This window comes from Mammaliicoccus sp. Q-M61 (assembly GCF_022386055.1).
GTDB lineage: Bacteria > Bacillota > Bacilli > Staphylococcales > Staphylococcaceae > Mammaliicoccus > Mammaliicoccus sciuri_A.
In genome coordinates, this window is the sequence record NZ_JAJNJL010000007.1 from 1 (window position 1) to 57,671 (window position 57,671).

51 protein-coding genes (1 of these 51 running past the window's edge) are annotated in these 57,671 nt (G+C 33.8%); 26 read left to right on the top strand and 25 right to left on the bottom strand.

The window, feature by feature from the left end:
• On the bottom strand, positions 1–2,180 hold a 2,180-nt coding region (locus LQ677_RS09705; RefSeq protein ID WP_239748757.1), incomplete at its 3' end, for a lectin-like domain-containing protein.
• A 327-nt stretch (positions 2,181–2,507) separates the two neighbouring features.
• Between LQ677_RS09705 and LQ677_RS09710 the strand changes: the two genes are divergently transcribed.
• The 3 genes from LQ677_RS09710 to LQ677_RS09720 all read left to right on the top strand — a co-directional run bounded on the left by LQ677_RS09710 (position 2,508) and on the right by LQ677_RS09720 (position 5,939).
• The gene (locus LQ677_RS09710) at positions 2,508–3,251 is read left to right on the top strand and encodes an amidohydrolase family protein (RefSeq protein ID WP_037590256.1); all 744 of its coding nucleotides are present in this window, start codon (positions 2,508–2,510) and stop codon (positions 3,249–3,251) included.
• A 783-nt stretch (positions 3,252–4,034) separates the two neighbouring features.
• The gene (locus LQ677_RS09715) at positions 4,035–5,186 is read left to right on the top strand and encodes an ArgE/DapE family deacylase (protein WP_204188489.1); all 1,152 of its coding nucleotides are present in this window, start codon (positions 4,035–4,037) and stop codon (positions 5,184–5,186) included.
• Between the two features lie 24 nt (positions 5,187–5,210).
• A complete protein-coding gene (locus tag LQ677_RS09720) occupies positions 5,211–5,939 on the top strand; it encodes an NAD-dependent protein deacylase (protein ID WP_196308381.1) in 729 nt (242 codons plus the stop codon).
• A gap of 206 nt (positions 5,940–6,145) precedes the next feature.
• Here the strand turns inward: LQ677_RS09720 and LQ677_RS09725 are convergent, their stop codons facing one another.
• Positions 6,146–7,636, bottom strand: coding sequence for an MFS transporter (locus tag LQ677_RS09725; RefSeq protein WP_239748758.1), 1,491 nt, complete (start codon positions 7,634–7,636; stop codon positions 6,146–6,148).
• A gap of 497 nt (positions 7,637–8,133) precedes the next feature.
• Entirely contained in the window at positions 8,134–9,072 is a 939-nt protein-coding gene (locus LQ677_RS09730; protein ID WP_239748759.1) for a TDT family transporter, read from the bottom strand.
• 221 nt (positions 9,073–9,293) lie between these two features.
• On the opposite strand from LQ677_RS09730, the gene LQ677_RS09735 reads away from it, so the two are divergent.
• Positions 9,294–10,520 (top strand): pyridoxal-phosphate-dependent aminotransferase family protein, encoded by a 1,227-nt coding sequence (locus tag LQ677_RS09735; protein ID WP_239748760.1) that lies wholly within the window; start codon positions 9,294–9,296, stop codon positions 10,518–10,520.
• Positions 10,521–10,597: 77 nt separating this feature from the next.
• On the opposite strand, the gene LQ677_RS09740 is transcribed toward LQ677_RS09735, so the two are convergent.
• The 10 genes from LQ677_RS09740 to allC all read right to left on the bottom strand — a co-directional run bounded on the left by LQ677_RS09740 (position 10,598) and on the right by allC (position 21,546).
• The gene (locus tag LQ677_RS09740) at positions 10,598–11,812 is read right to left on the bottom strand and encodes a CynX/NimT family MFS transporter (RefSeq protein WP_126477162.1); all 1,215 of its coding nucleotides are present in this window, start codon (positions 11,810–11,812) and stop codon (positions 10,598–10,600) included.
• A 339-nt stretch (positions 11,813–12,151) separates the two neighbouring features.
• Positions 12,152–12,280 (bottom strand): hypothetical protein, encoded by a 129-nt coding sequence (locus LQ677_RS14720; RefSeq protein WP_275583279.1) that lies wholly within the window; start codon positions 12,278–12,280, stop codon positions 12,152–12,154.
• Positions 12,281–12,445: 165 nt separating this feature from the next.
• Positions 12,446–13,408, bottom strand: a complete 963-nt coding sequence (gene arcC / locus LQ677_RS09745) for a carbamate kinase (protein WP_107576585.1) — start codon at positions 13,406–13,408, stop codon at positions 12,446–12,448.
• Positions 13,401–14,192, bottom strand: coding sequence for an oxamate carbamoyltransferase subunit AllH family protein (locus LQ677_RS14800; protein WP_239748761.1), 792 nt, complete (start codon positions 14,190–14,192; stop codon positions 13,401–13,403). The genes arcC and LQ677_RS14800 overlap by 8 nt, the downstream gene beginning before the upstream one ends.
• Complete coding sequence (locus LQ677_RS09755; protein WP_239748762.1) at positions 14,189–15,454, bottom strand: YlbE family protein; 1,266 nt, start codon at positions 15,452–15,454, stop codon at positions 14,189–14,191. The genes LQ677_RS14800 and LQ677_RS09755 overlap by 4 nt, the downstream gene beginning before the upstream one ends.
• Position 15,455: 1 nt before the next feature.
• On the bottom strand, positions 15,456–17,216 hold the full coding sequence (gene fdrA, locus LQ677_RS09760; protein WP_239748763.1) for an acyl-CoA synthetase FdrA: 1,761 nt from the start codon (positions 17,214–17,216) through the stop codon (positions 15,456–15,458).
• Between the two features lie 15 nt (positions 17,217–17,231).
• Positions 17,232–18,281 carry an ureidoglycolate dehydrogenase gene (allD, locus tag LQ677_RS09765; protein WP_239748764.1) on the bottom strand — a complete coding sequence of 350 codons (1,050 nt, stop codon included), beginning with the start codon at positions 18,279–18,281 and terminating at the stop codon, positions 17,232–17,234.
• 154 nt (positions 18,282–18,435) lie between these two features.
• The gene (gene allD, locus LQ677_RS09770) at positions 18,436–19,467 is read right to left on the bottom strand and encodes an ureidoglycolate dehydrogenase (protein ID WP_239748765.1); all 1,032 of its coding nucleotides are present in this window, start codon (positions 19,465–19,467) and stop codon (positions 18,436–18,438) included.
• Between the two features lie 15 nt (positions 19,468–19,482).
• Positions 19,483–20,271: a (S)-ureidoglycine aminohydrolase gene (gene allE / locus LQ677_RS09775; protein WP_204258782.1), complete on the bottom strand. Its 789-nt coding sequence runs from the start codon at positions 20,269–20,271 to the stop codon at positions 19,483–19,485.
• Between the two features lie 42 nt (positions 20,272–20,313).
• Positions 20,314–21,546 carry an allantoate deiminase gene (allC, locus tag LQ677_RS09780; protein WP_239748766.1) on the bottom strand — a complete coding sequence of 411 codons (1,233 nt, stop codon included), beginning with the start codon at positions 21,544–21,546 and terminating at the stop codon, positions 20,314–20,316.
• A 173-nt stretch (positions 21,547–21,719) separates the two neighbouring features.
• Here allC and LQ677_RS09785 point away from each other — a divergent pair, with 173 nt between their 5' ends.
• Positions 21,720–22,559, top strand: a complete 840-nt coding sequence (locus LQ677_RS09785) for an alpha/beta hydrolase (protein WP_239748767.1) — start codon at positions 21,720–21,722, stop codon at positions 22,557–22,559.
• 3 nt (positions 22,560–22,562) lie between these two features.
• Positions 22,563–23,810 carry a Zn-dependent hydrolase gene (locus LQ677_RS09790; RefSeq protein ID WP_239748768.1) on the top strand — a complete coding sequence of 416 codons (1,248 nt, stop codon included), beginning with the start codon at positions 22,563–22,565 and terminating at the stop codon, positions 23,808–23,810.
• A gap of 598 nt (positions 23,811–24,408) precedes the next feature.
• Here the strand turns inward: LQ677_RS09790 and allB are convergent.
• The gene (gene allB, locus LQ677_RS09795; RefSeq protein WP_126477155.1) at positions 24,409–25,770 is read right to left on the bottom strand and encodes an allantoinase AllB; all 1,362 of its coding nucleotides are present in this window, start codon (positions 25,768–25,770) and stop codon (positions 24,409–24,411) included.
• Entirely contained in the window at positions 25,760–27,250 is a 1,491-nt protein-coding gene (gene allW, locus LQ677_RS09800; RefSeq protein WP_239748769.1) for an allantoin permease, read from the bottom strand. The genes allB and allW overlap by 11 nt, the downstream gene beginning before the upstream one ends.
• A gap of 290 nt (positions 27,251–27,540) precedes the next feature.
• Between allW and LQ677_RS09805 the strand changes: the two genes are divergently transcribed.
• Positions 27,541–29,160: a PucR family transcriptional regulator gene (locus tag LQ677_RS09805; protein ID WP_239748770.1), complete on the top strand. Its 1,620-nt coding sequence runs from the start codon at positions 27,541–27,543 to the stop codon at positions 29,158–29,160.
• A gap of 599 nt (positions 29,161–29,759) precedes the next feature.
• Here the strand turns inward: LQ677_RS09805 and LQ677_RS09810 are convergent.
• Positions 29,760–31,133 (bottom strand): YfcC family protein, encoded by a 1,374-nt coding sequence (locus tag LQ677_RS09810; RefSeq protein ID WP_374199842.1) that lies wholly within the window; start codon positions 31,131–31,133, stop codon positions 29,760–29,762.
• A gap of 296 nt (positions 31,134–31,429) precedes the next feature.
• Between LQ677_RS09810 and LQ677_RS09815 the strand changes: the two genes are divergently transcribed.
• Genes LQ677_RS09815 through cobA form a run of 5 tightly spaced genes read left to right on the top strand, consistent with a single transcriptional unit; the run spans position 31,430 to position 36,271 of the window.
• On the top strand, positions 31,430–32,170 hold the full coding sequence (locus tag LQ677_RS09815; protein ID WP_239748772.1) for a sirohydrochlorin chelatase: 741 nt from the start codon (positions 31,430–31,432) through the stop codon (positions 32,168–32,170).
• Entirely contained in the window at positions 32,151–32,612 is a 462-nt protein-coding gene (locus LQ677_RS09820) for a precorrin-2 dehydrogenase/sirohydrochlorin ferrochelatase family protein (RefSeq protein WP_239748773.1), read from the top strand. Before LQ677_RS09815 ends, LQ677_RS09820 begins: the two co-directional genes overlap by 20 nt.
• On the top strand, positions 32,605–35,010 hold the full coding sequence (nirB, locus tag LQ677_RS09825; RefSeq protein WP_239748774.1) for a nitrite reductase large subunit NirB: 2,406 nt from the start codon (positions 32,605–32,607) through the stop codon (positions 35,008–35,010). The genes LQ677_RS09820 and nirB overlap by 8 nt, the downstream gene beginning before the upstream one ends.
• Positions 35,011–35,012: 2 nt before the next feature.
• Entirely contained in the window at positions 35,013–35,330 is a 318-nt protein-coding gene (nirD, locus tag LQ677_RS09830; protein WP_037590293.1) for a nitrite reductase small subunit NirD, read from the top strand.
• Positions 35,321–36,271, top strand: coding sequence for a uroporphyrinogen-III C-methyltransferase (gene cobA / locus LQ677_RS09835; protein WP_239748775.1), 951 nt, complete (start codon positions 35,321–35,323; stop codon positions 36,269–36,271). Before nirD ends, cobA begins: the two co-directional genes overlap by 10 nt.
• A gap of 221 nt (positions 36,272–36,492) precedes the next feature.
• Here the strand turns inward: cobA and LQ677_RS09840 are convergent, their stop codons facing one another.
• The 8 genes from LQ677_RS09840 to LQ677_RS09875 all read right to left on the bottom strand — a co-directional run bounded on the left by LQ677_RS09840 (position 36,493) and on the right by LQ677_RS09875 (position 46,955).
• The gene (locus tag LQ677_RS09840) at positions 36,493–37,935 is read right to left on the bottom strand and encodes an ABC transporter ATP-binding protein (protein ID WP_239748776.1); all 1,443 of its coding nucleotides are present in this window, start codon (positions 37,933–37,935) and stop codon (positions 36,493–36,495) included.
• A 4-nt stretch (positions 37,936–37,939) separates the two neighbouring features.
• A complete protein-coding gene (locus tag LQ677_RS09845) occupies positions 37,940–38,674 on the bottom strand; it encodes an energy-coupling factor transporter transmembrane component T (protein WP_204188505.1) in 735 nt (244 codons plus the stop codon).
• Positions 38,671–39,249 carry an MptD family putative ECF transporter S component gene (locus tag LQ677_RS09850; protein WP_239748777.1) on the bottom strand — a complete coding sequence of 193 codons (579 nt, stop codon included), beginning with the start codon at positions 39,247–39,249 and terminating at the stop codon, positions 38,671–38,673. The genes LQ677_RS09845 and LQ677_RS09850 overlap by 4 nt, the downstream gene beginning before the upstream one ends.
• Before the next feature lie 76 nt (positions 39,250–39,325).
• Complete coding sequence (locus LQ677_RS09855; RefSeq protein ID WP_196307734.1) at positions 39,326–41,068, bottom strand: ABC transporter ATP-binding protein; 1,743 nt, start codon at positions 41,066–41,068, stop codon at positions 39,326–39,328.
• On the bottom strand, positions 41,065–42,846 hold the full coding sequence (locus LQ677_RS09860; RefSeq protein WP_239748778.1) for an ABC transporter ATP-binding protein: 1,782 nt from the start codon (positions 42,844–42,846) through the stop codon (positions 41,065–41,067). The genes LQ677_RS09855 and LQ677_RS09860 overlap by 4 nt, the downstream gene beginning before the upstream one ends.
• Positions 42,847–43,232: 386 nt before the next feature.
• A complete protein-coding gene (locus tag LQ677_RS09865) occupies positions 43,233–43,991 on the bottom strand; it encodes an SDR family NAD(P)-dependent oxidoreductase (RefSeq protein ID WP_126477139.1) in 759 nt (252 codons plus the stop codon).
• A 165-nt stretch (positions 43,992–44,156) separates the two neighbouring features.
• A complete protein-coding gene (locus tag LQ677_RS09870; RefSeq protein WP_037589626.1) occupies positions 44,157–45,164 on the bottom strand; it encodes a YheC/YheD family protein in 1,008 nt (335 codons plus the stop codon).
• A 15-nt stretch (positions 45,165–45,179) separates the two neighbouring features.
• A complete protein-coding gene (locus tag LQ677_RS09875; RefSeq protein WP_239748779.1) occupies positions 45,180–46,955 on the bottom strand; it encodes a CapA family protein in 1,776 nt (591 codons plus the stop codon).
• Between the two features lie 458 nt (positions 46,956–47,413).
• On the opposite strand from LQ677_RS09875, the gene LQ677_RS09880 reads away from it, so the two are divergent.
• From LQ677_RS09880 to LQ677_RS09910, 7 genes are all read left to right on the top strand, one after another.
• Positions 47,414–48,283: a hypothetical protein gene (locus LQ677_RS09880; protein WP_196307731.1), complete on the top strand. Its 870-nt coding sequence runs from the start codon at positions 47,414–47,416 to the stop codon at positions 48,281–48,283.
• Between the two features lie 3 nt (positions 48,284–48,286).
• A complete protein-coding gene (locus tag LQ677_RS09885; RefSeq protein WP_037589628.1) occupies positions 48,287–48,637 on the top strand; it encodes a hypothetical protein in 351 nt (116 codons plus the stop codon).
• A gap of 52 nt (positions 48,638–48,689) precedes the next feature.
• A complete protein-coding gene (locus tag LQ677_RS09890; protein ID WP_239748780.1) occupies positions 48,690–48,995 on the top strand; it encodes a TM2 domain-containing protein in 306 nt (101 codons plus the stop codon).
• 4 nt (positions 48,996–48,999) lie between these two features.
• The gene (locus LQ677_RS09895; RefSeq protein ID WP_239748781.1) at positions 49,000–49,680 is read left to right on the top strand and encodes a hypothetical protein; all 681 of its coding nucleotides are present in this window, start codon (positions 49,000–49,002) and stop codon (positions 49,678–49,680) included.
• Positions 49,681–49,808: 128 nt separating this feature from the next.
• Positions 49,809–50,621, top strand: a complete 813-nt coding sequence (locus tag LQ677_RS09900; RefSeq protein WP_204253148.1) for a hypothetical protein — start codon at positions 49,809–49,811, stop codon at positions 50,619–50,621.
• Positions 50,622–50,812: 191 nt separating this feature from the next.
• Positions 50,813–51,781, top strand: coding sequence for a hypothetical protein (locus LQ677_RS09905; RefSeq protein WP_239748782.1), 969 nt, complete (start codon positions 50,813–50,815; stop codon positions 51,779–51,781).
• A gap of 279 nt (positions 51,782–52,060) precedes the next feature.
• A complete protein-coding gene (locus LQ677_RS09910) occupies positions 52,061–52,252 on the top strand; it encodes a hypothetical protein (RefSeq protein WP_196307744.1) in 192 nt (63 codons plus the stop codon).
• Positions 52,253–52,298: 46 nt separating this feature from the next.
• Here LQ677_RS09910 and LQ677_RS09915 read toward each other — a convergent pair whose 3' ends face one another.
• Complete coding sequence (locus tag LQ677_RS09915) at positions 52,299–52,484, bottom strand: hypothetical protein (RefSeq protein ID WP_239748783.1); 186 nt, start codon at positions 52,482–52,484, stop codon at positions 52,299–52,301.
• A 500-nt stretch (positions 52,485–52,984) separates the two neighbouring features.
• On the opposite strand from LQ677_RS09915, the gene LQ677_RS09920 reads away from it, so the two are divergent.
• The 7 genes from LQ677_RS09920 to LQ677_RS09950 all read left to right on the top strand — a co-directional run.
• A complete protein-coding gene (locus LQ677_RS09920) occupies positions 52,985–53,275 on the top strand; it encodes an LptF/LptG permease family protein (protein ID WP_204188515.1) in 291 nt (96 codons plus the stop codon).
• A gap of 124 nt (positions 53,276–53,399) precedes the next feature.
• The gene (locus LQ677_RS09925) at positions 53,400–53,879 is read left to right on the top strand and encodes a hypothetical protein (protein ID WP_239748784.1); all 480 of its coding nucleotides are present in this window, start codon (positions 53,400–53,402) and stop codon (positions 53,877–53,879) included.
• Between the two features lie 16 nt (positions 53,880–53,895).
• On the top strand, positions 53,896–54,807 hold the full coding sequence (locus tag LQ677_RS09930; RefSeq protein ID WP_204258797.1) for a hypothetical protein: 912 nt from the start codon (positions 53,896–53,898) through the stop codon (positions 54,805–54,807).
• A 401-nt stretch (positions 54,808–55,208) separates the two neighbouring features.
• Complete coding sequence (locus LQ677_RS09935) at positions 55,209–55,568, top strand: hypothetical protein (RefSeq protein WP_196307723.1); 360 nt, start codon at positions 55,209–55,211, stop codon at positions 55,566–55,568.
• 150 nt (positions 55,569–55,718) lie between these two features.
• The gene (locus LQ677_RS09940; protein WP_196307722.1) at positions 55,719–56,192 is read left to right on the top strand and encodes a GNAT family N-acetyltransferase; all 474 of its coding nucleotides are present in this window, start codon (positions 55,719–55,721) and stop codon (positions 56,190–56,192) included.
• Positions 56,193–56,361: 169 nt separating this feature from the next.
• Positions 56,362–57,216, top strand: coding sequence for an ABC transporter permease family protein (locus tag LQ677_RS09945; RefSeq protein ID WP_239748785.1), 855 nt, complete (start codon positions 56,362–56,364; stop codon positions 57,214–57,216).
• Positions 57,213–57,671 carry the 5' portion of an ABC transporter permease subunit gene (locus LQ677_RS09950; RefSeq protein WP_239748786.1) on the top strand. 432 nt of this gene lie beyond the right edge of the window, so the window shows 459 of its 891 coding nt (coding positions 1–459); it begins with the start codon at positions 57,213–57,215; its stop codon lies off the right edge, out of view. The genes LQ677_RS09945 and LQ677_RS09950 overlap by 4 nt, the downstream gene beginning before the upstream one ends.

Below are 57,671 nucleotides of genomic sequence, written 5' to 3' on the forward strand. Positions count from 1 at the left end.
TCTCCTACTTTGCCATTCAAAGTTGTTGGTTCTTGAATTTTGTTTCCATTCTCATCCACATATCTCACTGTTACATGACCGTCTGCTTTTTGATACACATATGTCACTGTTTGATTATCTCTTGAATATTTACCCTCTGGGTTACCTTCTGTTTCTAGATAATTGTATTCATTGATTCGCTCTGGATGTGTTGAAGTGTAGTCTTCTCCTACTTTGCCATTTAAAGTTGTTGGATTTTGAATTTCAGTGCCTTCTTCATCCACATATCTTACCGTTACATGACCGTCTGCTTTTTGATACACGTACGTCACTGTTTGATTGTCTCTCGAATATTTACCCTCTGGGTTACCTTCTGTTTCTAGATAATTGTATTCATTAATCTGAGTTGGATGTGTCGAACTATAGTCTTCTCCTACTTTGCCATTCAAAGTTGTTGCTTCTTGAATTTTGTTTCCATTCTCATCTACATACTTAGAAATAACTTGTCCGTTTGCTTTAACAAAGTAATATACAATATTTTGACCACTTGTTGTAAACGTTACTGTATCTGTTTGTCTATCAAATTGAGTTTCATACGATGCTGTCACATTTACAAAATCATACCCCTGATTATATAAAGTATTCTTTTTATTATCTATTGTTGCTTTCCCTTTAATATCACCTTCATACTCAATCGCAGGTGCTATTTCTTTTCCTGTATCTTTATCTACATATTTCACATTAGCAACACCTCTTGCTACATATGTAAATTCGGTAATTTGGAATTCTTGTCTGTTTGTGTATGCACCTGTAGACCCTGATAAAGCTAACGTATAACTTTGATTAGGATCGATATATTCAGTCATATCTTTAATGAAATCGTAAGATTTATTTTGAGTATCTGTATACGTAATTTTCATTATTTTTGTTTTACCGTCATATTCAACTAATATATCCGTAAACATATTTTGAATTGGTCCACCAACAAATTGCATTGTATCTTCATCTGTAACTGCTTTGTTATTTTCATCTGTAGATACGAATGCTCCCATTGTTTTTGTACGATTTTCACCAAATGCTGCAGGGTCTGGTACAAATGTAGCTTCTCCCGACCCGTTATACCAAGTATCTAACTTAAATCCAAATGCTTTAGGCAGTCCGCCGATACCAAGTCCTCCACCATATGAACCAATATCGTTAATCGAATTTGGATGGAATACAATACCGATTCCATCTGCGCCACCTTGTGTCGCATTCTTATTCCCTAAATTTACTTTCCCTTTTAATTTAAAGCTTTGGGACATATCAATTTTACTGTTTAAAGAAAAACTCCCTTTTTTACTTGTTTCATCTGTAGTTAAAGTTACTTTGCCTGAATTTTTATCGTATTTTGCATCCCCGTTTAACTTGAAATAATCTGTAAAATTAGCTTTTGTTACTGTTGATGTGTTAGATTTAGCAGCGTTTGTAGCAGCTACACTCGCAACTTTCATACTTTGCGTATTCGCTTTAACACTTGCGACCTTTTTAGTAGTCTTTGTTTCCGTCACTTCAGGTTGAGTTGTGTTACTTACTTGAGTGTTTGTTTCTGATTTTGTTGGTTTTGTTGTTTCAGAAACTTTTTGTTCTTTACTTACTGGTGTTTCTGATTGCTTTTGTTTAGGTTCTTGTACTTCTTGTTTATTACTTACTTGAGATGAATTTTGTTGTTCTGTTCCCTGTTTTGTATCTGTAATTGTTTCTTTTGTTTCAGTTCCCTTTGGTTCTGACACTTCTGTTTCTTCATTGTGCGTCTCTTGTGGTTCTTGTTCTTTTGGTGCCTCTTGTTTTTCATTAACATCTGTCGTTTCTATTTCTTTAGTAGCATACGTTTCAACTTGCTGTGATTCTTCTGTTTCTTGCGACTCTTCTGCTACCGGTTCTTGAACTTCAGATTCTTGCACTTCTGGTACTTCTTTTGTTTCTACTTGCTCTGTATCTTGTATCGTCTGTTCATTTCCCTGTTTTGTTCCCGTTACTTCTTCTTGTTTACTTTCTTGTAGTTCTGTACCCTTAATTGTCGTTTGGCTTTCGTTCGTAAGTTTAGCTGCTTCTACTTCTCCATTACTAGAGATTAAAAATATCGCCCCGATTGCAACTGAACCAATACCTACTTTGAACTTTCTAATAGAAAATTTAAGATCCCGTTTTATTTTTCTCATCTTTCTTTTTCCCTTCACTATTTATAAATATTCTGTTGTTAATTATGTTTCACTCAAGTTTACATATTATACTATTTATACCTAACTAATGGTAGTTATTTTTGAAAAAATTTTAAAATATTTTTTAAAATGTTATCATTACTAGTTTTGTCAAACTTATTTTATAAACGTTTTTATTTACAAATTAACTTCTTTAATGATTTTATATTTTAAAAACAACAATTGTGATGTTTTTCTATAACGTTTCCAAATAACCTATCATAATGAATTGATATTATTTAACTTGTTTCTCGTATAGTATAGTGATTTTAAAAGGGGGAATTTTTGATGAAGATTTTTGATGCACATTTTCATATTATTGATTTTAATTATGAAGTAAAAGAGAATAACGGCTATATGCCACCGAGTTATCTAACTGAGGATTATCAAGAAGAAACACAAAATATGAATATTGCTGGTGGTGCAATTGTATCCGGTTCTTTTCAAGGGTTTGATCAACAATATTTACTTAAAGCACTAAGTGACTTAGGTCCTAAATTCTGTGGAGTGACCCAATTGCCTTATAGTGTTTCAGATGAAGAAATTGTTTCTTTGAATGACAAAGGCGTTCGTGCTTTAAGATTTAATGTTAAACGTGGTGGATCAGAGGACTTAGCACATTTAAGTGATTTCGCGAAACGTGTACATGACTTAGTAGGATGGCACAGTGAATTGTATATTGATTCAAAGAATTTACCAGATATTGAAGAAACGATATTATCTTTACCAGCCGTATCCATTGATCACCTCGGTCTGTCTAAGGAAGGTCTTCCAAATCTGTTAAGATTAGTCGACAAAGGGGTTCATGTAAAAGCAACAGGTTTCAGTAGAGTTGATTTAAATGTACAAGATACATTGAAAGAAATTTATCATGCTAATCCAGATGCACTAATGTTTGGTACAGATTTACCATCAACACGTGCACCTAAACGCTTTACTTCTGAAGATATCCAACTCGTTCAAGATACTTTTGACGAAGCCGCAGCTCATAAAATATTTTATCAAAATGCGAAAGAATGGTATCGCAAGTAAGATGATGCTGATAGTAATGTAATAATTCAGTTTGTCTAGAAGTTTATATTTGGGAAAGATGTGAGTTTGTTCAGTCTTTAACTCACATCTTCTTCAATCTCTTGGCTTTACTCAACCATTAAGCCATGACTTTCGCTATCTCTTGGCTTTACTCACACATTAAGCCATGACTTTCGCTATCTCTTGGCTTTACTCACACATTAAGCCACGACTTCATCTATCTCTTGGCTTTACTCTGCACTTAAGCCACGACTTCGCCTATCTCTTGGCTTTACTCAACCATTAAGCCATGACTTCACTCATCTCTTGGCTTTACTCAACCATTAAGCCATGACTTTCGCTATCTCTTGGCTTTACTCACACTTTAAGCCACGACTTCGCCTATCTCTTGGCTTTACTCACACTTTAAGCCATGACTTTCGCTATCTCTTGGCTTTACTCACACTTTAAGCCATGACTTCAGCTTTCTCTTGGCTTTACTCAACCATTAAGCCATGACTTCGCCTATCTCTTGGCTTTACTCACACATTAAGCCACGACTTCATCTATCTCTTGGCTTTATTCAACCATTAAGCCATGACTTCACTCATCTCTTGGCTTTACTCAATACTTAAGCCATGACTTCGGCTATCTCTTGGCTTTACTCACACATTAAGCCACGACTTACATCAAATCCTTCACTCACATATCTCCATCTCCTCAATGTGTTTAATTTCAAAGTACAAGATTTCAGCTATATAATAGTAATTGAGATAAAAACTATATAGAAATGGAGTTTTGGTTATGAGTATATTTACTGATCAAGAGAAAGTAGACATTTTAGGAGATATAGTAAGTATTCGATCTGTTAATGATAATGAAATTGAAGTATGTGAGTACTTGCAGAAATTATTAGCAGACCATAACATCGAGTCCGAAATCATTAAAATTAGTGAAACGCGTGCAAATTTAGTTGCTGAAATTGGTGAAGATGGTCCAATTTTAGGTGTTTCTGGACATATGGATGTCGTTTCTGCTGGTGATGAAAGTAAATGGACATATGATCCGTTTAAACTAACTGAAGTAGATGGTAATTTATTTGGTCGTGGCTCTGCTGATATGAAGTCTGGATTAGCTGCGCTTGTTATCAGCATGATAGACATACATGATCAAGGTTTATTAAAGCATGGTAGAATCCGTCTACTTGCAACGGCTGGTGAAGAAATTGCTGGTGAAGGTGCAAAAGCATTTCACGACAAAGGCTATATGGATGATGTTGAAGCACTCGTTATCGCTGAGCCTTCTCAAGATAGAATTATTTATGCACATAAAGGCTCAATGGATATTCGCATCACTTCTCGAGGAAAAGCATCACACAGTTCAATGCCACATCTTGGATTTAATGCCATTTCACCGCTTGTAAAATTTATTTATAAAGCAGATGAAGGATTTACGAAATTCAATCAAACAAATAAACTACTTGGCGAACCAATTATGAATGCGACTATCTTCAATGGTGGTAACCAAGTTAACTCAATTCCTGAACACGCAGAGTCGGAATTCAATATTCGTACGATTCCTGAACATGATAATGATCAGTTCATTTCATATTTCAATGAAATTTTAAAACAAATAGAAACCGATAAGACAGATATTGAAATTGATACGTATATGTCTAGACCACCTGTTTACACAACTGGTCAAAATTCATTGATCGAGTTAGCTGTAAAAATGGGCGAAAAACATTTAAACACAACACTTCCAACTGAAGCATCGCCAGGTGTTACAGACGCATCTGATTTATTAGTTTCTAAAGACGAGAACTTCTCATTTATAATGTACGGTCCTGGTACAGTAGACCAAGCGCATCAAGTAGATGAACATGTGTCCAAAGATGCCTACCTTAAATTTATTGATTTATATACAGAATTCTTCCCTAAATACTTAGAAAAGTAATTCATTATAACCGGAGTGATAAACGTGAATACACAAATTCAACAACTTAAAAACATCATTGATTCATCTCAAAACATTACATTTTTTACAGGAGCAGGTATTTCGGTTGCTAGTGGTATACCTGACTTCCGCTCACTCGGTGGATTATATGATCAAATCTCAGAAAATGGCTATTCCCCAGAATATTTATTAAGCACTGATTATTTACAAAGTGACCCAGAAGGATTTATGGACTTTTGCTTTCAATATTTACTCTTCACCGATAAACAACCAAATATCGTACATCAATGGATAGCCCAACTCGAAAAAGACCATCGTTCACTCGGTGTCATCACACAGAATATAGATGGTCTTCATAGCAATGCCGGCAGTCTAAATACAGATGAATTACACGGCACTTTAAATCGATTTTATTGTACAAAATGCCATCAAACATATACTAAATCTTATGTTATTGATAACCACTTACACCATTGCGAATCATGTGGTCATACCATTAGACCAGACATCGTATTATACGGTGAAATGTTAGATCAAGACACAATATTTAACGCATTAAACAAAATAAGAGAAGCAGACACACTCGTAGTACTCGGTTCATCCCTACTCGTACAACCCGCAGCAGGACTGATTTCAAACTTCGAAGGACAAAATCTCGTCATTATAAACAAAGACGAAACACCTTATGACGCTACAGCAAACATCGTTATACATGATGACATGGTAGCTGTTGTACAGGAGTTGTTGGGTTGAAACATATAACATCTAAGTGTCACCTTTTATTCTTGATAACAAAATACACTCATGGTATTATTTAAGTATTAAAAAACACTCAGCAACTTTGGACGGGTCACTGAGTGTAAAAATTAAGGCGTATAGTCTATGCTATATTTCACCATGGCTTATTGAATTTAGTCGTTTGTGTTGTAGCACAAGCGACTATTTTTTATTGTCTTTTTTTATGTTATTTTCTTACCTGTTTCTGCTAATATTCTCCACAATAATAGGATAATTGCAGCGATGATTGTGATTGTTATAATCAGGATTAATGAATATGCATGATCAAATGCATTTGTGCCTAATTCTAGTAATTTACTTTTTAAAAGACCATTTGAATTTTCTGCTACGATCATCGTTTCTTCAAAACTACCTTTTGCTTTTGCTGGTATTTCTGCTATCGACATTGAGCGTTCCATTAAATAAGTATAAGCAAATGAAAATATGCCACCAAGTGCGGCTATACCGATTGAGCCTCCGAGTTCATATGACACTTCTTCTACTGAAGCTGCCATACCTGCTTTATCATCATCAACGTTTGTCATGATTGCATTTGATGCTACAGTCATTGCTCCGCCTAATCCTAATCCTGCGATGCTAAGGAACAGTATTTGAATCCATAAATCATTGTGTAGAAATGCTGTGAACCCTACAATACCGATTAATGAAATGAGTAAATTATAAATGAGTATTTTGATACTATCAAATCGTGTTAAGATACTTCCCTGTACAATTGCTCCTATAAAAGCAGCTGCTGCCATCGACATTAAGACTAACCCTGCTTTTAAAGGTGTTAGATTTAAAATTAATTGTAATCTTTGAGATAAAATCATTTCAAAGCCAATTAATATGGATGCTGATGTAAATGCAGCTATCACACCTGATAAAAAGTATTTATTTTTAAATATATCTAAACTAATTAACGGATTTAATAGACGTTTTTGTCGACTAATAAATAATTTCAACGACCATAATCCAATCACTAATGTCAGTATAATCAGTACAATTGAAGGATTTTCTTTTGTGATTTCTTTTATAGCGTAGACAGTCCCTATAAGCCCTATCATAATCAAAATTGAACTTGTGATGTCCCATTTTTTATCTTTGTTTCCTTTAATATTAGGAATTTGTATAAAAGCAACGACAATCACAAGTATCGTAATAGGAACATTAATTAAGAATACTGATCCCCACCAAAATTTAGTTAATAATAAACCACCTATTAAAGGTCCTAAACCAGCACCTGCTGATGCAATAGAAGACCAAATACCTAGCGCAAGTGCTCTATCTTTTTTGTCATCAAAGACCTGTTTAATAATAGCAAGTGTTGACGGCATCATTGTTGCTGCACCAACAGCCAATATGACTCTAGCCATAATTAAAGTGCCGGACGTTGGAGAAAAAGCTGCGACAACTGATGCTAAAGTAAAGATTACTAAACCAGATAAAAACATATTCTTATGCCCTACTTTATCACCCAACGTACCTAAACCAGGTAAGAGCCCTGCAACAACTAGCGGATACGCATTTACAATCCATAATTTTTGAAAAGCACTCGCTTCTAATTCATACGTTATCGTAGGTAAAGCAGTATATAAAACTGTCATATCTATAACAATCAAAAATAACGCACTAGAAACCAATATTAACGAGAACCATTTATTAAATTTCATGATAAATCCTCCTTACTCAAATAATGGTAAGGTGTATAGTTACTATATAGTCAAACATAAACTTTTTAATTGGATATTTAAGAGTTTGCGAGCGAATTATCGGTACAGAAATGCGAAATATGGACCGTTAAATTTTTTTATCGGTACAGAAATGCGAAATATGGACCGATAATTATTTTTATCGGTACAGAAATGCGAAATATGGACCGTTAATCTTTTTTATCGGTACAGAAACGCTAAATATGGACCGATAATCTTTTTTATCGGTACAGAAATACGAAATATGGACCGTTAATCTTTTTTATCGGTACAGAAACGCGAAATGAGTCTGGGACATAATGTAATGTCTCAGACTTTTCTAGTATCTTGGCAGTAGATGTCTGAATTGAAAATGCGCTTGTACCAAGCTTTTTTCAACTCTAGTCATCCTTGCCGGGGCGGGACTACGAAATCTTTTTATACAAATTAGATTTCTGTCCCACTCCCATTTCTACATTCTAACTATACTCGACGTCTTTTGTTACTAGGAATACGACATATTGATATAACACATAGCATACGACGATTGCTGCCCATGTGATTTCGATTACAGAAAGTATTGTTCCGAATGTAATGATGCTACTACTTGCGTGACTATGCTGAGTGACATTATAAAGTGATGCGGCTGTTGTTACCCATGGGAATGTCATTGCTGAAAAGGATACTTTGAAACCTCTTTGTAGTATTTTCGGTAAGAATATTAATGTAAATACAAACAACACTTGGGAAAGTATTAATAAGACGATGACATATACATTTGAATAATTTGTATTATTTAATATATAACCATTTAAACAAAGTGCTGCTGGTGCACTCATAATAATCACCATCGGAAATTGTTCTTGGTTATATGTTTGCCATGACTTGCTGATTAGTACATACGCTAAAATCAACACTAGGCATACCGTTCCAAAAATTGTTGATAGATGTCCGAGTGTTTCATTAAATGCCGATGATGTTTCACTTATAACCCCTGTTCCGACAAACATCACAAACCAACTTGTGTTTGGCCATGATTTAAAATTTCTAAATGCATAGCGACTTATAAAAATAATAATCAAACTTATATGTAATAAAATGGCTGCATACCATAGCACGTTTAACAACTGAGATTGTACGGTAAATTCCTGTTTTATAATGGATGCAAATATCATCAAAGTCATAGGAAATGTTGGTGATATCGCAAATGTATGGATATTTTTAAGTTCTTTCAGAAACATACTAGGATAAATGATCCATTTCATGATAAATAATAACATTATTGCACAGGAAATAATAAAACTACATAGGCCGAGCGTCTTAAAATTAATATGATAAAATACATTACTCAATGCCATGATGCCCAATGCCAATCCGCTTATTGCGATTGGCGTTCTTTTTAAAGCTATTTTTAACATTTTCAAAAGCCCTTCTATCTATGTAATATTCGTCCATTAATCATACCATTGTTTTTGATTTAATTTAATATTGTCTTACAAGTGTATACTAAATACATGGCGTTTTTTTGTAATATTCTGACAAAAAGTATTAAAATAATCAGCACTTTTGACGAATAATTGTATGAAAATCTAAGATATAATGTATAATGACAAAATTTATAGAAAAAGAGGTTAGCAATGTGGATACTTTAAAAGTGAACAAACGATTAATTATGACACCTGGACCTGTAAGTGTAGATCCACGTGTTTCTCAAGCAATGTCGAATTCTATACTCGGTCAATTCGATTATGAATTTGTAAATATCATGAATGAAACAATGTCATTAATTCGTCAGTCATTCTTAACAGAAAATAAATGGGCTTTCCCAATTGATGGAACGAGCCGTGCTGGCTTAGAAGCCGTTATATCAAATATCGTGAAACCTGGTGATGAAGTACTCGTACCTGTAATTGGTCGATTTGGTTATTTATTTACTGAACTCGTAACACGTGCAGGAGGTATCGTCCACAATATACATAAACCGATGGGCGAAGTGTTTGATCAAGCAGAAATTATTGAAGCTTTAGATGAATATAAACCTAAAGTACTTGCGATTGTACATGGTGAAACATCAACAGGAAGATTGCAGCCTATCGATCAATTAGGACGTGCTTGTAAAGAAAGAGGCATCTTTTCAGTAGTAGATGCGGTCGCAACTTATCAAGGTATGGTTATTCCTGTAGATGAATGGGAACTAGACGCAGTCGTTGGTGGCGCTCAAAAATGTCTATCTATTCCTTCAGGTATTACACCGATTACATTTAACGAGCGTTTCAGTGAAGAAATTAATAAACGCAAACGTGTAGAATTAGGGATTCGCTCTAATGAATCTACCGAAAAAGAACATTTCATTAGCAGTAACTATTTAGATTTAACACAGTTACAAGACTACTGGAGCCCTAAACGCCTCAATCATCACACAGAATCTACAACATCTGTTTATGCATTATATACTGGATTAAAATTAGCACTATCAGAGGGCATTGAAGCACGTGCGAAAAGACATAGCTATCACCAAGAAGCTTTAAAAACAGCTTTAAAAGCACTTGGCTTAGAAATTTACGGTGACGAATCTAACGAGATGAAAATGGTCATTTGCGTTAAAATTCCAGTAGGCATCGATGATAATGCATTTAGAAATGGCTTATTACAAAATTACGGTGTAGAAATTGCCGGATCATTCGGAGACTTACAAGGACAAATATGGAGAATTGGTATTATGGGTTACGGCGTGCAAAAACAAAACATCCTAACATTCTTATCAATATTCTCAACATATTTAGTATCACATGACAGCCAGCAACACCTTAATGTCGCAGAATCTATCAAGACATTATTAGACTATTATGAACAAAATGAAATCTAGTATTTCTTGAATGATATATAAGTACAAAGACTAAAAAAGTCTGAGACAGCAACTTTGTCTCAGACTTTTTTGTATTTTTATATCGTTTCATCTTCTACGACTCTATTTTTAGATGCTGGATAGCCTACTATAAAGAACAGAATAGACATAACGATTAAGGCGATGATGCCTGATATCCAACTGTCTGTGGCATCGTGTAAATAACCGATAAAGAATGGTCCGATGGCAGCTATTAAATACCCGATAGATTGCCCGAATCCTGATAATGCGATACTTCCGTCACTTGTACGTGCACGTATAGAGAAGAATGTCATACACAAGCTAAAGCATGCACCCATACCTAAACCTGCGATAATAATACCGATTACGAGTAATACTAATGATTGCGTAAAGAATAACCCAAATCCAACTAAGAATAGCATTGTGATGATCACAACTAATATACGTTGGTCTTTTAATTTAGACGCAATAATCGGGAATGTAAATGTCATTGGCACTTGTGAAAATTGGTTAAGCATGAGTAAATAACCTGCAGTTGATGGGTCTAGACCTCTATCTACTAATATAGAAGGCACCCAAGCAACAACTGTATAAAATACCATTGATTGGAACCCCATTGTTAAGGCTACTAACCATGCTAATTTAGACTTCGTAATGTTCAATTTTGTATGTTGATTCTGTGCTTCTGATAGTTTATCTTGGCGTTCTAGTTTAGCACCTTTACTTGCTTTTGGAATCCATAAAATTAATGCGATAATTCCTAGTACAATCCAAAAAGCAAGGGACAGTCTGAATCCTAATGGAGATTGAGACATTGGGAAACTTAGTCCCCCACCTAATCCAGCAGTAAAGTTCATTGTCCCACTATAAATACCTGTTGCTAATCCAATTTGTAATGGAAAATACCATTTCACATAACTTGGTAATACAACATTACCAAATGCGATTGCAATACCTAGTAGAACTGTACCAATAATAAATAAATTAAAACCACCAGCAACACGTATGTACAAAGCAATAATTACTAATATCGTTGATAGTACAATTGTATTAGACATCGTCAAACGTTTAGTTACTTTAGATACTAATGGCGAAACGACTGCAAATATAATGAGTGGTATTGTTGTTAAAAAACCAGCAAGGCTGTTATTAATTTGCATAACATCTTTAATTTCATCAACTACCGGACCTACTGATGTTAGTGGTGCACGTAGCGTAGATGCGATAAATACAATCGCAATTATGATACCCCAATTTCTTTGAATTCTATGTGTATTATAGGGTTCAATCATCTTATACCACCTTATTTCTAAAAATTTTCTTATAAAACATCAACGCAACATTAGTATAGTTCATTCATATTGAAGTGTATATAATACGATAGTCTGGAACAACACTTTGTCCCAGACTTTTTAATAGTATATCAGAGATATGATTGAGTGCAATGCTGCTATGTTGAGCGACTTGATCGTTAGCCATAGGGGGATGGGTTTATTTTCGGTTTATAAAGTTTAGTATGTCGGCTAACGATCTTGTTTCACTTTCTTGAGCGTTAGCGCACCTATTTTTTCTTTTTTTAAGGTTTTTGACTCGCTAACGATCTTGTTTCACTTTCTTGAGCGTTAGAATTTCTAACGATCTTGTTTTTCACTCTTGAGCGTTAGCGCACCTATTTTTTGCTTTTTTTGAGTTTTTTGACCCGCTAACGATCTTGTTTCACTTTCTTGAGCGTTAGAATTTCTAACGATCTTGTTTTGCATTCTTGAGCGTTAGCGCACCTCTTTTTTGCTTTTTTTGAGTTTTTTGACTCGCTAACGATCTTGTTTCACTTTCTTGATCGTTAGAATTTCTAACGATCTTGTTTTTCACTCTTGAGCGTTAGAATTTCTAACAACCTTCTTTTACACTCAATCAAATCCTTCATATTAACAAGAAACTGGTTTTGCTGAAGGATCTAATAAAATTCGTGTACCTGCTTTTCCTTCTAATGCATCGATTGCATCATCTAATGAACAAATAATAGCTTCTTTACCTGATTCTGCAAATTGAATTGCCGCTTCTATCTTAGGTAACATACTTCCTGCTGGAAATTGATCTTCTGCTACGTATTGTTTCGCTTCTTCAACTGATATTGTTTGAAGCTTTTCTTCATTTTCTTTACCGAAGTTTACGCACACATTTGGTACGTCTGTTAACATCATGAATGTATCTGCTTCAACTTGTTGAGCTAGTTTCAAACCAGAACGGTCTTTATCGATAACAGCTTCTACACCTTTAATATCACCATGTTCATCACGGTAAACAGGTATACCACCGCCACCTGAAGAAATCACAATTGCTTGATTAATTAATTTCTTAATTTGGTTTACACCATGAATAACAAGTGGTTCTGGAGAAGGTACAACACGACGGTATCCTCTACCAGCATCTTCTACCATGACAAAGCCATGTTCTTTTTCTAATCTTTTAGCTTCTTCTTCACTGAAAAATACACCAATTGGTTTAGTTGGATTATTAAATGCTTGGTCATCTTTGTCTACTTCTACCATTGTTAATAATGTTAATACATCACTACTAATACCTAAATCGTTTAAATGATTTTTAATAGCTTCTTCCATCATGTAGCCGATAAATCCTTGAGATTCAGCACTACATGCGTTAATTGGAAGTGGGTTCACAATATCTTTCGCCGCTTCGTTTTGAGCGATAATATTCCCGACTTGTGGCCCGTTACCATGTGTAATCACAATGTTATGTCCTTGTTTCTTCAATTCTGCCATTTTACGTGTAGCAGACATCACGTTGTTATATTGATTATCGTATGACGCTTCTTGATTAGGTTGTAATATCGCATTACCACCTAGTGCAAGTACAACTCGCTTACCCATACGTCTCACTCCTTAATGTTAATGCTACATACATGCCATATAACGTGTCTCTTCCAGATGAAGAACCTACTTTTAAAAGTTGGTCTAGACGCGCGATTGATGGATCATGTTGTAGGTTAGAAATTTTTGAACTAAATTGACCTTGCAGAGCACATTTTAAAAATATTTCGCCTACAAGTGTGGTTAGAGATGATTGCAGCAATATGTTTAATCGTTCTAAATGATTATTGTTAATAAAAGGATGGATAAAATGAATAAATAAAATACCTGTCAGCATATCATCTCCGGATGGTGTTAAACCTTGTCCTCTACCAATCAGATATCGGTATTGTTCCTCAACTTGTTCATCATTTCCAAATTCTAATGCGTTTAATACGTGTTGCATCTTCTCTTTGTTAAAATCGCCTTGCTCATACATGGCAAAGTCATAAGATGCGATATTTTCTTTAAGCTTTTGTATATCCGTCTGTTCCGAAAAGTCAGATGCCTTTAAAGTTGGAACATGCCAAACGAGTTGGCATGCCTTACTTATTTGAATAGCAGTAGGACCCACTACAATGTGTTGATTTAATTCGATTTCGTTAAATAAACTTTGCTTTGTTTGTGAATCGACTACTATACCAAAAGGAAATGTTCCATTTTCATCTGTACCTATAAAGATAAGGTTATTCGATTCATTGACGATATTGAAACCTTTATTAAATATGCTATGCACATAAAATTGTTTATGTTGTTCTAAGTGTTTCTTAGCATCCTGTCCTATTGCAGTTGCTTGTAGAATCACGCGTTAAATCCTAACTTTTCAGCATACGCTGTGATTGCTTTTTCGAAACATTCGATTGGTGGGTGAACTGTACCTGCACCAATTTGTCCGTAACCAGCAATCTTATGCGCAATACCTGTATTGATAACAGGTGTAATGCCTGTTTCTACAACTTTACGTGCATCGATACCTAAACATGCACCTTTAAAGTTCCATGTTGGGATCGCAAAGTTAGGGTTCTCACCAATACAAATTTCAGTCATTTCATTACTAATTTGTAATGCATCATCAAATCCACCAGTACCAACAAATCTTGTAACAGCTGGTGCTGCGATCATTGCCATACCACCGACACCGATTGTTTCAGTAATCGCTGAGTCACCTATATCTGTATTCGCATCATCTGCTGAGTAACCTGTGAAATATAAACCTTGAGGTGTGTTAACAGGTGCTGTGAACCATTCGTCACCCATACCTGCAATACGTACACCGAAGTTCTCACCGTTACGACACATTGCTGTTACAACTGTACCGTGTTCGATTTGACGAGCAGCGTCCATCATCGCTTTACCTGTAGCCATCGCGATGTTTAAGAAGAATTGATCTGTATCAGCTAAGAATTGTAATACTTCTGTACGTTTCTCAGGTTCTACATCTTCTAAGGACGCAATGATAGGTGTCACTTCTTTTAAGAATGCTAATGATGCTGCAATGTTACGTTGGTGGAATTCATCACCCATTGCAATTGCTTTAGCGATTAATACGTTAACGTTTAAGCCATCATCCATTTGTTGAAGAGCTTTACTTAATACTGGACCTAATACATCTTTCATCCAGTGTAGACGGTTTACAACTGTTTCGTTGTAAGCACCGAAACGTAATACAGCACCGATACCTTCGTTCATTTGACAGTATGCTTCATTACCTGATTCTCTATTTTCAACAACAAGTACAGGCATGTTAGCTGATGTAATACCACCCATTGGTCCAACAGCGTTAACGTGATGACAAGGAATGAACGTAATTTGTCCTTCTTCTAACAACTTACGTGCCGCTTCTTCGTTCTCAGCCCATCCTTCAAATAAAATTGCACCAACACATGAACCTTGCATAGGGTCTGTCATGTTTTCATATTTGATTGGTGGTCCAGCATGTAGTAATACATGTTCTTTAAGTTCTGGAATTTTAGATTTAGCAGGCACCACATCTACTAAAAATGGTGCTGCTGCGATCATCTTATCAATGACTGCTTGGTTAGCTTCATCTATTGTTTTATAAGCCATTTTATACTGTCTCTCCTTCGTAATTGTTTAAGAATTGAAGTACTTTCATTAATTTCTCGTCGCCACCTGCGATTGGTTGCCAGTTAAATTGAACAACTTGTGCATCATTAGCTTGGATAGCTTCTGTGAAACTCTTCAATCCGATATTAATCACACTTGGTTTCATATTAATTAAGTTCAAGACTTTTTCATCAACTGTTAAGTCAACAGATTCTGCTTCGAATGATTTTGTTTCTAATTGTGGTTGTTCAACATCTTTACCTAGTAAATGAAGTGCTGTCGTCACCATTTGATTGTTTGTTTCACATACGATTGCGCCAGCTTCTTTTAAGATATTGACTTGTTTGTCGTAACCTTGGTGATCATGCTCAGTACCTACAACTGTAGCAAGAACTGCTAAACTGCGACCTTCTGATTGTGCTTTGTCTAACACTTTTTGAATCGTTGGTGCAAGTTCACTTGCCATGTCATCATGACTTCCGTATCCGATCACGTTATCTAACATAATAATAGCTGTTGATGGATCGTCTGCAGATTGTTCTAACATTTCGATACGTTTAGATGGGTCAATCATAGGATGTGGTCTACCTTGTGTATAAATATCGTCACCTAAGTCGATAATTTCGTGGTGACCACCTTTATATGAAAAGCCTTCTGGTGTTTCTGCATCTGAATTGTCGCCTAAAGTATCTTTCAATAACATTGCCGCTTCAGAAGCTAACGTACCGCCAGAGTAATAACCTTTAACGCCATCTTGGTCATCAGCAAATTTGATATTAATATCTGATTGAATTGCTGTACTAAATTGAGGTGTTTCTCCGTTTGAAAGTTGAACAGATACGCGTGCCGCTTCTTCTAATGTATAAGCGTGGTAAATGTTTGTTTCTGTATATTCAGGTTTAGAACCTAAGAATAACGTTACGATTGGTTTTTCGATATTACGTAATAAATTCAATACTTTTTCTTCTACTTCTTTAGCTGGTGGCTTAGAAATAACTGTAATGACTTTCACTTTTGGATCTGCATTAAGTGCTTTAATACTGTCTAACATCGTAATCGCGCCTACTTCTGTAGATAAGTCACGGCCACCTGTACCGATAGCATTTGTAACACCTTTACCTTCACGGTCAATGATTGTTGTTACTTCTTGAATACCTGTACCTGAAGCGCCAACAACACCGATGTCACCTTCATTTACAGTGTTTGTAAATGCAAGTGGTAAACTGTGAATAATACCTGTACCACAGTCAGGACCCATTACAAGTAAACCTTTTTCATGTGCCATTTCTTTTAAACGTACTTCGTCTTCTTTTGCTACGTTGTCACTGAACATAAATACATTTAAGTTATTTTTCAATGCTGTTTCAGCTTCCATCGCTGCATATTGCCCAGGAATTGAAATTAACGCTAAGTTAGGATTGTTCGCTAATTCTAATGCGCGGTTCCAATTTGAAGCTTCGTTTTGTTTTTGAGATTGGTCTTCGCTTTCACCTTTCCCTTTCAATTCTGCTTCAACTTCTTGGTTTACTTCTTCAACTTTTTCTTCATTTTCTGTATCAACAACGATAATAATATCGTTTGGTTTCGCTGCTTCTAGTTCATCCGTACCTAATCCTGAAGATTTAAAAATATCTTTATTGGCAGGTGTTCCCATCATAATGGATACTTGGTTAATACCATCAATAGCAGATAATTTATTCGATAATAACATTAATACAATCGAATCTTGGTAAGTGTTTTCTTTAATAATTGTGTGTAACATACTATTCCTCCGTTATTATTCTGCAAATCTATTTTTTCCGTGATAACGATCAAAGTGCACATCGTCTGAAACTAAGTAGTTGTATATATCATCAACAATTTCAATGCCTTCTTCGTCGTATTTTTCACTACGTAATCGGCCACGTTCACCAGGATAGAAAATTTCTCCATATCCTTGTGCTGCTGGTTGTGCTTTTAATTCATCAAGCATTGTTGAAATGTTTGTTTTGAATTGGTCTAAGTCTGTGAAGAATGCTGGATTAATCACGACATGTAATTGGCCTAAGTCACGGCCTTTCGTTAAATCTTTATACATAGATGAAACATGTACGCCATGTGGTACGCCTAGTAAACTACCTGATAGAATATCAACCATCATCATAAGGCCATATCCTTTAGGTCCTGCAACTGGTACAAGTGCATGAACATCTCTAGCATTTGTCGTTGGTTCACCATTCGCATCAACTGCCCATGTATCTGGGATGGATTGATTTTTCGCTCTTGCATCTAGCACTTTACCCCATGCTTGAACGGTCGTTGCCATATCAAAAGTAATGATGCGATCATCGTTTGAAGGTGCACTAAATGCAATTGGATTTGTTCCGAAATATGGTTCAGTACCGCCGAATGGCACAACCATCGGATCTGATTGGCACATACTTAAACCGACCATATTCTCTTTAGCTGCCATTTCTACAAAGTAACCTAAAGCACCGCTATGTGAAATGTGCTTAACACCAACAACGGCAACGCCATTTTCTTTAGCCATCTCGATTGCTTTTTCCATCGCTTGTTTAGCCGCTTGATGACCAGGACCATTATCTCCTTCAAATACAGCTGTTGATGATCCCGTTTGTTCGAATTGATAATTCGGATTGGCTGTTATACCACATTTAGCAATTCGCTCAGCATAGTACTCTACTCGAACTGCACCATGTGAATGAATACCTCTATGATCCGCAAATGTTAATACGTCTGCTACATCTTCTGCAGCACCTTCGTTTAAGCCCGCTTTAACTAATTTATTCTTCATTAAATCAAATAATTCTTTCTTTGAAACACGCATATCTTAACCTCCTTATTACTCGAATAGTGTAATTTATATACATAAAATCATGATTTTAGCCGTAAAAAAAGAAGGTACTCAAGACGTACGATATTAAATGTCGACAGTCGTCATTTATAACATTCAATTGTCTCTTTCACTTCTTCTCAGCTATTTAATAAATGTCATCAGATATTAAATACTCATAAATACTTTCGGCAATCGGTATGCCACTTTCTTTGTAGCGTTTTTTAACGTCTTCTTGAATTTCACCTGGGTAATAAACTTGATCAAAGCCTTTAGCCGGTTTAATATCATGAAGTTCATCAACCATTTCAGAAACGTGTGTTAAAAATTGTTCTTCATCACCAAAATATGCTGGATTAATGACGATATGAAATTGTCCTAATCTACGGTACTGACTTAAATCTTCATACATTGATGTAACATGTTTTCCGAAAGGTAAACCTAACAAGCTACCTGCTAGAATATCGACCATCATCATCAATCCATAACCTTTAGGACCCGCGACTGGTAATAGCGCAGCAACTTCAAATGGATCTGTCGTTGGCTCGCCTTGTTTGTCTACTGCCCAAGTGTCTGGAATGGATTTATTTTTAGAACGTGCATCTAAGATTTTTCCCCAAGCTTGCACGGTTGTCGCCATATCAAATAATATCGGTTCACCATTTTTACGTGGTGCTGCAAAAGCAATTGGATTTGTACCAAAGTATGGCTCTGTACCACCAAATGGTACAACCATTGGATCTGACTGACATACTGTTAAAGCGACCATACCTTCTTTCGCCGCTTGTTCAGCAAAGTATCCAATCGCGCCACTGTGGCCCATTTCTTTAATACCGACCATGCCGATACCACTTTCTTTAGCTAACTTGATCGCTTCTTCCATTGCTTCATAAGCAACATAGTGACCAACTGCATTATCTCCAAAATAAGTACCTGATGATGGACCTGTCTTTGTGAATGTTAATGCTGGATTCAAATTGTATCCTTTTTTTGCAATACGTTCTGCGTAATATTGTGTACGCACAGAACCATGTGAATGAATACCACGCTCATCTGCAAATATCATCAAATCTGCTGTCTTATCAGCATGTTGTTCAGATAAACCTGCATTTGTCATTTTGTCTTTAAATAACTGGCGCAGCTTTCCACGTTCTACGTATACTAATCCTTCTTCTGCCATTCTTAACAACCTTCCTTAAATTTCGATATCTCTATTTGCATCTTTAGAGTAAATATAAGCGAATGGTTCGTCTAAGCCTACAGCGTAAGTTGCTTGTGGTGCATAAGCGCCCATAAAGATGTAATCACCTTTATCAACTGGTTGCCATTCGTTATCTAAGTTGTACATACCGCGACCACTTAATACATAAGCACCGTGTTCTTGAACGTGTGTTTCAATATATCCGTGTGAAGCACCTGGTTTAAATGACAAGATATGAATGTTCATGTCGTAAGCTAATTCTTTAGGTAATAAATCAAGAATTGTAACTTCTTCCATACCTTCATAAGGTTCTTGAGCCATGTCATTCACATTTCCAGTTACAACTTCAGGTGTGAATCCTTCTAAAGGTTGGTAACGTTTTTTGTATAAGAATACGCGGCTATCATTGTTTTGATTGCTGTTTTCAAAAGTCATAACTTGGTGACTTGGTACATATAAGTATCCACCAGCTGATAATTCATATTTTTTGTCATCAGCGTATGCGTTGATTTTACCGTATTCAACGTAAATAAATGTTTGAACGCCGTCTCCACCAAAGCCTTGTCTATTTCCACCTTGATTTTTTAATGTTACTAAGTAGTCTACAAAGCGAGCACCTAGTCTAGGTGAACCTAAAATTGTAACGTCGCAATCTTCGAAACCTGGTACAACGTTGTTTACTAGACCGTCTGGTGTAATAACTGCATAGTTGTCTTTCTTAATAACTGAACGTGTTTCTAATAGTCCTTCTCTATAACCTTGATTATGATTAATGTAACCCATGATCAATACTCCTTTTCTCTATCTCTATTTTTTAAAATTTATTTATTCTTGATAAGCAAGTTCATATAAGACTTGTTTCAATACTTCGATACCTTTTACTAAATCTTCAACATTTGTTTCTTCTTCAACGTTGTGACTCACACCATTTATAGATGGCACAAACAACATAGAAGTTGGTACATATTGTGCGAAGATTTGTGAATCGTGACCTGCACCTGAAGACATCAGTTTCCAATCTGATTTGCCAACGACTGCTTCAGCAGCGCGTTCGATTGTCTTAACTAAATCTTCATTCATTAATGTTGGTGCTTCGTCCATCCATAAATCAATATCGTGTTCAACGCCTTCTTCTTCAGATACGCGTTTAATACATGCATCAATTTCTTCAGCGAATTGATTTAATGCATCTTGGTCAATGTGACGACAATCGATTGAGAATGTCACTTCACCTGGCACAACATTTACGGTATTTGGTACTGGGTCGACGCGACCAAATGTTAATACTAATGGATCTCCTAATTCTCTTGCACGTTCTGTCAATTGTGTCGCGATTTTACTAAATGCGATGACAGCATCTTTTCTTAAGCCCATTGGTGTCGTACCTGCATGGTTTGCTTCACCTTTTAAATTAACTGTATAACGTTTTTGTCCAACGATACCGTTAACGACACCAATTGATTTTTGTTCTGTTTCTAACACTTTTCCTTGTTCAATATGAACTTCGATAAATGCTTTAATACGACTGTAGTCATTGTCTTCAGTACGATAATCAAATCCTACTTCACGCATAGCATCTTTAAATTGAACACCTTCAGCATCAGCAATTGTATCCACATCATCTTTACCTGCTAAGTTGAAGAAGTTCTTACTACCCCAGAATGCAAATGGGAAGCGACTGCCTTCTTCTTCTGCTAAAGCTAAAATTTCTAAAGAACGTAATGGTTGTCCATATTCTGCTTTCAATGATTGCATCGCTACAAGTGCTGCTAATACACCGAATTGACCATCTAAATGGCCACCTTCAACAACTGTATCAATATGAGAACCAGACATAATCGTTTCTTCTGGGTATTTACTACCTTCTATACGACCTCTTAAGTTACCAATGTCATCGAATTGTGCTTCAAATCCTTCTTTATCTAATGTTTCTTTTAATGCGCGAACAGCGTCTGACCATTCTTTTGAATAAAGTAAGCGTGTAATACCGCCACCTGTCAAACCTCCAAATGAAGTAAACTGTTTATCTAGCGCTTCGAAAGAAGAACGGATGTCCATATAATTCATCTCCTTTTCATGTCACTTACTATTATAAGCGGTTACATTTTTGTTATCATTCACAAAACATACAATAATTAGCTTAACTTTTATATGTTTTATACAAATACGACGTAAATTTAATTTGAGATACTATGATTAGGAAAATATATCTTCTAGGAGGCTGAGTTGTTTTGACTCAAAATCATTCAATGTGTTTATCAAATGATGGTTTTCAATTACCCTATATCGTCATCGAATCTAAAAATGAAAATCCTCAAGGGGCTATCATATACTTTCATGGTGGCGGGTTAATTTTTGGTCAACGTGATGACTTACCACAAGCGTATATAGATATTTTGACAGAGTCCTACCATCTTGTACTCGTTTCTTATCGATTGGCACCGGAAAGTCCGATTGATACGATTATCTCAGATGCATTAGCTCAATATGATGAAATCAGTGCTTTATATGAGGCATTACCAATCTATACGTTTGGTCGTTCAGCGGGTGGATTCTTAAGTTTAATGGTTGCTCGTTATCGTGAAGTTGCAGGCATTCTTGATTTTTATGGCTATTCACGTGTCCATGTTCCTGCATTTTTAAGACCGAACGCACAATACCAAGCTTTATCAACTCAAATTACACCAGCGATATTAAATCAGCTTATACAACCTAATCCATTAACTTTTGGCTCATTACAAACGAGATATCCGATTTATTTATATGTACGTGGCCAAGCGAAATGGTTATCTTATTTAGGCATTCAATCTTCTACAGCAAGTGCGTATAATATTTCACCTAAAGAATTGAAACAATTTCCACCGACTTTTATTGTACATTGCAAAGGGGATCCAGATGTTCCGTATAGTGAAAGTGAACATATTCACCGACAAATAGAACATAGTCAATTAGAGACGCTCGATTTAGACCAACATGATTTTGATCGTGACGTAACACCAACGAGCATTTCACTGTACAAACAAGCCGTACAATTTTTAAATCAATCATCAAACTTAATTCAAGGGGGATAAATGATGAATATTCAAATTGTCATGAAAAATCTAGAAACGTTTAATCAATTTGCGCGTAATCCTGAAAATGGTGGTATTAACCGAATTGCTTTTACACATTCAGAACGTGTAGCAGCACTTAAATTCTCAATGCTTTGCCAAAAAGCTGGTCTAGACGTCTACTTTGATTTCTTCGGAAATGTTATTGCGCGTCGAGAAGGTAAAAATCCAGACCTTAAACCAGTCGTATTAGGTTCTCATATAGATACGGTTAAAGACGGCGGGCAATATGACGGACTACTTGGTGTTGTTGGTGCGTTGGAAGTTGTAGAATATTTAAATAAACATCAAATAGAAACGGATCATCCCATTATTATCATTGCTTTTGCTTGTGAAGAATCTACTAGATTTAATGAAGCGACATTAGGTAGTAAATATCTAACGGGCAATATGACGAAAGAAGATATGAAATATATTAAAGATAACGACGGGAATGTACTTTATGATATTGTCGCACCACTCGCTCAAGACATGCATGGTAAAGCAGCATTATTTGAAAGAAACAATATTAAAGCATTTTTAGAATTACACATCGAACAAGGTCCTATTTTAGAGAAGAAACATAAAGATATCGGCATCGTGACAGATGTCGCAGGTCCGCATCGTTTCAAATTAAAAATTCAAGGCGTGACAAGTCACTCAGGTTCAACACCTATGCCCATGAGAATAGATGCACTGACAACATCCGCAGAAATCATTTTAAAAATCGAAGAAATTGGACGTGCTTATCATGACAAAGGAATTGTGACAACAGTCGGTTATGCAAATGTATATCCAAATACAATGAATGCCATACCAGGAGAAGTCACACTTTTAATAGATATTAGAGGGAAGAACGAAGCCGTACGAGAACAAGTCGTTGATGAAATCACATCACAAATCGAACGCATAACAGATAATCGCAATGCACATTATGAATTGGAAGATTTAGGTCAAGACGCACCTCGCAGTTTCAATCATAAAATTGCACAAATCAACGAAGACAACTGTCAGCAATTAGGATACACATATAATTATATGTACAGTGGCGCAGGACATGACGCTATGATCATCGCACCCGTATGTCCAACAAGTATGATCTTTATACCATGTAAAGAAGGTATTAGTCATTCACCAAAAGAATCCGTCACAGCAGACCAAATCGAAAAAGGCATTAACCTCCTCATACAAACAACAATCGAACTAGCCAAGCTCGACACCGTGTTGGAGTAGGATGTTGAGGGGGATTGGTGTGGGGATGTGAGTTGGTTGCGGGAGATACTTGGTTCATCTCTTGGCTTTACTTTTCACTTAAGCCACGACTTGGGCCATCTCTTGGCTTTATTCATCACTTAAGCCATGACTTGGGCCATCTCTTGGCTTTATTCAATACTTAAGCCATGACTTCCACAATCTCTTGGCTTTACTCTGCACTTAAGCCACGACTTAAGCCATCTCTTGGCTTTATTCTGCACTTAAGCCATGACTTGGGCGATCTCTTGGCTTTACTCAATACTTAAGCCACGACTTAAGCCATCTCTTGGCTTTACTCTTCACTTAAGCCATGACTTGGGTGATCTCTTGGCTTTATTCTGCACTTAAGCCACGACTGAGACAATCTCTTGGCTTTACTCAGCACTTAAGCCACGACTTGCACCATCTCTTGGCTTTATTCAGTACTTAAGCCATGACTTGGGCGATCTCTTGGCTTTATTCAGCACTTAAGCCAAGAGATTCCACCCTTTCTCCTATAAAAAACTAATCCACCCCATCCAACATGAAAAAAGGCAGGGACACCACGATGGTCCCTGCCTTTCCTTATTTATAATTCTTAAATAAAGCGTCCTAAGCGTTCTTCTGTTACGCCTGTTTCTTGATCATAAATTTCTTGTCCTCTTAATATTGTTTTTGTAACTTGTGCGCCAATTTCTCGACCAATATATGGACTCATTTTATTTCTATATGCTAAGTCTTCTGCTTGTAATGTGTATGGTGCTTCTGGTTTAATAAATACAAAGTCTGCATCTTTTCCTAGTGCGATGCTTCCTTTCGTATCTAGTCCAAAGCGTTTTGCTGGTGCTGTTGCAATAATATCAGCAAATTTTTGTAATGACATGTTACGTTTTTGAACGCCTTCGTCAAATAGTACGTCTACGTTATTTTGTAATCCTGCGATACCGCCCCATGCTTCGAATGCATTGTCAGTATCTTTTAAGTCTGGCGTACATGGTGAATGGTCAGATGTTACGAAGTTAATGTCTCCGTTTAATACGCGATCCCACATACCTTCTAATCGAGATTGTTCACGGATTGGTGGTGAACATTTAACAACTGGTCCGATTGAATCTAACTCTTCTTTGTAGAAGTATAAGTAGTGTGTACATGTTTCACATGTAATATCTACACCTTCTTGTTGAGCTTTGATTACTTCTTCAACGCCTTCTTCACAAGCAACGTGTACGATATGCACGCGACAACCTGTTTCTTTAGCGAATAATACGATTTTGCGGATTGGTTCAACTTCAGTAAATACTGGTCTAGAATCCACATATGCACTTAATGTTGTTTCGCCATTTTCTTTAGCGATTTCACCTAAACGATCTGTAATTGTCGCATTTTCTGAATGGATAGATAAGATTTTTCCCGTTTTAGCAATTTGTTTCATGCCTTCATATAGTGAATAGTCATCAACATTTTCAAAATCACCTTCGATTGTACGGTCACCACAAGTTGCTAAGAATGCTTTATAAGCAACAACGCCCGCTTCATCTAATTCTTGAATACCGCCGTTTAAGTTATAAGGTACTAATCCTCCGTAACTTGCAACATCTACGGCTAACTCATCTTTACCTGCATCAAATTTAGCTTGGATAGAAGCTTTATCTGTAGTAGCGGGTACTTGGTTTAATGGCATTTCAACGAATGATGTCACTCCACCTTTAGCAGCTGCATTTGTACCCGTCACGTAACCTTCCCATCCGTCACGGTAACCGCCACCTGGTTCAGTAATATGCACGTGAGCATCTACCATACCTGGTGAAACGATTTGATTTTTAGCATCAACAATTTGTTCAGCTTCTCCTAATTCTTGTCCGATTGCTGCAATTTTCCCGTCTTTGACACCAACTTCAACTTTTTGCGCGCCATCTTCTAAAATAACTAAACCATTTTTGATAATTAAATCATACTTCATTATATGCCACTCCTTCTTTTTTACTTTTATCTGCATGAAATACATAATGTAAAATGATATAAACACCACCGGCTACAATAAAGCCGATAAACCATGAAAAGTCTGAAATCACTGTGAATCCTGGTAAGAATCCAAGTAATGAAATCACAACACCAGCAATCGTTCCGATATATGCTGAAATATTAATGCGTGGTATTTTTTGATCTTTTACACGTAAATCAAAATACAATTTATCTATATCAATGTGACGTCTAGACACAATATAGAAATGTACAATCATGACACCGGCTACAGGACCAAGTATTGCCCCAATAGCATTTAAGAATACGAAGATACTATCCTCGTTCTCCATCATTTTCCATGGCATAATCACAACACTCAATACTGAAGCAATGACTACACCACGGCGATAATTAATCCATTTCGGTAATAGCGCACTTAATTGATACGCCGCTGGAATAATATTACTTGTCGCATTTGTAGAAATCGTTGTCATTAATAATACACCAGTTGATATGAGAATTGCCCAGAAACTATCCCATTCATTAATGATTGTTAAGATGTTCCACTCTTGGTGACCTAAATAAATAGAACCACCGATAATAATGAATACACTCGCAATCGCGAATAAGATATGTGCAACAACAATACCTGAAATTTGACCAACAATTTGCGTCTTCGTAGATTTCGCATTTTGAGTAAAGTCAGATACACTTGCACCAGGTCCTGCCCATACACCTAATAATGAATTAAAGATTAAAATAAATGATAAAATCGCTGGGTAAATAATCCCACTAGACTTCGTTGAAATTTCATAATCTAAAATGTTGCCAACGCCTCCTGCAGCCATAACGCCCCAGATTGCCATACCACCAAATACAATGTAAATCAGTGGGTTTAATACGGCAGTGAATTTATTAAGAATTTCTCCACCACCAAATCCAATTGCGAAACTGATTGCCCAGAAAATTAAGAATGCGATTAATCCAGGAATTGAAATACCTAGTATCGTCGCACCGCTTCCGATATCAGCGAATCCAGGGAAAATCTTATTCAATAAGATTAATAGTGCTTGTGAACCAGCAAAGGTTTGAAGTCCAAACCAAGCAATACCAGCTACAACACCACGTAGAATACCTGGTAACTTTGCACCTACATCTCCGTATGTATGACGCAATTGCATCGCAAAAGGTATACCATATTTAGAACCAGCATAACCATTTGCTACTAATAATAATGCAATAATAAATGAACTTAAAATTAATGCGAATATAACTTGTAATGGTGATAATCCGATTAATAAAAATCCACCTACTGCAGTATAGTTCGGTATATTATGAACGGCACCCATCCATAATGTAAAAAAGTTAAATGCCGAATTATTTCTTTGTGCTGACGTTTTGGGCATTATATCTTTGTTATAGCCACGTTTTTCAAATTCGGCTGGAGTTAATGCCACCTCGTTTGCTTCTCTTGCCATTCTATATGTCTCCTTTGACTTAATCAGCTAATAACTAGCTATGAACTCTTCATATACAAGTGTAAGACTTATGTAAGCGTTTTTCTTTGTAGTTCTTAACATATATAGAATTTAAAATTATAGGTTTCGTACAAAATTTGTGTATAATAAATTTTAGAAATAAAAATTATTGGTCATTTTGAACAAAACACATACCATTTTGACAAAAAACAGCGGTTTCATTTATAAAAAATCGTTTTCACTTTTATATAATCTTCATTGAAAGATAAACAAAAACGGGAGGTCTTATGATGACAACTCTAAACGAAATATTATCTATACCTCAATTTAAAGGTTTAGAGCTAATTAATAGAAAAGGAGATTTATCTTCTGAAGTAACAAGTTTAGACATTACTGAGAACAATGACATTAAACATTTCACATCTAGCAATGCCTTCATCTTAACAACGGGCGTACTTTTTCAAGATAATCAGGAGAATTTAAAGAAATTAATTAAAGACTTGAGTGACATTCAAACAGCTGGTCTTGGTATTAAAGTCTCAAGATTTTTACATAAAATCGACCAAGATGTGATTGATTTTGCAGATGAATTGCAATTTCCGTTAATAGAAATTCCTGAAAGTTGGAACTTAGGTGAGATTACTCATGAAATTTCATCCTTTATATCTGACTCTGAAACGGGCAAATTAAATTATGCATTACAAGTTCAACAAGAACTGAACCAACTGCTTATTAAAGGGTTCAGCATTGATAATATGATCGAACGGATGAGTAAATTACTTGGTGTACCTATCATATTATTTAATCCGTTTAAGAAACCGGAAGCGATCAGCCATCATTATAGACAAAGTCAGTCATTATTATCTGAACATGTCGCTTATTTCAATGCACATCAACAAGAGGAACTCTCGCAAGATAAAAATAACTTAGTCTTCGAAAATAAAGACCATGTGATCTTTAAAGTATTGGGTTACACATACTTCCCATATTACTTAATGGTATCTCAAGTGAATAAGCTTTCTTATCCATTTAGCCTTTTAACAATCGAACAAGTTGTGAGCGTGCTTAGTTTCGCCTTGTACAAAAACACTAAAATTCAAGAAGTCGAAAAAAACGACATTAACCGCTTCTTCGAGTCACTCGTCTACAACAAGAGTGAACAAGCATTATCTATCAAGAAACATGCAGATCTATTAAGACAATATTACATCTATCCGTCAGACTATTATCAAATTATCATTTGTGGCATAGATGCTAAAAATAACTTAGAAAACAGTTATTACTTAAACGAACTGCACCAATTAACGTTCCAATGGTTAACAGATAAATTATCCGAAATCGACTCATACATCAGCGTTTATCGATTACCGAGTAATGATCGATTCGCCATTTTAATACAGAACAAACAAGAAAATCATCTTGATATGATTAAACAATTACAAATCAACTACAATGATTATTTCGAAGACCAAATTTCTTTCGGTGTCGGCAATGAAGTAACTGAATTCGCGCAATTACCTTCATCATTTTTCGAAGCAAACGAAGCATTCGAGAACGGTTTATTCAACAATGAGAAAGCGTTCATTTCCCAGTACCATTCGAAAGATATACAAGAATTATTGCAACTCATACCACAAGAGAAACTTTTACCATTTGTGAAACATACACTCGGTCCACTTAGCTATCCAAAGACTAAAAAAGACTTAGAATTAAAACAAACATTAAAAGTCTATATGGATAACCAATGCGATATTACTAAGACAGCAGAGAAAATATATATCCATAGAAATACCGTTAAATATCGTATAAACAAATGTAGTAATCTTATTGGTACAAATATCGAAGACCCATCACAATCATTAAACATCCGCATCGCATTATATGTGTCAGAAATGATTACATTTGATTAAGGAAAAGCAGTAGTGGCCATGACGGGCACTACTGCTTTTGTCGTTTATTGAGGGATGGGGTTAGTAATAGAATGGGCGGCTGTATTTATCTTGTTTAGTCAGTCTTGATAAATAGAGACGCTGTATTTATCTTGTTTGGCCTTTCTTGATAAATACGAGGCGGCTATTTATCTTGTTTGGGCTGTCTTGATAAATTCAGAGCGGCTATTTATCTTGTTTGGGCTGTCTTGATAAATTCAGAGCGGCTATTTATCTTGTTTGGGCTGTCTTGATAAATAGACGGGCTCTATGTTGCTTGTTTGACCTGTCTTGCAACATACGGCGGCTCTATGTTGCTTGTTTAGTCAGTCTTGCAACATACAACGACTCTATGTTGCTTGTTTGACCTGTCTTGCAATATTCAGGGCTCCAACATTGCTTGTCACGCCTCACTTGCAATATTCGAGCTCCCTATATTGCTTGTCACGCCTCACTTGCAATATCCAGTCCCTATATATTCACTTTTCCAATAAGATAGAACATTTATTCATACATAAATAGACATTCAATTTCAAAATTGAATGTCTACCTTTTATAATTTAACTACTAAGTCTTTCTCCCTACGACCAACCGATCAACTGTGCAAAGATTAATGAAATGATTGAAATGACACCCCATACGATAAAGAGTGGGAAGAAGAATCGGATCCATTTTGTATATGATACGCCTCCGATTGCTAATGCTGCCATAAAGTATCCACTAGTTGGATAGAAGACATGTGTAAAGCCGTCTCCTAATTGGAATGCTAAGACTGCGGTCTGTCTTGTAATACCTAGCATATCCGCTAATGGTGCCATAATTGGCATTGTCACTAAGGCTTGTCCGCTTCCTGAAGAAATAATGAAATTAATCAGCACTTGCACGATATACATACCGACTACTGCTACTGTTGGTGTTGCTCCATCGATAACAGAACCTAATCCATGAACGATACTGTCCATAATTTTTCCGTCTTCAAGTACAACAGCGATTGAACGTGCGAGCCCTACAATAATGGCACCCATTAATACATCTTTGAAACCATCATTAAAAGACTCACAAATTTCACGTGTATTCAAACCAGTTACGAGTCCTACTACAATACCCATAACTATGAAAAGACCTGACATTTCTACCATAAACCAGCCTTGTGTAATGACCCCGTATACAAGAATGATAAAGAATAAGAGCACGACGCCAATACCAATTTTTTGTCGTTTAGTCGCAACGAGTGGTTCTTGATTCGTAATATCTTTGTACATATGTCGCTTCTCAGTATCATCATGATAAACCAAACTAATTGAAGGATCTCTTTTAACTTTTTTAGCGTATTTCATAATAAATAAAATCGTTACAAATAGTACAATCACAAAAATAACTAAACGTAATCCAAGTCCTGAGAATGTTGGAATGCCTGATAATTTTTGAGCCAATCCTGTATTGATCGGGTTTAACACACCGACCGTGAAGCCGACTACTGTACCACATAATGCAATAGATGTAGCGGTTATAGAGTCATAACCTAACGCAATAATAAGCGGTATAATAACCGGAATATAAACGAGTGACAACTCTGCTGTACCGATTAATGTAGCAATAATTGCAAATACTGTGGTTAACACTGGAATGATCAAAATACTTTTATTTATAAACTGACGTGCAAGTTTATCCACTCCGATTTCAATAATACCTGTACGTCTTAACACCATAAACATCCCACCGATGATAAGTGTAAAGAAGACAATTTCTCCTGCTTCAATTAAACCTCGTGGTATAATCGAAATAAAATCAACTAAACCAACTGGTGTGGAATCTATGTAATGGAATGAATCTGCATCTACCATTTCTCTACCCTCAGGCCCTTTAACCCTATCAAACTCGCCTGATGGAATTAAATATGTAGAAATAGTTGCAATCACACCGAAAACAAATAAAATCACATATATATGTGGCATACTAAACTTTTTCTTTGACCTATCTTCGTTCTTTGCCTTATCATTTTCCTTTACCAATGTGCACGACCCCTTTGCTTATTTTGATAAACAATTTCATGCTATCACGTTTAGGAAAATTTATAATTATACAAATCAGAAAATTTAAAAAATATTTTTGTCAGTTATTACAAAAAAACATATGCACAAATTATTTTTCACGTTATTATATAGGGAATTCCCTATTTTTCTTCTTTTTGAGAAAAAATTCACAAACTTTCGTTATATTGTTTTAGAATAAAGATGTAGGAGGGATTGTCATGCGAAAGACGATTTTAGTTGTTCATGGTATGAGAAAGGGAAAGTTAAATGAAACGTTATTAAATTTTATTCATCAAACTTTTAATAGTGATGAAATTGATTATGAGGTAGCCTTTTTAGAAAGTGAAGAAATCTTATTAGATGAAGTGATTCAACAAACGGTCGATGCTGGTTATTCACGTATTCATCTTGTGCCGTTATTATTGTTTACCGCTTCTCATTATTACGAAGATATCGAAGCGTTATATGAATCATTTCAAGAAAATAATCCGAACGTGCAGTTTATATTAAGTAAACCTCTAGGCACACACCCGATTATGACAAACTGGGTTGCTTCTCAACTTGAAGCTTACAAAGACGACATTGATGATGAAACTGGCATTGTCATACTTGCTCACGGTAATGCACGCTTTGATGAACCGGATGTTGCACTTACACGCATTTGTCACGAGCTATCAACGCCTCAAAATCCATGTTATCCGAGTATGGTCTATGGTGAACTTCGCTTTAAAGAAACGTTACCGAAAATCGCTAAAAAGCATCGTACATTATTAATTATTCCATTTTTCTTCTATGATGGTTTCCTTGTAAACAAGTCGAAGCGTCAAATAGAATCACTCGGTTTACCGAACCCTATCACATATACGACGGCTATTAATTTTCATCCTTTATTAAAAGACATCGTACATTTAAGAATTGCTGAATGTGAGGCGGTACCGGATGTATCCAGTTCAACTTAATCTTAAAGGTAAACATGTCGTAATCATTGGTGGCGGCAAAATTGCATGGAGAAAGTTCTCTAAATTGAAATCAGAGCCTTGCTCAATCGATGTTATCGCACGCGAATTTCATGAGCACTTTGATACGATTCAACCAACGAACCATATTCGCTTCATACAAGCGGACTATCAACGAGAACATATTGCCCATGCAGATTTAATTATTATCGCAACAAACCATCCCGAAACGAATGACCGAGTTGCTCAAGACGCCCTACCATCTCAATGGGTCAATCATACCGGGGATCGCAAACAATCCGACTTTTATAACAGCTTAGATATTGAACATAATGGCCTAACAATCAGCATTAGCTCACATGGCCAAGATATTCAACGAACACAACACTATGCAGCGAAAATTAAAGCATGGTTAGATTCAACGAAGGAGGATATGCATGAGTAAAACAAAACTTTTAATGATCGGTAATGGTATGGCTGGTGTCCGTACAATTGAAGAAATTCTAGAACGTGATCCAGACCGCTTTGAAATCACAATCATCGGTAAAGAACCTTATCCAAACTATAACCGCATCATGTTATCAAACATTCTTCAAAATAAAATGACAAAAGAAGAAACAATTATGAACCCTTATAAATGGTATGAAGAACATAACATTCGATTAATAACAGGAGATAAAGTTGTAAAAATTGATCGTGAACTGAAACAAGTCGAAACAGAACATGGCGTGAAAGTATCATATGACCAAATGATTATTGCGACGGGTTCTGATTCATTCATACTACCAATTGATGGTTCTCGTCTAGAAGGTGTTGTCGGTTTCAGAACCATCGATGACACTGAAAAGATGTTAGAAACAGCTAAGACTAAAAAACGTGCCATCGTTATAGGTGGCGGTTTACTCGGTCTAGAATGCGCACGAGGTCTTGTAGATCAAGGTATGGACGTTACAGTCGTACATTTAGCAGAATGGCTGATGGAAGTTCAACTGGATCGTAAAGCCGGAGAACTTTTAAAAGCAGACCTTGAAAAGCAAGGTATTAAATTTGAATTACAAGCCAATACACAAGAAATCATTGGTGAAAACCATGTTGAAGGTATTCGTTTATCAGATGGACGTGTCATCGCAACAGACATGGTCGTGATGGCAGTTGGTATTCGTCCAGTAACGAAAGAAGCACGTGCCGCTGGATTAGAAATTGGACGCGGTATCGTAGTAGACGATTTCATGCGTACGAGTGACCCAGATATTTACGCAGTTGGAGAATGTGCAGAACACCGTTCAAAAGTATACGGTCTTGTTGCCCCACTATATGACCAAGGTAAAGTCCTGGCAGATCATATTACAGGCATTCCAACTGAAGGCTATAAAGGTTCAACGACCTTTACTTCTTTAAAAGTATCAGGCTGTGATTTATTTAGTGCAGGTTGGATTACTGAAAGTGAAGGTGTCCGTGGTATTGAAACTTTTAACGGTGTCGATAACATTTATAAGAAAATTTTCGTCAAAGATAAGACGATTGTTGGTGCAGTACTTTATGGTGATACAGAAGAAGGCAATCGCTTTTATAATATGATGAAAAAAGGGGATACAATCGATGAATATACGCTCGTTTCAATTCTTCATAAAGCAGGAGAAGTTGATGCAATTAGCGTTGCTGAAATGGATAACGATGAAACAATCTGTGGGTGTAACGGTATTTCCAAAGGAGTCATCGTAGAAGCGATTAAAGACCAAGGTTTAACTTCCGTAGCTGATGTCACACGTGTGACGAAAGCTGGTAACTCATGTGGTAAGTGTAAAGGTCAAATTGCAGAGCTCTTAGAATATACACTTGGTGATGACTTTGTTGCTGCAGCGCCAACAGGTATTTGTGCATGTACAAGTCTTACAAGAGACCAAATCGTTACGCAAATTCGAGCGAAAGGTTTAAAAACATCTAAAGAAGTTCGACACGTATTGGACTTTAAAGATAAAGGTGGTTGTCCTAAATGCCGCCCTGCGATTAACTACTATTTAAACATGGTATATCCTCATGACCACGAAGATGAGAAAGCTTCACGCTTTGCGAACGAACGTTACCATGCCAACATCCAAAAAGACGGCACATTCTCTGTTATCCCACAAATGCGTGGCGGTGTAACTGATGCCGATCAACTTATTCGACTTGGTGAAGTAGCGAAGAAATACAACATCCCATTAGTCAAAATCACGGGTGCACAACGTATCGGTTTATACGGTGTTAAAAAAGAAGAATTACCGCAAATTTGGAAAGACTTAGATATGCGTTCAGCATCTGCTTATGGTAAGAAGACACGTTCAGTTAAAAGTTGTGTCGGTAAAGAATTCTGCCGATTCGGTACACAATTCACAACAAAATTAGGTATCCGTTTAGAGAAAACATTTGAATATATCGACACACCACATAAATTCAAAATGGGTGTTTCAGGTTGTCCACGTAGCTGTGTAGAATCAGGTGTTAAAGACTTCGGAGTCATCGGTGTAGAAAATGGCTTCCAAATTTATATTGGAGGTAATGGTGGTACAGATGTCGTCGCAGGTGAATTACTAACAACTGTTGAAACTGAAGATGAAGTTGTCAAACTATGTGGTGCATACATGCAATACTATCGTGAAACAGGTATTTATGCAGAACGTACAGCACCATGGCTCAAGAGACTTGGCTTTGATCAAGTGAAATCAGTTGTACTTGATCCTGAAAAACAAGATGAACTATACGCACGCATAATGGATGCGAAACGTGCCTACGATACAGAGCCATGGCATGAAGTCGTGCTCAATAAAGATAAACGTCACATTTTTGAAGTGGAGAAGGTGTAACTATGACATTAACAAATGAAAAAGTAAGAGTCGCGCATATTTCAGACCTTGAACCATTAATCGGTAAGAAAGTTATCGTTGGAGATACGCAAATTGGTTTATTTTTAACTGAAGAAGGTAACATTCGTGCGATTAATAATGTTTGTCCTCATAAACAAGGTCCATTATCAGAAGGTACAGTGAGTGGAGATTATGTATACTGTCCACTTCATGACCAAAAAATCGACTTATCGACTGGTCAAGTTCAAGAACCAGATGAAGGATGTGTCGCAACTTATCCTGTAGAAGTGGTCGATGGAGACATATACGTATGTCTATAATCGCAGAACCTCAAGTTTACTTAGTCGGTGCAGGTCCAGGAAATCCTTTATTACTATCTAAAAAAGCAGAGCGATGTATTAAGCGGGCAGATGTTATTTTATACGATCAACTCGTAAATCCGTTTGTATTACAATTTTCATCTCCAGAAACGGAATGGATTCATGTTGGTAAACGACCTTATCATAAATCTATGAATCAAGAAGATATTAACCAATTACTTGTCGAAAAATCACGCACAAATAAGACGGTCGTCCGTCTAAAAGGCGGCGATCCAGCAATATTTGGACGCCTTGCAGAAGAAGTTTCTACATTAAAATCACACAATATTACATTTGAAGTCGTACCTGGTATAACAGCCGCTTCAGCTGCGATGAGTGAACTTAATCGAGGGTTAACAGAACGCAATGTTTCAACTAATATTACATTTACAACTGGCCACTTCAAAGATAATGAAGAACAATCCATTGATATCACAACACTCAAAAATGGTGGCACCCTCGCCATTTATATGGGTGTTAAGAGATTACCAACTTTAGTTAAAGAAATTAAAGCAGAAATAATAGACGATATACCAGTAGCCGTTATCTTCAGTGCAACACGACCAGAACAAACAGTCATCGCAGGCAATGTATCTAATATCGTCGAAAAAGTGCAGTCACTCTCACATAAACCAGGACCCGGCATCACAATCGTAGGTCATGTTGTTAGAGATTTAGTTGAAGATATATCAAGTAATGAAGAAGTCGAGTACGTAAAATTTATAGGCAATCGACAGAACATAATAGACAATGCATTAGAAGTGTATGAATCAGGCGGATGGGCAATCATCGATGACCGCAATCACCCCAACCTACACCCAACACAACATAGCATCCTCACCGAGCTCATCAATCAAACAACATTTACAAAAGTTGTAGATACAGAAGTCGTGAATGTGTAGGATGGTAGAGTTTGGTGAGTTAAGAGAGCTAAGGCGGTGAGGTGAAGGCGCACGAAGACTTCGAGATATCGTGCGTTATGCCCTGAAATAGTGCACTGGCGCACGAAGACTACAAGATATCGTGCATTCTCAAACAAAAACCAGTAGCATTCCACATATAGGATGCTACTGGTTTTCTTATTTATTAAGCTTTTACTTAAGTTGTACTTCTATAAGCAATATTATTGATTATATTTAGTACAAGGTAGTACAAAATCTACTAATTGAAATATCATTTCCATATCATGAGTCACTATAAAAATAATATTATCTGGCGAAGATAGTGACTTTATCTCATTACAAAATTGATCTAATGAGTTTCTATCGAGCCCTGAAGTTGGTTCGTCAAATACGATGATTTTTTTATCAGATAGCAATGCAGATGCTACTGCTGTTCGTTGTTTTTCTCCTCCCGAGAGAGAAGCAGGATGCCGCGCCTCTAAATGAGACAAACCTAATTGCTTTAAGATTTGTTGTACTTGTTCTTCTGTTGCATCTGTACCTAACCGAACTTCATTTAAAAGCGTATTTGAGAACAATTGTTGATTTACGTCCTGCATGACCATAAATCCTTGTTTATTCAACATTTTCTTCTTTAACATCTGGTCATTTTCTTTGATAGCACCTTTATACTTGGTAAATCCTAATAATGTATTTATAAAAGTTGTTTTTCCTGCACCATTCTCTCCAATAACACCGATAATACTGCCACCAGAAAATTGAAGGTGAGGAATACGAAACACAGTCTTATCGTGATAAGAGACTTCTACTTCTTCAAGTTCAATAGATAGTGAGGAATCTTCGTCAACATTTCTTTGAATTTGACATAATTCCCATGATTTTTCATTTGTTAATTGGTTCAATTTTTTAGATAAAGAATCAATATTCATACTTCTGAGACCCATTGTAGATAACTCTTGTTCACTTTTAACATATAGTTCATCAAATGTATAAGTTGCTTGATGTTGTCCGGATTTCAAATATATAAATCTGTCTGCTAAGTCTTTTAACCAATATAGGCGATGCTCTGATAGTAGAATCGTATAGCCAAGTTTCTTCAAACTAGTCAGTAATATCTTTAATAATTCAATTGATTCATAATCTAAATTAGCAGTAGGTTCATCAAGAAGTAGTATTTTTGGCTTCATAGAAATAATAGAGCCACAAGCAACACGTTGTTTTTCTCCACCAGAAAGTTCAAATATGCTTCGATTAATTAGATTTATTAAGTTTAAATCAGCTATTGTCTCTTCTGTTCTCTCTAGAATTTCTTTTCGTGTTAAATTTAAATTTTCACATCCGAAAATCAATTCATTAGAAGTATCTAAATTGAAAAATTGAGATTTTGGATTTTGAAATACAGAACCAACATTTTTAGCTATATCACTAATAGTCTGGCCGTTAATTGATGCACCAAAGTCCTTTACTTCACCTTCCAACCTTAAGGTATCGTAAAATTCAGGTATTAACCCATTTATTACCCGGGTAATCGTTGTTTTGCCACAACCACTTTCTCCGCATAAAACGACACACTCACCTTGTGCTACTTGTAGTGAAAACTCATCAATAATTTTAGTAGAATCAGATGTTGTCACGCTAATCTTTTGAAGATCTATCGCATTCATACGTTCATCCCCCTTTAAAAATTATGACGAGTGCAATAGCTATAAATATCACAAGATAATCTACAATATTTAGTCGAAATTTGATGATGGTCGTACGCTTTCTTCCGACATCTAATCCACGTGTCATTGCAGCTGCTGAGAGTTCTTCCATCACTTTACCGGATGAAATCAACATTGGAACTACCAATCGTTCTATGGATAAGATTGGATGTTTCAAAAAGTAAATTGGACCGATATTAATATTTCTAAAAACTAATGCTTGTCGTATATTTTTTAAATGCTCTAATAATGTTGGAATAAAACGTAACATTACTACAAAAGCGACTGCAAAAGCATCTGGAATATGTAAGGTTTTAAACATTGCCAAATATTCACTAGTAGTTGTTTTTTCTGCTAAAATATAAAACATTGCAATCGCTGGTAAAAATACTCTAACAACATTAAATATTATAAAAATAAAAGAAAAGTTTTGACTTAAATGAACTAATTCAGCAATTCCTTCTAAAGCAATCGTCCCAAAGAATATCACGACAAACAGATAACACTTCATCATTTCTTTAGTATTCAATAAAAATAATGATGTTAGTCCTCCTACAATACATTCTCCCAGTATCGATCCACTTCGCATCATTATTATAGATGAAATAATAAAAACGATAATTTTTGTAATAGGTGAAATATCTACGAAAGCATCTTTTTTAAAATACAATGGCACATTTACAGTGTTCATCATATTCATACAATGCCGGCCTTCTCAAAATGTTTTTTATTTAATTTATTACCTATAATTGCTCCAATGATACCCCCAATAATAGCAAGAGCAACTATTACGAGGATAATCCAATTTGGTGTAAGTGCAGAAAATTGTTCAACATAATCTTTTCCATAATAATATTCCGAAGACTTCATAAATTGATCCCGAGCAAATAATAGCATTGTAAAAGGACCAACTACAATAATATTAAAGATACTATAAGCAACTATATTTTTGAGCTTAGTATATTTACTTCTGTCTTTTAATACAATTTCAGCTAATATACCTGTGATAATAGCAATAAATAAAGGTGCAATAGTAGTAGATGACAATGTCAATCCTGATAATATAGCTAAAATAAAGACAGCACCTCTCTTAGGAACTTTAGAAATATAAAGTATAAATACTGGTCCTAAAATAATTCCAGCTATTAAAGGTGTTAATAAGAACGTAACCGGATTAAGACCAAAAAGCATGCCAGTTGCCACTAAGATGACGATATATATTGCAGCAAAAGCACCGGCAAAAATATAATCTTTCGTATTCATTTTTTTCTTCATTTTACTCACTCTTTTCTTTTCAACTAGTCCTTATTTGACTCAGTTTTATTGTTATAAAAATTAATTAATTTTATGTTTATACTTCATTTACTTGCCAATCACCACTTTTACGTTGAAGGGATACAAGATGATGGTATAAATGCTCATTTGCCATCAATTGTTCATGTTTACCTTTTTCTTCTATTCTTCCTTCTTTAAGTACTACAATTTGATCACAGTGTTCAATCGTTTTAAGACGATGTGCAATTACCATGACGGTTTTATCTTTAATTAATTCACTTATAGCATTTTGAATCAATATTTCATTTTCAGGATCGAGTGATGCAGTCGCTTCATCCAACAACACGATTGGTGCTTGTTTTAAGAATGCTCTCGCAATCGATAAACGTTGACGCTCACCTCCAGATAGAGTTTGTCCATTCTCTCCAATTACGGTTTCAAATCCATCTGGTAAACGTGTAATAAAGTCCGTACAATTTGCCATTGCGGCAGCTTGATAAACTTCCTCATCCGTTGCATTACTATTACCAACCTTTATGTTATTAAATACTGTATCGTTAAAAAGGATGACATCTTGGAATACAATGGAATAGTAAGATAATAATTTTTCTGGATGAATTTCATTAATATTATGACCATCAATTAAAATTTCTCCACTATGGGTATCCCAAAAGCGTGCTGACAATTTAGCCAATGTACTCTTACCACAACCAGATGGACCGACTAAAGCCGTGATTTCACCTTGCTTTGCAGTAAAAGAAACGCCATGGATAACTTCTTTATCGTTATAACCAAAAGCAACATTTCGGAACTCGATATCAAATTTTGTTAATTCAACATTTGAAGAACCACCTTGTTCTTCAATCTCAAAGATATTTTTAATGCGCCTTGCACTAACAAGTGAATAAATAAATTCACCAATTTTGTATAACGAATTCGTTAAGGGGTCATAAATACGTACTGCTACAAAGATAAATAGTATAAACCCAAGTACCGTCAACTGTTGTTGTACTAATAGATAAGTTCCAAGTAGAACAACGATACCTAAACCAACTCTTAAAATGTTATAAGAGATAGAGATAAAGATCCCTACTAGAACTTCATATAGGACTGCCCATGGAATTACAGATTTAATTGTATGTGTTAATTTTTGAATATATTGTTCTTTTTGACTGGAAGATTTAATCACTTTGATATTCTCAAAGAACTCTTGCAAACTTTCAGAAATATTTAGTTTGAGTTGTCTATTTTTCTTATTAGTTGGTGTTGTAACAAATTTCGAAAGTATAATAAAAAGTAAAGAAACAGGCATACATAGGAAGAGTGCTAAAGCCATCTGCCAATTATAAAATGCCAATATCACTGTAATAAAACCACTAGATAGAATACCAGACACTAAGTTTGCAAAATCACTTGTTAACTGTTTCTCTATAACAGAAACATCATCCATCAATGTACTTGTAAAATCACTTAAATCTTTTTCTCCTAAATACGATAGTGGCAATTTACGAAACTTCTCGGCCATTCTCAATCGCATTTTCGCTGATTCTGTCCCAGAATTAATATACATTTGTTGGTACGTTACTAAATAAATAACAAAAATTATGGCTAATAGGATAATACAAGCAATTAAATAGCCCCAAAGTAGAATGGGTTCTTCTTGTGACTCTTGAATGTGTTTAATCATATCCTCAGCCAACATGACTAATAAAATAACGGGCAACACAACTGAGATTTGATGTAATGTTGTTAAGAACGTCGTTTTATATAAGTCTTTCTTACCTTGTTGAGTTAATGAAAATAATTGCTGAATATTCATCCTGTCACTCCTATCTTCCAGCTCACACTTTCTTGATAATTTCGATACATCTTGGCATAGACGCCATCTAGTGCAATCAGCTCATCATGTTTTCCTCTTTCGACAAGAGATCCAGCATCCATTACTAATATTTGATCCGCATGAGTTATTGTGGATAGTCGATGCGCAATCATTAATACCGTCTTACCTTTCATTACTGAATTTAATGCTTTTTGTATTTTGTATTCATTTTCTGCATCACTAAAAGCGGTAGCTTCATCTAATAGTACAATTGGAGCATCTTTTAATATTGCACGAGCAATTGCAATACGTTGAATTTCTCCTCCTGAAAGGTATACACCTTTCGTTCCAAATACTGTCTCTAAACCTTGAGGCATTTTGTTTATAATTTCACGACACTGTGCTTGGTCTACTGCACGTTCTACCTCTTCAATACTTGCATCAGGTCGATAAAATCTAATGTTTTCAAGCAAACTCATCTTAAATAATTTTGTTTCTTGAAATACATAACTAATATTTGACATTAAATCATCATATTCTAAATCACGTACATCAATACCTCCAATGGTTACGTTGCCTTCGTCAATATCATAAAATCGTGTAATCAAATTAAATATCGTCGATTTCCCACTTCCAGAGGGTCCAACTATAGCTGTGACAGAGTTTGAAAGGCTTTTAAATGTTAATTCATGAATGGCTTGATTAGTCATACCTTCATAAGTAAATGTTACATTTTCAAATTTTACGTCGTAGTTTTCGTCTATTCTTAAGCTATTACGTGTAGGTAGAGGTTGTGCGCTATAAATAGTTGATTCTAAATTATCCATTGCATTAAAAATAATCATTGCTTTATACGAACTTTCCATAATTCGCATTAACATAAATGCAACTAAAGGTGTGAAAATCGCAAAGAATATATAACTTAATAACATATCAACTTGATTATATTTATAATTAAAGAAGATAATTGCAGCTGGAATTAAGAATGCAAATATTCCATAAACACAAACGATATAACCACTCATCGCATTTCTCATTGAAAGTGCGTATTTTATAGTAAAATCTCGATAATTCTCTATAGCCTTGTTAAAGACTTTAAATGAAAATACTGTTTGTCCAAATACTTTTACAACAGAAATACCTCGAACATATTCCACAACATCATTACCCATATTAGTAGATGCTGCTTGATATTGTTCCAGGAATTTTTCACTTTCTCCACCCATCATAAAGCGTAGCAACATAAATCCAATGATGACCGGTATGAGACAAACAAGTGATAATCTCCAATCAAAAATAAAAATAAGTACTAAAAACGCTATAGGTGTCGTAAGTGCTTGTGCCATATCAGGCACTTGATGGGCTATGTAATGTTCAACTTCTTCTGTATTTTTTTCTACAAGTTTTCTCAATTTACCAGTTTGATGCTTTTGAAAATATCCTAACGGTAATGATTTCATGTGATAAATGAGTTGAATTCTATATTTCGCTACTGTGTTAAAAGCAACTATATGTGACAATAAAAGTGCAAGACCATATAAACCAAAAGCTATCGACACATATAATACTGCATTCCAACCATACTGCGTCATATTGTCAACAACTGGCTCAGTTAATCCATTTTTAGCAGTCAACATTTCCTTCACTACATAATAAACATTCAAATAAGCGCCAAGACTCACTACACTTGAAATGATAGATATTGCGATAGAAGCATAAAACAGATAAACATAATTCCCCATGATCTTTGTAAGTTTAGTTAGATTTTTATTCTTCATAGTCTCAGTATGTAACTTAGTTAATAAATTACACATCCTCCTTTCCTGTTAATAGGTATACCGTTTATTCCGGCTGTTCGTACTAGCACAGCCATATCTTAATATCGATTACTATTAAACCAATAAAAAGCATAATCATTACGATTTAAAAAATAAATAATTCACCTCTTTTTATATAACATTTCATTACTACAATGAATATATTTATCTTTTTAATGTTATTATTAATTTTTTATAGAAACTTACAATAATATGATAACCTAGTTGATAATCATTATCAATGACATTATGTAAAGAATTTACAGTAGGATAATACTTAATATCCACAAAAAAACAGAAGCCTCTTAACGAGACTTCTGTCATTTAATCTATATATTCAATTTCATTTAGTGTGCTGTTTGTCCGCCGTCTGCGAGATAAACTTGTGCTGTCATGAATTTAGCTGCGTCTGAAGATAGGAATAATACCATTTCTGCGATATCTTCTGGTTGTGCTGCTTTAGCCATTGGCACACCTGATATCATTTGTTGCCATTTCTCTGGATCGTCTTTCCAAGATTTCGTCATTTCTGTTTCTGTTAGACCTGGTGCAATTGCATTAATTCTAACGCCACTTTCACCGTAATCGAATCCTGCTGATTTTGTCATACCGACTACAGCATGTTTAGCTGCAACATATGGTCCCATTTCTGGGTCTGCAATCAATCCAGCTACAGAAGCTGTGTTTACAATTGTTCCACCGTTTTCAAGCATTTGTGGAATTTCATATTTCATAGATAAGAAGACACCTTTAACGTCTACATCTAATACTTTATCAAAAGTTTCTACATCGATATCAGCAAATTTATTTGGTTTATTTAGAATACCCGCGTTATTAAATGCATGATCTAAACTGCCAAATGTTTCAACTGCTTTATCGACTAAATTTTTCACTTGGTCAGGTTGTGAAACATCTGTTTTCACGAAAATGGCATTACTATTTTTGTCTTTGATTTCTTGAACCGTTTGTTCAGAACGTTCATCGACATCACCAATCACAATATTGGCACCATTTTCAGCAAATTTTAAAGCAGTAGCCTTACCAATACCCGAAGACGCACCCGTAATCAGAACCGTTTTGCCTTCAAATTCACTATACTTAATCATCCGAATCACTCCTATAATATTTACTACTTATATCTTAACAAGTAATTTTACATAATTGTTGCAAAGTAACTCGGGTGAAATATGAATTTTTCTAAATTATTTATTTTAAATCTTTATCTCTTAATTAATGGAAAAATATTGCCTGGGAAATGAATTGAAGTTGTATTATTTTTTATTTTTTAAACCTAATAAATATCTATAATATGCTACTCTCACTTCAGAATCTCTAGCATAGAAGAAATGCTGTCCTGGGAACGTATTAACCTCAAACAGCCATATTTTTCCGTCAGGTTCTATACCAATATCTATACCTAATGCATCAATATCGAAATTATAAAGCTTCTCAAAATTGAGCGGAATCGTTTTACATAAATTATTGAGTTCAATCCTTATATCTTTCCAATTCTTCTCGAAATTATGTTCTAAAAATGGTGTTAACATTGCTACACCACCGCCTTGACTTACATTTGATGTGATATTTTTACCTACACCTATGCGTGGATAGATCTCAACTTTTTCCCATTGACCTTTTTGATTTTTTCTCACATGAAGTCGGATATCAAATGGGTTATTTTCAATTGTTTGTGATTTTATGAAAGGTTGCGCAACATACTTCTCTTCGCTTATATTCTCATTATAAAAAGTTTGTAGCTCATCAATTTCAATTGTCCAACTTTTATCATCGTTTAGAACATCGATTTTTTCATCGCTTTGATTCAGAACAAATATATTTCTACCTTTACTGCCAAGAGTCGGCTTTAATACAATTTTTTTATACTTTTGTAGATGATTTTTTAAATCATCATAAGAAGCCACTTCATCAGTTGGAATAATTAAATCTTCAAATCTTTTACTTTCTTGCATCTTATTAAAAATAAATGATTTAGACCCTAAACCTGGTGTTGTAAATATAGCTTTCTTCTTTAAAGCTTTAAATATTTCAGGATATTTTCGTTTATCCATCGGTACATTATCCACTATATCAGGAAATTCTGTACGCTTTTTTACCCATTGTCCATCTTCAAAAAATAAACCATCAATTGTCTCATTTTCAAGATCAACATCATCATAAGTAAATACAAAAAAGTCTATATTATAAAAATTACTTATATATGTTAGTGTTCTTCCAAGCACACCTTTTTTATGCTTTTCTCGTAATAATCCTACTTTCATAATCAAATTCCTCTCTTATTTAATTTTTATTTCAAATGCTCGATTTTCCCAGTCTGTTTCAATATATTCTTTACCTTCAGCAATAAATTCTACTATTTCTTTAAATTGTTCATCATTCACATAATCCGGACACCAAAAAGTATCCAAATTATTTGCGTAGAATGGTACTAATCTAAGTTTAATTTCATCATTTTCAAGAAACTTCAATTTAGTTAAGAAACCATATGGCAATGCATCATGTTTATCAAATTCACCGTTACTATTAAAAATCCCATTTCCCATACTATAAACAATCACCGTGTTGTTATATCTTCTTAATTTTTGAATCGTATGAGGACCGTGCCCAAGTATTAAATCGCAACCACTATGAATCAATTGTTCTGCATTCTCAACTTGATACGGTAAAATTTGTTTAAAATCAACGCCCCAATGTGGTTGTACGATGATAAAACAATTAGGATCTTCTTGTTTCTTTCTTCGAATTTCTTCATTTATTAAATATAATGGTGCCACACCTGCATCATGACCAATAGCGTAAAAATCAAATTTACGATATGCAATTTTGCGATACCAATAGCCATTATAAATATATACATTTCTATTATTTATATTTAAATGTATCGGTGCTAAAGCGTCTTTAGAGTTCAGACCAGCACCAAATACTTTTAAATCGTTATTTTTAAAGCCTTCAATAGTCTGTTTTAAACGATTAAGTCCGAAATCCATCGCATGATTGTTTCCTAAAGAAACAGCATTTAAATTTAATGACTTTAATGCATTTAATGTTTTTTCTTCATTTGCCCATAATAAAAATGGTTTCGCACCTTCTAAATTTGATACTTCACCTTCTTCAGTAAATACTGCTTCAAAATTGATAATGTTATATCCATTTGGATCAAAGAATGTCTTTAAATGCTTCAATGAATGATCGTAACCATAACGCATTAATGCATCTTCTTGATTGCGTTTTTTTCGACGTTCTGTATAAAATTCTCCAAAGTATGTATCACCTAAAAAATTAATTTCTTTTTCTCCTGTGAATGTTTCAACTTCTAATTTAGGCGCTTTAATATCGAATTGAATTTCGTCCATTGCTTCTTTCAGTAAGAAATCTCTATGAAACGCGTTATCTGCACCCATTACAGCTAGTAACACACGATCATTATTAATGTTAGTTAAGACAATCCCGCTATTATCATGTGACCCAAATAAGTAGTTGCATACGACACGATCATCAGTATCTATGAAACTTGGATTTTCATAAACAGTGCCACGATAATCAACTAATGAACTATTATATAATTTAAAATCTTTTTCATATTGGCCAAACATTTTTTCTCCAATCTTCAAAAGATCTTCTATCGTATAAGATTGAGGCTTATTTTTCATCTTTCTACCACTAATATTTATAGCAACCTGCTTTTCTAAATCATACTCATCTCGCTTCACTTTCACTTTGATAGCAGGATTATTTCTAGTAGGATCTAGATATTCTGCGATAGCCAATACAGCTGCATTACAATTAAGATTAATGACTAATTGTAATAACTTATATATCGTAATTTCTTTCCCTTCTTCTAAAAACACTTTATCTTTTCTAGAAGTTTTAGAAATAAATTCACTAATTTTCACACTTGCTTGTAGTTTAATCTTTTTATATTTAAGCAAATCTAAAACATAATTTAAAAATAGAGCATTACCCAGTCCATAATCATTTTTGTCTTTATTGCCCTTATCATATAGTACTTTTTTATCACTTAGACGCATCGCCACGACTTTATAATTATTCATACACTTAACTCCTTCATAAATAAAATTAATAGAAAGAATCTATAATCACTTTTTGAACTTACTAAATCGAATAGTGTAAAAGATAAAGAATTTAAATTAAATATACCAAATAAAAATAATATTACACTACTTTCATGTTAATCCTCTTTTAAGCATTTTTACATTTACATTTTATTACAATTATTAGACCTTTACTATATTAATTACATGTTATTTTACGAACTAAAATGTCCGAATATTGTTTTGTTTTAATAATATTTTACATTTTATATATATTAAAAACTTTCTCTATCCTCATAATATTCACTTTTTTACCTTGTCCATTTAATATAATAATTATATAAACTCTATATACCAATATAAATAAATAAAAATAGAAGTGAATTTTGAATAAAGTTAAAAAATGGACTTATAATGTCCATTTAAATATATATATTATACATCAGGAGTTGATTAAGTTGGACAAAGCCACTCGTGTATTATCATTACTCACGCGTCTATTAAACGGGGATGTTGTGAACAAGTCAGAGTTTAGCAATATTGCTAATGTTGGAGAAAAATCGATACAAAGGGATATTAATGATTTAAATATGTTTTTCTATGAGAGTGATTATTGGAACAACAAGAATACTAAAATCGTATATAGTCGTTCACTAGATGGATACGTACTTTCAAATGGTTCATATTCAGCCGATAGCTTAGCACTGTTAAGTCTATTAATTAAAATCAAAAGCTTAACACCTATGTTGCACAAAAGTGTTTATAATCTTTTCTTAGATAATATCTCACTTAACCGTATTGAAGATAAATACATTCTAAAAAGTGTTTTGAATCACTTTAATTTACGTTCCGAACCACTACCAGGTATTCATTTAATGAATTTGCAAGAATGTATTACGAAAGGGTTAAAAGTTCGTATTGAATTAGATAAAAAGTTGGTTGTAAAGCCATTGTCTCTTATGTATATGCACTATGATTACTGGTTAACTTATGAGTATGAAGCTAAAATTCATACCGTTAAAGTTCAAGATATTAAATCAGTATATATTTTAGAAGCTTCTACATATGAAAATGTACCCAACTTACAACCTGTTAAATTTGAAATAGACGTATCTATTTGGGATCAGTTTAAACAGCAATTTTCAATCAAAGAAATCTTAGAATACAAAGATAATAAAATTATCGTCTTAGTATCATGTACAGAACTAGACTCCTATTACATAGCATATCAACTAGCACCACTCGCACGCATGTTAGGTCCACAAGCTTATATCGATGCCTTTATAAACCGTTTAGACAAAATAAAACACACATACAAAGGAGAATGATTTATGAAGAATTTATTAGGCGTTTGTCTTGTATTAGTTCTATTATTAGCAGCATGTGGAAAGAATGTAGATGGTACTTACTCAAATAAAGATTTTAGTATTACTGCAAATAGTGAGACTGGTGAAGCATCATTACATATGGATGCACTAGAATCAGGCGGACTATTTGGCATAGGTGCAAATGACGGAACCTTAGACGGAAAAGTCAATGCAGATGAAAAAGTCATGACATTTAAAATGGAAGACGGTCAAGATCTACAACTTAATTATAAAGTCAAAGGAGACAAACTCATCATCGATAGTCCAGTCGGATATGGTAACGGCGATGGAGAAGTAGAGTTGACTAAAGAATAAAAGTAAAAAATAAAAATAACGAAAAAAGTTATATAAATAAAGGAGAATAATTATGAATTTAGAAGAAAAAACTTATATAGAATCTCAAGTAGCAAACAAAGGTAAAAAAACAGGCATTGCTTATATTCTTTTAATACTTCTAGGAGGATTTGGTGCACACCGTTTCTATCTAGAAAAAATAGGTTCAGCTGTTGGTTTACTTCTATTAACACTACTCACTGGTTGGATGACATTTTTTATTCCATCTTTAATATGGATTATTGTCGATGCATGTTTAATACCTGGATATATAAATGAAAACAACGAAAAAATAAGAAGAGAAGCAACAAATGAAATTAAAACTATAAGAGGAAAATAAGAACATGAAAAAATTATTAAGCATATGTTTAGGTTTAATTATTTTATTGGCTGCTTGTGGTTCTGATAGTAAAAGTGATGAAAAGTCTAAAGAAAATAACACTTCTAATTCACAACAAGAAAAGAAAAATAATTCGGAATCAAATAATAAAGTCAGCAGTATAGATGAAGAATACGAAAAGGAATGGCAAGAAGCAAATACAGTAGACTCATCTTCAGAAGACGATGAAGATGTAGATAAAGATGAAGATTTATATAAACATGAATATGATAAAAATTATGTAGTATCTAAGAAAGAAGAAGAACAATTGGAAAAATTGTTATATAAGAGTACGAATGCTTATGGAAAGATAACTGAAATTGACCACATATGGCAATACGGTGAAGAAGATAGACATTATCCAACGTTTGTAATTGATGGACAAAGCATTATGTATGACGGGCATTATAAAAATTTACTTGAAGATGATAGTAGTGAAGGATATCAAATTAAAAAAATTGATGATCAGTCTATTGAAGCTGTTATAGCAAAAACACCAAAATCTCAACTTAAAGAAGTAAGTGATCCTGTACTTAAAAATAGTAAGATGATTATAACGTATATTGATGATAATACAATCAAAATTAAAAAAGATGATTTTCCAGAAGAAACGCTACATGCATCTATTAATAATTATGAAGAATAAACAAATTAATATTGCCTGGGAAATCACTATCATAATTGGATGTTTTATAATTCTATTTTAAAAATAAACTCGCAACGTTCGTTTAATTTAACCAGAACAATCGATTTATTATATGAGGGAGATTTAATATGAAAAAATTAACTATTTTTTGTTTAAGTTTAATTATATTTTTAGCTGCATGTGCAAACGAAGGGAAAAATAGTAAAGAAATTAAAATGGGAAAATATTTAAAAGAAAATGATACGGTTGCGTATACGATAGAGCCATCTTCAGATGGTCAATATAATAAAAACGAGATTATAGAAGCAATACATTTCACTAAAAATGGAAAAATCAAAACATATAGGGTACATTATTATAATTCAGATGATAAATCCTATATAGAGGAAATATCACTAGGTGAAGTAAGTAAAATGAGCGATAAAGAATTGCTTTCATATGCTAAAAAGGCAGATAAAAAAATCTTTAAAGAGATTCAATCAAAAATAATTGAAGAACTTGAAAACTCTCTATCAGATGACGATAAATATATTCACCCTCAGGATGAAGAACGTAAAAATTATGAAAAAGCATTAAATATTACTAAAAACTTAAAGTATAAAGAACCAAAATATAAAAAAATTGATCTTAAGGGTGAAGAAGATGGAACAGGTAATAATATAAGTGAGGAATACATCAACATCGATTATCAATTTATAGACGTTGATACAACAAGAAAAGATGATGTAGCTATACTTGAAGAAGCTAACAGAGAAGGTGAGGACACCTTTAACATAGGTTCTAATTATTCAACTGAAGTGTATGATAAAAAATATGCCGGTTGGTTTAAACAGATTGATTATGATGATAGTACGGAAATTGATAGAGGTTTAATAATTGAAGTTGGAGATAAAACCGAGGAATTAAAATTAGATGATAAAGAAGATGTTAGATTAGATTAGATTAGATTAGATGATAACAACCTGAACTTATTTACTTAAGTTCAGGTTGTTTTATTTTAACCTACTATAATTTGGAAAATTTAGGGTTTATTACAACATACTCTTTTTGCTAAAATGGTTATATATAATATAGATAACTTTATTCTTTTTTATTTTAGGCATCTCACTCAAACAAAGGAGGATTATTCAATATGAAGAAATTAATGGTCGTAACAAGTATTTTAGTACTATTATGTGCTGCGTGTAGTAGTGATAAAGAAAAATCAACTGCTCATCAAAAGGATGAAAGTACTAAAACTGAAAGTAAGCAGAATGATAGTTCTAAAAATGAGCGTACGCAAAAAGATAAAGATAACTCTAAGGCTGATTCACAAGAAACTGAAAATAACCAATCAAAGAATGAAAATAAAGCTCATGAAGATAAACCTAAACAAGTTGAAAATGTAAAATCTGATGTTAATGAAGTTTCAGATAAGACAAAGTTAGCTTTAGCATTTTTTGCTGATAAAGATGGAGAATATATCGTAACGAAAGATGAAGTATTAACTGGTGTTTTTGAACAATTTTCTCAAGGTGAAAAACAAAAAAAGAAACTACATAAACTATTGTTAATAGAAGAAAAAAATATCCAAGACGCACCAAATGGTATGAAATTCTATACTGTATATCCAGCCAAAGGTAGCTTTGCAACAGTAGTTGGTTTGAGTAAAGATAAATTATATGTCGGTGGAACTCAAGCTGTATTAATATACAAAGATTTATTGAAAACAGGTAATGAATATAACCTACAAGACTTATACGATAAAAATAAAAATTATACATCACTTGAAGAAGTCGCAAATAAAATTGAAATAAAGAAAGAACATCCAGACCATAAAACAATAGAAGCGTTTGAAGATCAAGAAAACCCAGGAACAGAAGCACACTTTAGATCACAAGTGTATGGCATGATTTCTGATTTTGAAGGAGAGCCAATAGGAAAAAGTAAATATTTAATAGATATCGTGAGAAAAGACGATAACGGTAATTGGTACGTAAACTATCGTAATGAACACGGTGAAATACTTGGTACATACACAACGAAAGGCGAAGATATCGTAAAAAAAGATGCTGAAGGTAATATTATTGAGCAAAAACATATAGAAAATAGACATCAATAAACGGTAGAAATTTTTATGGAGGTACGTCATTGTGCTAAAGTTTGATAAAAAAAAGAATAGTTTTTTGAAGTGGTTTTTGTTCACTTTACAAATGATTTTAGCAATATTTTTAGCATTTTTTGCTTATAAACAAATGAATCAAGATCATTTAGATACTTCGTTTACTATCTTTACAGTACTTTTTTTAATCTTTGTATTTTGGAATTCTAAACATTATCACACTGATTAAATAAAACAATAAATTTTAGTAGTCTAAGTAAAAAACAAGGAGGAACGATTATGAAAAAAGAGAACAGTTTAAATAATGATTTTACTATGGCAACGGTGTTAAATATTATTCTTCTATTCGCTATAATTTTTACAATGCCAATAGAGAGTTTAACTTTGTCTATCGTATTAGCTATAATAGCAGGAGTGAATGCGATATATTTACTTGTTAAAGTTTTAAAAATGAAAAATAAATATCAATAAACAACACCTTAAAAAACACCCTAGCTCATTAGGGTGTTTTTTAAACTTATTTTTTTCTCTTAGGTGGACTATTTAATAAAAATAAAGAAACGATACTTACTGAAATCCCTAAACAGAAAGAATAAATAATAATCCCAAAAGTACTTTCTGGGTAAGGGAAAATATATCTAAACGTACAAATGATTAAAAATGAAATTAATCCTATTTTAAATATGTATATGATTCTATCCATATTCATCACCTATTCAAATCTACATTAATTAAAACTTCAATAAAACTCACAACATCAAAATACATCTTCTATTCCTTCTTATTTTTAGCCATCATTATAGTTGGTAATACTATACAAAAAATAAGAACAATTACAAAAACACCAACATTCATAAGAGTTCCACCCCTTTTCATTACTTTATTTATATAGAAAAGTACTCTTAATTTTCATCCTGATTATCTAGAAAAATTAAATTTAAAAGCCCTCTCTCTCATATAATCCACCTTTATCTATTTTTTACAAATGTTTCTTTATTCATTTTTTATTTTATCAAACTACAGATTCATATTCTAATTTATGTCTAATAACAAAAGTATTTATAATATAAAAAGTGTCATTAAAAAATATTCTAATATAAAAATAATCATAAAATAAAGTGTTGAGTGTAAAAAGACATCTATGGTAGCATTACATTGTAAAAAATCTTTTAATATTTATATGTTATATAGGAGATGAAAAAAATGAAAAAATTATTAATACCTATACTATTGTTCGCCTTAATTTTATCAGCTTGTGGAAGTACAAAAGATAAAATTCAAGGTAATTGGGAGGATACTAAAAATGAAGGTTATCAAGTAGAAATAAAGGACAATGTTTTTGAAATTACACAAAGTGGTCTAACTTTAAAAGGTAAAATTGAAGAAGATAAAGATGGCAATTTAAAAGCGGATATTGATGGAGAAAAAGCTAAAGTAGATTATCAAGACGATAAGCTCATTATTGATAATATGAAGTTCAAAAAAATCGATTAGTGAAATGGAGATTATTGAATTGTTAATTGTGGATTTCTTTACAAATGATTTATATGGGTTTTATAACATCATTATTGTTCTTCTAATTATTATAGTAATACTTACTATAATAGCTTTTAAATTTTTGAAGTTTTTATACCAAATTAATAAAGAAATGAATTTCAATGAGAATGACGAACTTAATGAAACATTTAATGAACAATTTGAAGATGTGGAACCTCCTAGTGAATCAGCTGTTGATAAAAAAGTAGTGGAAGTATTAAGAGGGTACTCAGAAATTGATAGTCTTAAAGGGCTAAAAACTTTTAACGGATATGATGCTTATGATTTAGTAAAATCAATTAATGATTTTATATATAACAGTGATAAATTAGGAAATCAATTAAAAAATATCATTAATGATCCTATACCAATCGATTTAAACGTAAGTACACATTATTGTAACTGTGAAATAACCGATTTAAAATCCGGTGACTGTAAAGTAAGTATAAATTATACTAACTATTTTCAAATGAATGTAAACGATTTTTATTCTATCAATAGTTTTAATGACTTAGAAAAATATATTAAAGGCAATCTTATTTTGCATAGTGAAGCATATTAACATGGGGGACTTTAGGATGAAGAAAATATTAACAGTAATTGGATTATTAGTATTTACATTAGCTGGTTGCGGAAAGGCTACTGAGGAAAAAGAAGTCAAATTCAGCGATGTTATGAATGACAAAAAAGAGACTATATCATACTTAGTGGAAAATAGTTCTGACGATTCAGCAGAGTTAGGAAAAGACTCTAAAATCACAAAATTCATAGTAAGTAAAGACGGTAAAATTGCAGTATATAGTGATTATAGCGATGAAGATTCTGATAGCTATGAGTATGCTACTGATGTAGGAAAAATGATAAAAATGGATGACGATAAAAAACTTGATTATATTAAAAAAATGGATAAAAAAAGCTTTAATGTAGAAAAAGATTATAAAATAAAGGAAACTAAAGATAAAATTGAATCTGTCGAAGATAGCCTAGATAATGCTAAAAAAAGAGCTAAAGAAGATGATTATGATCCTGAAAGATATGAAATTGAAGGCGTACCAGAAGTTGAATTTTACTCAAAACAACTTACTAATTTAACAAAGGAATTAAAGAAAATATCAAATATTAAATATAAAGAACCTACTTTTAATAAATTAAAAATAAATATAACAACTGATGGTTCAGGAAATAATACGAAATCCGAATTTATAAATATTGGTTCTCAAACATTTGATGAAGATAGCAAAAATGGTATTTATAGATATTCAAAGGAATCTTCTAAGAACTATGGAGTAAATTTATCAAACGTTGTTAGCCCTACTGAAATATATGACAAAAAAATAGCAGGATTAAGTAATATTGATTTAATTGAAGAAGATAATGATTATGATGAACCAGCATATAGAGACTATGAGTACCTAATAACAGAAGTTGGAGATAAAACACAAAAATTCAAATTAGATCAACCAGATGATAAAGGTGTTAAAGAAAAATAAATACTTCTAATAATCCTGAACACAATTATCTGTGTTCAGGATATTTTTATAGAGATATGTATTATGAGTAAATCCGAAAATTTTAAAAGATATTCTTTTTAAAATAGGTTTACACTTTTTAAGACTTATGGTTAATATAGGTAATATAGGAAAAAAAAGGAGAAAGAATATGAAATATTTCGACTTTACATTTAGTTTTAGCATATCAATGATTTTATATTTTGTAGCAGTAATGGTTGGTTTTCAGGAAGGTTATATAAGTTTATTACTATTTGCAATTCCAACTCTTTTATTAACGGTCTCATTGTTTATACTAGGAGGATATTATCGATTAGATGATAAAAATAAGTAGACTAACAAACTATTAAAAATTCAAAAATTTTATTTAGGTGAGGTACGAGATGATCGAGTTATTAGTTGTAATGGGTATTATTTTAATCAATATCATTTATGATGTAATTGTCTATGTGACACATAACGATATTTCATATATGATATTCCTTGTTTTAATTAGTGCCGGTTTATATTCAATCTATCATACTCACGAGAGTAAAAAACATAAAACACAAAGACAAAGGATCAAAGAGTTATTTATAAATATTACGATATACATGAGTATGACTTTAGGTTATATTCTGTTAAATGCAGTTGGTTGGGCAAATATTTATACAACGATAATTTATTATTTTGTAATAGTTGGCGTTATCATTCTGTATATAAATAGAAGAAATGCTCAAGTACGCAAAAGCCGTGACAAATAACGTCACAGCTTTTTTGTCGTCTTGATATTTAGGTATTCCCACTAATAATTGGGCAAAATGATTGGGTTCATATATAATGAGTCCTAATATTATTTCAAATAAATTAACCTAATATAGTTCTGATTATGCCCAAAACGAAGGAGTTCTTTTATGATTATTCGAGAGATGAAACAAGAAGATAACACAAAAGTAAAAGAAATTATACAAGATTCATTAGAATCACTTGGCCTTGCGATTCCTGGGTCAGCTTATTATGATCCTCAACTTAATGATCTTCACCAATATTATGCTAATTTAAACCATGCGAACTATTGGGTAGCTGAAATTGACGGAGAAATTGTTGGTGGCGTTGGAATAGCACCGTTTAACGAAAATGATAAAATTTGCGAATTACAAAAGTTATATTTAATTCCAAAAGCACAGGGTCTAGGACTTTCTAAGAAACTTATGGAAACAGCACTATCCTTTGCCTTTGAACATTATGAACAATGTTATTTAGAAACAATGCATGAACTAAAAGCAGCATGTATCCTATATGAGAAATTTGGATTTAAACTGTTAAACGATCCACTCCCAGGTTCTGACCACTCCGCTATGGATGCGTGGTATATAAAGTCTAAATAGGATTAGTAAAAGCCATGACAAATTACGTCATGGCTTTTATTTCATTTTCCCAGCAACAATACTTTCTATACACCCTTGTAAATACCTTCAAAAATATGTAAATTAAATATAAGTATCATTTTACACTAGAAGTAATACATATTATCTTTAGAAAGTAGGTAAATGCCTTATGAGAAAATTATTCAATTTCATCATGACGATTGTTGCATTCTTATTATTAGCGTGTTTGCCTGCTTTATTTGATGATCAACGTTTTAGTTTCTTGAACTATCTTAATGCCTTGAAGTCGACGTTTTTATACATATTTCATCCTCAAGATATTATATTTACAAATAAAATATCACATGTTGAACGCAGTTTATTTCCATTCTTTATTGAACCTTGGATAAATACTATTGTGATTTTGTTTGCTGCGCTATTGTTAGCTTTTATCATATCTTTATTATTTACATACCTTCTATATGTTAATGACCATATTAAAAAATGGTATTTAAAAATTAATACAGTTCTATCTATTATTCCGGATATTTTTTACATACCTTTTTCTATTTCATTGGTGATATTATTTTATCGATATACAGATATTCTATTGTTTAATGTAGCGAATAGTTCCGAAGATAAAGCTTTAATATTCCCTATTTTGGTGCTATCGATTATACCTTTAGTGAGTAGTGTGACATTTTTAAGTAGTATTCTAGATGATGTATCTCGTGCAGATTATATTGAATTTTCTAGAGCGAAAGGTTTATCAAATGTAGAGCTATACTTTAAACACATATTAAGGAATTTGTTTGCATCATATTTAATCAACTTTAAACATATTATTTGGATCACGCTTTCAAGTTTATTACTTTTGGAAAGAATCTTTAACATGCATGGTTTGTCATCATTTATATTTGATTATGGCTCTCCAGAAGTATTATTTGTCACGTTTATATTGATTTATGTACCTGTATCTCTCGCCATATTTATGAGTCATAAAGTATTATTTACCTTCACTGGCGTACGGGGAGGGTTATCATGAAGAAATTTTATATACTATTAACGTTACTTATCTTACCTGCCCTAGTTGGTGTGATTTATTTTGATTTACTAAACATCACGCCTAAACCTATGAATTTTCTATACAATTCTAATGGTGATATTATGAAAAGCTCGCCATTTGCGCCTAGCTTTAAAGCATTATTTGGTGTGGATGCCGCTTCTAAAAACATGTTATTTGAAGTGTTATCCGGATATCGTATCACTTTACTGATTATCATCGTCATATCAAGTTTATCGGTTCTTTGTTCAGTTGTAATTGGAACTTATTTAGCATTTAATCGCAAGACAACAAGTATTTACAGTGTCTTTTCTAATGCTTTATTTTATATTCCCCAATCTATATTGGCGTATATCTTATTGCAACCTTTACTATATGAAACAATAGATGGCTTTACGACTACTATGCAATTTAGAATGATTTACAATATCATTATT

What these genes read in the sequence shown, in the direction of transcription:
- LQ677_RS09710 (WP_037590256.1), top strand. Translation starts at nt 2,508, where the DNA reads ATGAAGATTTTTGATGCACATTTTCATATTATTGATTTTAATTATGAA.
- LQ677_RS09715 (WP_204188489.1), top strand. Translation starts at nt 4,035, where the DNA reads ATGAGTATATTTACTGATCAAGAGAAAGTAGACATTTTAGGAGATATA.
- LQ677_RS09725 (WP_239748758.1), bottom strand. Translation starts at nt 7,636, where the DNA reads ATGAAATTTAATAAATGGTTCTCGTTAATATTGGTTTCTAGTGCGTTA.
- LQ677_RS09730 (WP_239748759.1), bottom strand. Translation starts at nt 9,072, where the DNA reads ATGTTAAAAATAGCTTTAAAAAGAACGCCAATCGCAATAAGCGGATTG.
- LQ677_RS09740 (WP_126477162.1), bottom strand. Translation starts at nt 11,812, where the DNA reads ATGATTGAACCCTATAATACACATAGAATTCAAAGAAATTGGGGTATC.
- LQ677_RS14720 (WP_275583279.1), bottom strand. Translation starts at nt 12,280, where the DNA reads ATGCAAAACAAGATCGTTAGAAATTCTAACGCTCAAGAAAGTGAAACA.
- arcC (WP_107576585.1), bottom strand. Translation starts at nt 13,408, where the DNA reads ATGGGTAAGCGAGTTGTACTTGCACTAGGTGGTAATGCGATATTACAA.
- LQ677_RS09755 (WP_239748762.1), bottom strand. Translation starts at nt 15,454, where the DNA reads ATGGCTTATAAAACAATAGATGAAGCTAACCAAGCAGTCATTGATAAG.
- fdrA (WP_239748763.1), bottom strand. Translation starts at nt 17,216, where the DNA reads ATGTTACACACAATTATTAAAGAAAACACTTACCAAGATTCGATTGTA.
- allD (WP_239748764.1), bottom strand. Translation starts at nt 18,281, where the DNA reads ATGCGTGTTTCAAAGAAAGAATTATTTGATTTAATGAAGAATAAATTA.
- allD (WP_239748765.1), bottom strand. Translation starts at nt 19,467, where the DNA reads ATGGCAGAAGAAGGATTAGTATACGTAGAACGTGGAAAGCTGCGCCAG.
- allE (WP_204258782.1), bottom strand. Translation starts at nt 20,271, where the DNA reads ATGGGTTACATTAATCATAATCAAGGTTATAGAGAAGGACTATTAGAA.
- allC (WP_239748766.1), bottom strand. Translation starts at nt 21,546, where the DNA reads ATGGACATCCGTTCTTCTTTCGAAGCGCTAGATAAACAGTTTACTTCA.
- LQ677_RS09790 (WP_239748768.1), top strand. Translation starts at nt 22,563, where the DNA reads ATGAATATTCAAATTGTCATGAAAAATCTAGAAACGTTTAATCAATTT.
- allB (WP_126477155.1), bottom strand. Translation starts at nt 25,770, where the DNA reads ATGAAGTATGATTTAATTATCAAAAATGGTTTAGTTATTTTAGAAGAT.
- allW (WP_239748769.1), bottom strand. Translation starts at nt 27,250, where the DNA reads ATGGCAAGAGAAGCAAACGAGGTGGCATTAACTCCAGCCGAATTTGAA.
- LQ677_RS09805 (WP_239748770.1), top strand. Translation starts at nt 27,541, where the DNA reads ATGACAACTCTAAACGAAATATTATCTATACCTCAATTTAAAGGTTTA.
- LQ677_RS09810 (WP_374199842.1), bottom strand. Translation starts at nt 31,133, where the DNA reads ATGCCACATATATATGTGATTTTATTTGTTTTCGGTGTGATTGCAACT.
- LQ677_RS09815 (WP_239748772.1), top strand. Translation starts at nt 31,430, where the DNA reads ATGCGAAAGACGATTTTAGTTGTTCATGGTATGAGAAAGGGAAAGTTA.
- LQ677_RS09820 (WP_239748773.1), top strand. Translation starts at nt 32,151, where the DNA reads ATGTATCCAGTTCAACTTAATCTTAAAGGTAAACATGTCGTAATCATT.
- nirB (WP_239748774.1), top strand. Translation starts at nt 32,605, where the DNA reads ATGAGTAAAACAAAACTTTTAATGATCGGTAATGGTATGGCTGGTGTC.
- nirD (WP_037590293.1), top strand. Translation starts at nt 35,013, where the DNA reads ATGACATTAACAAATGAAAAAGTAAGAGTCGCGCATATTTCAGACCTT.
- cobA (WP_239748775.1), top strand. Translation starts at nt 35,321, where the DNA reads ATGTCTATAATCGCAGAACCTCAAGTTTACTTAGTCGGTGCAGGTCCA.
- LQ677_RS09840 (WP_239748776.1), bottom strand. Translation starts at nt 37,935, where the DNA reads ATGAATGCGATAGATCTTCAAAAGATTAGCGTGACAACATCTGATTCT.
- LQ677_RS09845 (WP_204188505.1), bottom strand. Translation starts at nt 38,674, where the DNA reads ATGAATATGATGAACACTGTAAATGTGCCATTGTATTTTAAAAAAGAT.
- LQ677_RS09850 (WP_239748777.1), bottom strand. Translation starts at nt 39,249, where the DNA reads ATGAAGAAAAAAATGAATACGAAAGATTATATTTTTGCCGGTGCTTTT.
- LQ677_RS09855 (WP_196307734.1), bottom strand. Translation starts at nt 41,068, where the DNA reads ATGAATATTCAGCAATTATTTTCATTAACTCAACAAGGTAAGAAAGAC.
- LQ677_RS09860 (WP_239748778.1), bottom strand. Translation starts at nt 42,846, where the DNA reads ATGAAGAATAAAAATCTAACTAAACTTACAAAGATCATGGGGAATTAT.
- LQ677_RS09865 (WP_126477139.1), bottom strand. Translation starts at nt 43,991, where the DNA reads ATGATTAAGTATAGTGAATTTGAAGGCAAAACGGTTCTGATTACGGGT.
- LQ677_RS09870 (WP_037589626.1), bottom strand. Translation starts at nt 45,164, where the DNA reads ATGAAAGTAGGATTATTACGAGAAAAGCATAAAAAAGGTGTGCTTGGA.
- LQ677_RS09875 (WP_239748779.1), bottom strand. Translation starts at nt 46,955, where the DNA reads ATGAATAATTATAAAGTCGTGGCGATGCGTCTAAGTGATAAAAAAGTA.
- LQ677_RS09885 (WP_037589628.1), top strand. Translation starts at nt 48,287, where the DNA reads ATGAAGAATTTATTAGGCGTTTGTCTTGTATTAGTTCTATTATTAGCA.
- LQ677_RS09890 (WP_239748780.1), top strand. Translation starts at nt 48,690, where the DNA reads ATGAATTTAGAAGAAAAAACTTATATAGAATCTCAAGTAGCAAACAAA.
- LQ677_RS09895 (WP_239748781.1), top strand. Translation starts at nt 49,000, where the DNA reads ATGAAAAAATTATTAAGCATATGTTTAGGTTTAATTATTTTATTGGCT.
- LQ677_RS09900 (WP_204253148.1), top strand. Translation starts at nt 49,809, where the DNA reads ATGAAAAAATTAACTATTTTTTGTTTAAGTTTAATTATATTTTTAGCT.
- LQ677_RS09905 (WP_239748782.1), top strand. Translation starts at nt 50,813, where the DNA reads ATGAAGAAATTAATGGTCGTAACAAGTATTTTAGTACTATTATGTGCT.
- LQ677_RS09910 (WP_196307744.1), top strand. Translation starts at nt 52,061, where the DNA reads ATGAAAAAAGAGAACAGTTTAAATAATGATTTTACTATGGCAACGGTG.
- LQ677_RS09915 (WP_239748783.1), bottom strand. Translation starts at nt 52,484, where the DNA reads ATGGATAGAATCATATACATATTTAAAATAGGATTAATTTCATTTTTA.
- LQ677_RS09920 (WP_204188515.1), top strand. Translation starts at nt 52,985, where the DNA reads ATGAAAAAATTATTAATACCTATACTATTGTTCGCCTTAATTTTATCA.
- LQ677_RS09930 (WP_204258797.1), top strand. Translation starts at nt 53,896, where the DNA reads ATGAAGAAAATATTAACAGTAATTGGATTATTAGTATTTACATTAGCT.
- LQ677_RS09935 (WP_196307723.1), top strand. Translation starts at nt 55,209, where the DNA reads ATGATCGAGTTATTAGTTGTAATGGGTATTATTTTAATCAATATCATT.
- LQ677_RS09940 (WP_196307722.1), top strand. Translation starts at nt 55,719, where the DNA reads ATGATTATTCGAGAGATGAAACAAGAAGATAACACAAAAGTAAAAGAA.
- LQ677_RS09945 (WP_239748785.1), top strand. Translation starts at nt 56,362, where the DNA reads ATGAGAAAATTATTCAATTTCATCATGACGATTGTTGCATTCTTATTA.